Source organism: Hirschia sp., assembly GCF_058892565.1.
This window is the reverse complement of the sequence record NZ_JBZXVU010000014.1, coordinates 1-49053: the sequence shown is the minus strand read 5'-3', so window position 1 is coordinate 49053 and position 49053 is coordinate 1. Positions and strand designations below refer to the sequence as shown.

The following is a 49053-nucleotide window of genomic DNA, read 5'->3' as shown; positions in this document are numbered from 1 at the left end:
CATCAAACACATTGATTGGTTCATCTGTGTCTGGGTGTTTGCCAAGTTCTTTCAGTGCTTTTGCAGCACCGCCGCGTCCACCTTTTGCATTTTTTTCTGCAATTAGTGCAACGGCGCGGTTCAGGCCAACTTCGAAAACATCCATCGGGTCTGGCAAATTGGCATAGGTTTTTTGGTGCTGAACATAAGGCCCGTAGCGACCAAAATTCGCATACATCATTTCACCATCTTCTGGGTGAGGACCGATCTCGCGCGGCAGGTTAATCAGCTGGATAGCTTGAGCAAGTGTCAGTTCATCGGCTTTCCATCCTTTGGGGATAGAACCGCGTTTTGGCTTTTCTTTGCCGATGCCTTCGCCTAGCTGAACATATGGCCCAAACCGGCCTGTGCGTAGGCTGATGTCTTTGCCTGTTTCAGGGTCTTGGCCCAATAGCTTGCCATCTGGTGACACAGCGTCTTCAGCATCTGAACCATCTGTCGTGAATGGGCGTGTGTGCTTACATTCGGGATAGTTTGAACACCCGATAAAAGCGCCATTGCGGCCCAACTTCATTGAGAGCTGACCTTCTTTACATAATGGACACAAGCGTGGGTCTTCACCTGTTGGCTCGCCGGTTTTTTCATCCAGTTTAGGCGGGAAGATTTTAGGGCCAAGTACGTCATTTAGAAGATCGAGCACGTTTGTGACGCGCAATTCCATGACTTCTGCGATTTTAAGGCTGAACTGTTTCCAAAATTCTGCGAGAAAGACTTTCCATTCCAGTTTGCCATCTGAAACAAGGTCGAGTTTTTCTTCTAGCTCGGCCGTGAAATCATATTGAACATATTGGTTGAAATAGTTCTCAAGGAAGATGGTGACTAATCGACCTTTGTCCGCAGGGACAAAGCGGTTTTTGTCCATCTCAACATAATCGCGGTCACGCAAAGTGGCCAATGTTGATGCGTAGGTTGATGGGCGTCCAATGCCCAATTCTTCCATTTTCTTAACCAAAGAGGCCTCGGTGAAGCGCGGAGGCGGCTGTGTGAAGCTTTGGTTGGCGTCGGCTTTTTTGAGATCAATGACATCGCCAACGCTCATGGCTGGCAGGCGTTTGGCATCCTCATCACCATTGGCATCATCCTTACCTTCTTGATAGAGGGTGAGGAAACCGTCAAATTTCACAACTTGACCGGTTGCACGCAATATAGCTTGTCCGTCTTTAGATTTTAGATCGGCTGTTGTGCGCTCAAGCTGTGCTGTGGCCATTTGAGACGCGACTGCACGTTTCCAGACAAGATCGTAGAGGCGCTGAAGGTCTGCTTCTAAACGCACTTCTGACGGGTGTTTTAAGAAATCTGTCGGACGGACGGCTTCGTGTGCTTCCTGCGCGTTTTTGGCTTTGGATGTGTAAATGCGCGGACTGGAAGGCACGTAAGGTGCACCATAACGCTCTTTAATGGCATCGCGAGCCGCGTGAATGGCTTCTTGAGCCATCTCAACACCATCAGTACGCATATATGTGATGAGACCAGCTTCGTACAATTTTTGAGCTGCGCCCATTGTGCGCGACGCGTTGAAACCGAGTTTACGCGAGGCTTCTTGTTGAAGCGTTGATGTTGTAAATGGTGGCGGCGGGTTTGATTTGACAGGTTTGGCTTCGACAGATTGAACTGTGTAGCCACCAACGCGCACGACTTCGAGAGCTTTATCGGCTGCTTCTTTATTCGGGAATGAGAATTTTTGAGTTTTCTTGCCTTCAAGTTCGTATAAGCGTGCCTCAAATTCTGTTTTTGAAACAGAATCCATCAAGCCTTTAATGGTCCAGTATTCTTCTGGTTTAAAGGCTTCAATCTCGACTTCACGTTCACAAATCAGGCGCAAAGCAACCGATTGTACGCGGCCAGCAGAACGAGAACCTGGGAGTTTGCGCCAGAGAACTGGAGATAGGTTGAACCCAACAAGGTAATCCAAGGCACGACGGGCAAGGTATGCATCTACCAATTCCTGATCGAGGCTTCTTGGGTTCTGCATGGCTTCAAGGATAGACTTTTTGGTGATCGCATTAAAAACAACGCGCTCGATTTTTTTGTCTTTCATTAGGCCGCGTTTTTTGGAAAGGACGTCCAATACGTGCCAAGAAATAGCTTCACCCTCTCTATCAGGGTCGGTGGCGAGTATCAGGCCATCGGCTCCCTTTAAAGCGTCGGCGATATCCTTGATACGTTTGTTGGATTTGGAATCACCTTCCCATTTCATCGCAAAATCAGCGTCTGGATCAACTGAACCATCTTTGGAAGGAAGGTCTCGGATATGCCCGTATGAGGCGAGCACGATATAGTCTTTGCCGAGATAGTTGTTGATGGTTTTTGCTTTGGCGGGAGACTCTACGACGACGACTTGCATTATATATTCTCCCGGCGAATTCGCGATATTGGGGTTGATTAAGCCAATCCACCCCGAAGCATTGAGCGGCGGAAACTGGTGGAGCTGGACATAAAAGTCAATTAAGCATTTGGTGACAATTTGCAGCATTACCCAAAAAAAATCGCTTGAATGGCGAATTTTAGGCATGTTTTTAGATGAGAAATCAGTTTTTATTCAATAACAGTACTCACATATCCACCTGCATGAGATTGAGCAATACCATCGAGTTCCAGCTCGGTAAGAGCTGCGTTTACCTCCCTAAGTGGTGCTCCCACGACGCGCACTAATTCGTCTATATGGGTCGGCGTTGGAGAAAGCGCCATTGTTAAAGATTGGATTGTGGATAGAGAAACATCAATCATGCTGCGTGTTTCAAATGCTGGCGCTTCAGGCTCTGCCAGCATTGGGGGTGTTGAGTTTTCCAGTGCTGAAATCACGTCTTCTGCATTTTCGACCAGCCACGCTCCTTGTCTGAGAAGTCCGTTTGAGCCACGCGTGCGCTCATCCAAGGGGGATCCGGGAATAGCTAATACTTCACGGCCTTGTTCGAGGGCAACGCGCGCTGAAATTAAAGACCCAGACCGCAAGGCTGCTTCTGCAACCAATACAGCCATTGAAAGCCCTGTAATAATCCGGTTACGCTTGGGAAAGTCTTTAGCGGTCGCAATATAGCCTAATGGTGATTCGCTGACGATTGCGCCGCGTTCAAGAATAGCATCATAAAGTTTGGCATGTTCGGGCGGGTAGATTGCATCTACACCTCCGGCAAGGACTGCGATTGTATGACCTGTTTGTAGGGCGGCTGCGTGCGCTTCGCCGTCTATCCCACGTGCCAAGCCTGACACGATTGTGTAGCCGGATTTTGCTAATTCATGTGAAATATCACGTGTTAGTTTTCTGCCTGCTGCGGACGCATTTCTAGCTCCAACAATGGCGATGCCGGGTTTCAAAAAAGCTTCCATTTTACCACGCACACAAATCATTGGCGGGGGCGGGGTAAGTGCGTTTAAGGGAAGCGGGTAGTCAGCTTCATCATAGGCGATGAAGCGGGCACCTATTTTGTGTGCTTTGTCTATTTCCCTCTGAGCGACGGAGAGAGATGGGAGTTTGAAATCACGATGCTTGCCCGCGCGTGTTGTGAGGTTTGGAAGCGCATCTAAAACAGCATCAATATCGCCGGAAAAACGTGACATAAGCTGCGCATATGTCATCGGTCCCACATTCGGGGTGCGCAGCAATTGTAGACGTTTGGCGCGCTCGCCATCGGACAATGTTTTGTTATTTTGATGCATCAGTCCCCCAACTGAGTTTTGAATGAAAGATTATTCTTTGGCTTTTTTCTTTTGCCCAATCTTTTCTTCACTGCCGGCTATCAAGCGTTTGATGTTCTCACGGTGTCTATAGAAAAGCAAAATTGACAATGCTGCCGTCACACCAACAGCGAACCAATCACCAATAAGAAACCATGTTATAATAGGTAAAAGTGCTGCTGTTACCAAGGCTGCGAGTGAAGAGTATCTAAAGGCAACCGCAATTGAAAGCCAGCATACAGCAAAAGCCAAGGCGACCTGCCACATAATGCCGAACAACATGCCGATAAAGGTGGCTACGCCTTTACCGCCTTTGAAGTTTAACCAGACAGGGTAGCAATGGCCGATGAATGCTGCGGCACCAGCAAGCAAGCCGGCGTGAAAATCAAAAATGAAATTGAAAATTGCAGCAGCAATACCTGCTTTGCCAGCATCCAGAATTAAGGTAGCAAGCGCTAAATCTTTACGGCCAGTCCGCAATACATTGGTGGCACCAATATTACCTGAACCAATATCTCGGATATCGCCCAGCCCAGCCATTTTTGTGATGACGAGTCCAAATGGAATTGAACCAAATAAATAGCCACCGATAATGGATAGGACAAAAGCAAGAGCAATTGGGAATTCAAGCATTAGTGTTTCCAGTGGCTGACGCCAGAGTGAGCACTCTGGCTAGATCTTAAGCTCAGGCTTATCCAGTCGATTACTATCGTGCAAGAGGTGTGAGATAAGTTGGGAGAATGCATTATTTGGAATTTGTGTCTTTCAGCGCCTCTATGAGCATTTTGGTAAATGCATCAGGTTCGTCCCGATAAACGGTGTGATCGCCCGGAAAAGTGCGTATCGTCCAACCTCTATCTTGTGCACGTATCCAAGACGGATCTTCTGCACGCGTTTGTTGCGTCATGCCTTTTGGAATAAAAGCGACATAGGATACATTCAGCATTTTTGCTTTTGGGTTATCGTATGAAACGGGCTGAGTAAGTGTATTATATGGATGTGGCACATCCTTTGGGAAACCATCTTCTGGTTTGAGCCAAGAGAAATTTACCAGCCCGTCAATGATGGCATCTTCTGTTGGCCAATTTACCCAAGCATCTTTGGCTGTCATTCCATCATCAAGAACGAATGCATCAAGAAAGATAACGTGTTTAATGCGTTCTGGTATTTCATTTATCACGCCCGTAATGACGGCACCACCATAGCTGTGACCGGTCAGGACAACATCTTGAAGGTCTTCGAAAATGATAGTGTTTACAATGTCATCTATGTGAGTTTTTAAAGTAACACTTTCACTTGCGAGGTGCATTCTTTCCCCTAGGCCGGTGAGAGTTGGCCGATAAGCCTTGTATCCTTTGGCTTCTAGTTTTTGGGCAATTGTTTTCCAATCCCATCCGCCACCTGTAGACCCATGGACGAGTACAAAAGTCTCGCTTTTTGCGTCTATTTTGGGTGAGTTATTATCGGAGGAGCATGCACAAATCAGTATAGAAAAGAGTGATAAAATCAGTTGTCGCATTTGAAGCACTCACACAGCATTAATTTGATAGTCGATCTATCGCGCCCTGCAGAATATATGCGGCGGCCATTTTGTCTATCACTTCTGCTCGTTTTGTGCGGCTGGTGTCTGCTTCGAGTAAAGTGCGTTCAACGGCTGCTGTTGATAAGCGTTCATCCCAAAAGGCAATTGGCACGTCTCGTTTTTCAAGAATATTGCGAGCCAATGCGCGCACAGCTTGCACGCGTGGGCCATGACTTCCATCCATATTGACGGGTAGCCCGATAACAAGGCCGACACAGGCACGGTCATCATAAAGCTCAAACAGGCGGGTTAAAGCTGGAGCCAGCTTTTTTCCCTTTTTGATTGTTTCTACTGGGCTGGCAATCATGCGCAGGCCATCAGCAGCAGCGATGCCAATTGTTTTCGTGCCGGGATCAAGCCCTAGTAAAGGGCCACGCGGTGGGAGTTGATCAAGTTCTAATATTGCCATTGGAATGCTGTAGTCAGAATGCGTCCCAAAGGATAGAGGGAAGGCGCTTTAATTACCAATATCTGTTTCGGGTTCGGTAGCTTGAGAATCCAAATTCTTGATGGCATCTTTGTCATATTCATAAATGTTTGTTATGCGACATTTGATGGGGTGGCGCTCATTTTGGTTGGGACCAAATATACTTTCATAGGCAATAAGTGAATCACCACGTGATAAGCAATTGGAGAACTGGTCCATTGCAATAGATTGGGCATTTTTCAGGTTAAAGCACCCGCTAGCGACTTTTAAGATGTGCTGTTGGTTTACGGATGTGGATACAACAACAGTATTTCGAGTGGTTTCACCAAACCCATCAACACCTGTTCCACGGCAAACTCTTTTGACTTCTTTACCAATGCGAGGGTCGGCCGGATCAAATTCTGTGAACTGAGGTGTCGTTTTGTCAGTGCTTGTGCAAGCTGATAGCCCGAGTGTGCAAAGGATGACTGGAATCAAAGAATGGGTAATTTTCATGATAAAACTGCCTTTTTATTTGAATTTGTCCGAGTATGCGCCGCTTTTAGGGGCTAGGCCACATTATAAATACATCAAAATTTAAATCATTTCATTGTTGAGGAGCAAACACACTTGATCGAAGGCGCGACTGGTCGTACCCCTCGCTGGTGGATTTATAAATTGAAGAGGCAAGGTTGGCATGAGCGTCACCCCGGATGATGTGCGTAAAGCAGCACGTCTTTCTCGCATCAAGATCAAAGATGAGCGTGTTGAGCCAATGGCTCAGGAGTTAAACGGCATTCTAGGTTGGATCGAGCAATTAAACGAAGTTGATGTTGAAGGTATCGAGCCGATGACATCCGTTGTTGAAGTCAGCCTTCCAATGCGCGCTGATGAAGTGAATGATGGAAATAGGCAAGCTGAAGTTTTGGCAAATGCACCAAATTCAGCCGATGGTTTTTTTGTTGTGCCTAAGGTGGTGGAATAGACAATTGCTAGCGGACGGTTTTCAACTTGGTGAAGCAGATCCAACCACTGATATTGGTCGGGCGTTGATTGCCGAACTGGATGCCTATTTGCTTTCTATCTATCCTATTAGTGTATGCCATCGTACGACCCCAGAGGAAATTCTCAGCAATGGTGTGTTTTACATCGCTAAGTTGGACGAACAGGTCGTAGGCTGTGGAGCTCTGAAAGAAAACAAGCTTGGGCAATTGGAATTAAAACGTATGTTTGTACGTCCAATGGCCCGAGGAAAAGGTATTGCAAAAAAACTGCTGGCGGAATTGGAAACTCTCGCTCAGAGCAAAGGTTTTGATGCTATTTATTTAGAGACTGGACCACCGCAGAAAGAAGCTATCGCGTTGTATGAAAACGCCGGCTATTTTCGCAGAGGTCCTTTTGGAGGATATGATGATCATCCTCTGAGTATTTTTATGGAAAAACGGCTCGATAGCGTGCCGTCACAATCAAACGGGAGCGCTGCGTGAGCGATCTTACTAAACTGACACTGACTGATGCGGTAAAAGGGCTTAAAGCCAAGGATTTCTCTGCGCGAGAAATTACGCAAGCTCATTTGGATGTGATAGATAAAGCCAATTCTGCAATCAATGCATATACGTTGGTGACAACGGATAAAGCGTTGGAAATGGCAGATGCATCAGATGCAAAACTTGCTAAAGGCGAGGGCGGTATTCTCGAAGGTGCACCTATCGGTGTCAAAGAATTGTTCTGTACAAAGGGTGTTCGAACAACCGCGTGTTCAGACATATTGTCTAATTTCGTGCCGACATATGAATCTACAGTGACGCAAAACCTTTGGGATGAAGGTGCGGTTATGTTGGGTAAGCTCAACATGGACCAGTTTGCCATGGGATCTTCTAATGAAACGTCGTGTTTTGGGAATGTTGTGAACCCGTGGCGGCGCAATGGAGAAGAGACGCAATTAACGCCTGGAGGTTCATCGGGTGGTTCTGCTGCTGCGGTGGCGGCGGATATGTGTCTAGCTGCAACTGCATCTGATACGGGGGGATCTATTCGTCAACCAGCGGCCTTTACGGGGACAGTGGGCATTAAGCCGACTTATGGACGCGCCAGCCGCTATGGCATGGTGGCGTTTGCGAGTTCACTAGATCAAGCAGGACCAATTGCGAAAAATGTTGAAGATACAGCATTGATGCTCGAAGCTATGTGTTCGGCAGATGACAAGGATTCAACGTCTCTCCACATCGAAACGCCTAAATGGACTGATAGCCTTTCTAAAGGTGTGAAGGGCATGAAAATTGGTATTCCTAAAGAATATCGTGTTGAAGGTATGTCTGATGAGATTGAAGCGCTTTGGCAGCAAGGTATTGAGTGGTTAAAAGCGGCGGGTGCCGAGATTGTTGATGTATCTCTTCCGCATACAAAATATGCCTTACCGGCCTATTATATCGTTGCGCCAGCTGAAGCATCATCCAACCTTGCGCGCTATGACGGGATGCGTTTTGGTATTCGCAAAGAGGGTGAAAACCTTGATGATGTGTATTCAACCACGCGCGCTGAAGGATTTGGTGATGAGGTTCGCCGCCGTCTGATGATTGGTGCGTATGTGCTATCAGCTGGGTATTACGACGCGTATTATCTGAAAGCTCAAAAAGTGCGAAAACGTATTTTGATGGATTTTCAGCAAGCCTATAAAGAATGTGATGCGCTTTTAACACCGACATGTCCTTCGGCCGCATTCGGACTTGGTGAAAAATCAGCTGATCCGGTTGAGATGTATCTCAATGATATTTTCACGGTCACAGCAAATCTGGCAGGATTACCAGCCATGAGTTTGCCAGTTAGCTTGAACAGCCAAGGCTTGCCTTTGTCATTGCAAGTAATTGGTAAAGCGCTTGATGAGGAAAGCTGTTTCCGAGTGGCAAAAGTGATTGAAGATTCTGCAGAGTTTGATTCCAAAGCCAAGGCTTGGTGGAATTAATTATTATATCTGTGCCAATTCAAAAAAAACGACGTGTACTGCCAAATGCATGTCGTTTTTTTTTGCAGTTTGCCAGATGGTGAAATGCAAAGGCGAGGCGACTCTAGTTTCTCTTGAGAGGCCGTTGAGTATTTGTCTGCAAATGTCTGGGAACCAATTATCTCTGCTATCAAATAGTGATGGTTAACAGTGAGTTGGTTCTACTTTATTGTAAATTTTTTTGTTAAAAATTAGTAATTAAGTGTTGAGGTTTTTGATGGAACCTGCTCATCTGTTTTTGCGAAGATCTTTTGGGGGGTGATTTTCCAAACTGAAAGTGGACTGCATTTTAGTATGTCATTTTCTGTACTTAAGGTTAATCTGTGTATCTGCACGGATTTGTCTGTGGCGTAAGTAGTAGAGTTTGGGAGAATAAGGTGTTGTTAGCCTCTATATCAGCTTTGTCGCTCACTTTGGGCGTATTGGTCAATGACTTGGAAGAGGGTGGAAACCAGCGTACCAAAGCGTTGCAGCTGGTGAATTCTGAAGTTTCTGTGATGTTGGACCCTTCTCAGAGCAGTGCGCCTCCAGTCTGGTATGATTGTGTTGCTCAGGTGTTTGAGAGTGGCATTTTAGAGAGAAAACTAAAACGGCTCGCACGTGATGACGCATTAGTAGATATTGAAGTTGGTGGTATTGTTCGCCGAACCGTTAATGATCTGTGTGCGGATGAACTTTACGAAAATTGAAACGCAGTTTATTATATTTGTGTGGAACTAATTTGAGCTCCAAGCATTGATACACAGAGCCTATCAATAAAAATATATCTGTATATTCAAGGTATATACAGATATTGCTTTAGCTGAAAAAGTGTGTATACTGACCATATATTGCACTGGGTTAAGGGGTTCCATGTCCCTTAATAACAGGCTTTAAAAGGGCAATGTAAATCAACAACATTGGGATTGGTTCGCTGTAGTGAAGCATCAAAGCTTTATTGCAAGGAAGCAAAATCAAATTAAGGAGTGGATATAATGTCACTCACAACGACACATTTTGGAGTAGACTTACCTCGCATCGGTTTAGGAACACGTGGATTATCTGGGATTACCTGTAATTCAGAAGTTCGAGAGGCCTTGAAGTTAGGCTACCGTTATATTGAGACCGCACAGATTTATAATAATGAACGCCAGATTGGTGCGGCAATTAAAGATTCTGGTGTAAAACGTGACGAACTTTTCGTTTCGACAAAGGTCTGGATCAATGATTACAGACCATATGATTTATTGTGGTCTGTTCGGGAAAGCTTAGATCGCTTGCGTTTAGATCATGTGGACATGCTTATTTTGCACTGGCCAAACGAGAAATACTCACTTCACCGCACAATTGATGCGATGAATGAGGCAAAGGAGTTAGGGCTTACAAACCATCTTGGTGTAGCCAACTTCACAGCATCTCAGTTCCAAGCCGTGTCAGAATATTCTGAAAGTCCAATTTTGTGCAATGAGATCGAGTACCACCCTTTGATCAATCAAAGCCGGGTGATCGATGCGACACACAAAACTGGAGCAGCCGTTGTAGCTTATGGTCCAACAGCTGATGGCGAAGCTTTGAACCATTATGAGATTACGCGCATTGCGCTTGATCACGGTAAGTCTAAATCGCAGATCATTATGCGTTGGATGATGCAGCAGGAAGGTATTATCGCTTTACCGCGTGCGACCCGTCGCTCATCACTTGCTGAATGCATTGATGTCTTTGATTTTGAGTTGTCGGCAGAAGAAATGTCTATGATCGACAAGCTGCGCGCAAACAATCGCAGACTGTTTGATCCTACCTTTGCACCGCAATGGGATGATGTTGCATAGGTGAAAATGAAACTTTTCGTCAATCGATGTGTATCTTACTAAAGAAAACATCGGTTGACGGATTGAAAAAAAGTTCCGCATCGGGTCAAACAGGGTATTAGATGTTTTATACATCATCCTGATTCAAATCCTACTAAACTGGCGAAGCGTATGTCGGACCGTAAACCACTCATCATTTCTGGAATTACTGGCGATTGGGAGGTGGTCATGGGCCTTGAGGTTCATGCTCAAATCACTTCTAAATCAAAGCTGTTTTCTGGAGCGTCCACCCATTTTGGGGCTGATCCAAATTGCAATGTTGCACTTGTGGATACTGCGCTACCGGGCATGTTGCCCGTGATTAACGAGTTTTGTGTTGAGCAAGCTGTGAGAACAGGACTTGGGCTGAACGCTCAGATCAATTTGTTCTCTCGTTTTGATCGCAAAAACTATTTTTACCCAGACTTGCCTCAAGGCTATCAAATTTCTCAATTCCAATACCCTATCGTTGGTGAGGGGGAAATTGAAGTTGAACTGGAAGACGGATCTAGCATTACTGTTGGAATTGAACGTCTCCACATGGAGCAAGATGCTGGTAAATCCATCCACGATCTTGACCCTAACGCGACTTATGTTGACCTGAACCGGTCAGGCGTGGCGCTGATGGAGATCGTTTCCAAGCCAGATATCCGCTCGCCTAAAGAAGCATCTGCTTATGTCAAGAAACTGCGGTCTATCGTGGTTGCTTTGGGTACATGTAATGGTGTCATGGCTGAAGGTAATTTGCGTGCAGATGTAAACGTGTCTGTGTGTAAAGTGGGTGGTTATGACAAATTTCAAGAAACGGGTGATTTCTCTCATCTTGGAACACGTTGTGAGATTAAAAACGTCAATTCGTTCCGCTTTATTGAGCAGGCTGCTGAATATGAAGCGCGCCGTCAGGTGGAAATTATCGAAGATGGCGGCGTCATTGATCAGGAGACACGTCTATTTGATGCTGAAACAGGTGTAACGCGGTCTATGCGGTCGAAAGAAGATGCGCATGATTATCGTTATTTCCCTGACCCTGACTTATTGCCACTCGTTCTGACGCAAGAATATGTTGATAAGATCAAGGCAAACCTACCAGAGTTGCCAGACCAGAAAAAGCAGCGCTTTATAGATGAATATGGCCTAAAAGCTTATGATGCAGGTGTTTTATCAGCAGAGTCTGATAAGGCGGCTTTCTTTGAAGAGGTGGCTAAAGGGCGCGATGCTAAAATGGCTGCGAACTGGGTCACTCAGGAACTGTTTGGTTATCTGAACAAATTTGATCTTGAATTAGAAGACAGTCCTGTTTCCGCAAAGCAATTGGGCGGGTTGATTGATTTGATCGCGAACAAAACCATTTCAGGAAAAATCGCGAAAGACGTCTTTCAGAAACTGATTGAAGAAGATGATGCTGATCCTGCAGCAATTGTTGAACGTGATGGCTTGAAACAAGTCACAGACACGGGTGCAATTGAAAAAGTGGTTGACGAAATCATGGCTGCAAACCCAGACCAAGTTGAACAAGTTAAAGCGCAATTTGCTGAAGGTCATAAAAAGCCTAAAGCACTTGGTTGGTTTGTGGGGCAGGCGATGAAATTGTCTGGCGGTAAAGCAAATCCGCAAGCCGTGAATGAAATTCTAAAGAGCAAACTTGGTATTTAGTTTCCAATTGCTGAAACAGAAAAGGGCGTTGAGTTTTAAATTCAACGCCCTTTTTCGTTTGGGTTAGGTTGGGAGATTAGTAGCGCCGGTAATAACGATCATTGTGGTCGTCATGTTCAGAGGCGATGATACCGACCACCAGCCCTATGATTGCGCCTGTAGCTACGGAGGCTAAGATCGCGTCGCCATTGTCTCTGTCGCGAACCCAATGATGACCGCGCGGCGGTGCATGTAGGCCATAGCGACCATAATTGCTAATCACGATACTTGTATTTGCACGGTTATATCTTCCACCTATATGGTAGCGCGTTCCAGAGTGATTTGGACAATATAAATGGTCATATCCTGCATGATAATGACCATGCTGCCGTGTGCCGTAAAAGCGCCTGTCACGGAAGCTTCTTGGGTTGTAAAAACCGTTTATATGAGTTGCGCTACGATAAACGGGTGTTGTGCGGTGTTTTTGATAAACAGCCGGTGGACGCGTGTTTCTATTGTTTTTATAGCGATTGTCATGGCTGTTATGGTTGTTGTAGTTTTTGTCTGCATGTTGCCACTGACGATCATAATCTGAGTTCCGGTAAGCGCGATCATTGTTATTGCGGTTTGAGCGGTTGTCGCCACGATAATCATTACGATCTGCGCGGTTACCTGCGTTCCGGTGATCATTATGCTTTCGGTTTTGGGATACGCGTTGAGCTGAGCCTTTACGCTCTGCATGGTGGGCACCAGCAAGCTCTTGTTGACGGGATGATCTCTCGTAGTTTTGAGCAAATGCACTCGGGGAAATAGCAAGGCTTGTGGCGACGAGGCCAGCGATGCTAAACGCTGAATACATTGATTTTATTGAAGCCATGAACAGGTTCTCCTGTTATTTTTCAAATAGCGCTGATAAGTCTATAAGAATGTAAACGTACATTCATGCGCTAACTTAGCTAAATTCTGCGGCCCTTAGTATGAACTGAAGCTGAACACATCTGTTCATAAACATCACGTTTTCCTGAGTGAAATGCAGGATTTGTGCTAGTATTGAAGCAATATTATAGAGGCCCTGCACGGCTTAACACTATGACAAATATAACTTTTACAGACATTGAACCGTTTTTGGAGGAGAGCTTTATTCGCGCAGGTGGGCCTGGAGGTCAGAATGTGAACAAGGTCTCTACTGCTGTTCAGTTAAGGTTCGACTTTCTCAATTGTGATACTATTTTTGAATCCACTAAGCGCAGAATGAGAGCGAAGCTATCTTCTAAAATCACCAAAGATGGCGGGATTATTATCAAGGCGCAGCAACACAGAACCCAACAATTGAACCGAGAAGACGCCCGAGAGCGTCTGTTGAGCATGCTGAATGAAGCTGCGCATCGGCCAAAATTTAGGGTTGCCTCAAGACCTAGCCTGTCAGCTAAACGTAAACGCACTGACACGAAAACAAAACGTGGGCAGGTTAAAAAATTACGAGGACGCGTAAATCCAACTGAATGATTGGCTAAATGCTAAATTAGGCCGATTTCTTTTAATCTTTGCAGTAGGAAATCGTTCGCAGAGATTGATTGTTCATACCGATTAGGATTTTCGTCAGATATGCAGGTTTCTAGGGTTTTGATTTCAAAGTCTGGTCTGAAATGTGCGAAGAAGGGTGTTGAATATCTGGCAAATTTTGAGCGCTCTGGTTTTGGGTTCACAACACGATGAAGTGTTGATGGCAATATGTGATTTGTAAGACGCTCCAGCATATCACCTACATTGACAACGAGACATCCAGCTGGCGGTGTAATAGGGAGCCAACGACCGTCGCGGTCTTTGACCTCTAGCCCACCTTCCTCAGCACCCAAGAGAAGAGTGATGACGTTAATATCACCATGTTCTGCGGCACGCACAGACCCCTCTGGAGGTGGCGTCTCCTGAGCTGGATAATGGAGCATGCGAAGTATGGAGTTTCCATCCCGCATTGCATCATCAAACCAGTTTTCTTCAAGACCCAGATAAATTGCTATTGAAGACAACACTTTTAAACCAAGTTGGTCCAATGCTTCAAACATAGCGTATGTCTGCTGATGCCAATCAGGTATTTCATCTATGGAGATGTTGGGCGGCATGATGTCTGAATAGGGATGACCTTCGGGTAGATCCCGCGCAATGTGCCAGAATTCTTTTAGATCTACATGTTTTGCATCTTTTGCAATTTCTTGTCCGAATGGGAAATAACCGCGCTGACCTTCAGGTGTATGTTTATACTTAGCCTTTTCAACGTCTGACATTGCAAAAAATGTTTTTGTGCGTTCTAGAGCTGTATCAAGCACATTTTGGTCCAAACCGTGATCTGCAAGAACCGCAAATCCATAACGCTTAAAGCTTTCACCGAGTTCTTTTGCAAATGCTTCTGGTGCATTTTCACGCTGAGACATGGATACAGGGGCAATAGCGGACACAACAGCGTCAAGGGACATCAAACTTCTCCAGATTCAAGTAGGGGCCTTGTTTAGAGTGAATTAGGCCCTTTGAATACCATATCTTTTTACGGGTTATATTTTTCTTTTAAAGATCGCGTTATTGGTGTTTGGAATAATGGTTTGTTTTGGCAATTATAACAGTTTTGCCCAAAGAGGGCACCTTCAGCACGAAACATCAAGCTGCATGCGCTGTGTTTTGGAATTGAAAACATATGTGACGATATAATAGGGATGCAGACATATAAAGGCATTGGCTCTGAATATTCACAGTAGAGCCCGTCTGAAATTGGTTTTGATATATTAGGTAATAGAGCGATGAAAAAAATTTGGTGGGGATTGTTGGGGGCCGTTTTTTCCGTCTGCGCTATTGGCGGTGGATATGCCTATGTACATCAGAGTGAAGATTCACAATCTTCCTATTCCGCACACCAGCTGGTGCTTCCTGAAAGTCCGATTTCGCGCTGTATCAATATGGGGAACGCTCTTGATGCGCCCAATGAAGGCGATTGGACATACATTATTAAAGATGAGCATCTGCAAGAAATTGCGAAAGCAGGTTTTGAAACTGTTAGATTACCGATTAGGTGGTCAGCTCATACTCAAAAAGAAGCACCCTATATAATAGACCCAGCCTTTTTTGCGCGTGTAGAACATGTCGTCAATGTCGCGCTTCTAAACGGTCTGAAGGTTATTATTGATGTGCATCATTATGAAGAAATCATGCAGACGCCATCCGCACATGTTGACCGTTTGGATGCAATGTGGCGGCAAATATCCAGAAGATTTCGCGGACATGGCGAAAATATCATTTTTGAAGTGCTCAATGAGCCAATGGCTGAGCTAACGAGCAAAGAATTGATCCCATTGAATGCGCGAATGGTTGCAACCATCAGAAATAATGCTGGAAGCGATCCTTGGATTATGCTCGGCGGAGATCATTGGGGAAATTTCTCTGGCCTTGAAAAAATGCGCTTTCCTTATGATCCGCGTATAATCGTGACTTTTCATGATTACGGTCCGTTTGAATTTACGCATCAAGGTGCAAGCTTTACTGCGAAAGATTATCCAACAGGCAGAGTGTGGGGGACAGAGCAAGAGCGAAAAGATGTGATTTCCTTATTCAGTGAAGCTCGTCAGTTGGGGGCAGAGTTGAGAAAACCAATTTTCTTGGGAGAATTTGGCGTTTACAAACGGGTTCCTGAAAGCGAACGCGCTAAATGGATTAAGTATTACCGTCAATCTGCAGAGGATGCCGGCATTGGTTGGTGTTTGTGGGATTTTGGTGCTGCTTTTGCCATCTATGATGAAGAAACCAAATCTTGGTCTCCGCCTATTTTAGAAGCTCTTTTTCATTAACAGCAGAAGCATTCCTCTGGTTGATGCCCAATTTTATTAGCTGCGTTTCTTCGTAGTACGCGGTGGTAGCGCCCAATGCGGGGCGCTTAAGAGAGGTGTTTGTGAGTCTGTTGCGACTTTGCGAGCAATAAATGCGTAAGCAGTGAAGAAATAGAATAGGGATGATGCATGCGAATTTTGTTGCATCAATATGCTTTCTGACAAGGAAAATAGAATTATTTGAAAAAGCATGAGAAAGACAAATGGGCCATGTTTGCCTGTTGCCAGATATGCAGCTTTGCCTAAAGCAAATAGTGAGATGCAGATAATCAGGATTAATCCAGGATATCCGATGGCCAATCCCACTTCCAGCCATCCATTATGGGCTGTTGGCACGTTCCATTCCAGTGTGTTCACGATAAATGCAACTGGACCATCAGGCGTGACCCAGAATGCACCATATCCATAACCCGTCCATTTTTGCTGATTGATTAAATCAATCACGATAGCCCAAATGCCTGTCCGACCGGTAAACGTCAGGTCTTTCCCAATCAGCGCAACAACAGTTTCAGGCGAAATGGATATTATGGCGTAACCGATACCAGCTAAACTCAGGCCACCCCAAAACGCTAAAAGTCCTAATATCGGTGTGCGGATCGCGATGCTGTAGAATAAAAAACCTAAATATGGGATTAGCGTTGCAATGAGCGCCGTTTTAGATGTGGAACCTAAGATGAGTATCCACGTTAAAGCTAGACCTAACCACCATGCTTTTTTGTTCTGACCTGCTGGTGTTTTTCGATCGAAATATACAAGTGCAAGGAATATTAGGTTTGCGCGTGCCATTTCACCGCCAAGATGGTTTTTCTCGGTCATGAAACCGCGCCACGCTCCAACGTGTAATTCGGAGTGGACACCAAGGTGAGGGGCTCCAAAAATAAGAAGAAAATTGAGGAAACAAATCGTTAGCCATGCCCAACCAATGATCCTTAGTGTGTCGACTAGGGGGGCACGTATCGCAAGATAACAACCGAACATAAAGCTGAAGCTAAGTGCAATGGCACGTCGCTGTGTTAGGCTTGGATCTAAAGACCAGTTTGCCGAAGCGACTGCTAAACCTAATAATAAAATTATGGGCCAGAATTTTAAGCTCGCACTTCCTAGCTTTTTTATATTTAGCCCCAATAACCCAATCAATGCCAGATATGCAGGAAACCAAGAAGCCCGCGCTATTGGTCCTGGGTCAGGTGCTATCATGCTTTGTGTTTCTGCGGCTCTACCTAAGAGTATTGCAATCCATAGTCCTGAGTATGTTAAAACAATGAAGAAAACTAACGCACGTTCGATCCAATACAGAGGTCCATTTAATGAATGTGGGCTGTTGTGCCATTTTGAAAGGCACGTGTCGTTGTTGAACAACTTTTCTGCTCCGTTAATATGGAAAGATGCGTTGAGGTTAATACAGCATGATCATTCAATTGTTTTGCATCTTCTTACAAGGGTGCAATCTCAGCCCTTAATCCAAAATGAAAGTGATTGAGCGCAGATCTAACGTATCGGCATTGGTCTTAAACAAAACGAAAAATCACCATCCAATGGTGTTGGGCTCCAGTTTTTTTCAAATTCTTCAACGCGGTAAGGTGAATAGAAGCATCCGTGCGCATGGGCATAATCGGTTGTTTTTATGTTGGATGGTGTGATGCAATTCTCCAAAGCTTTTACAGTTTCTTGGGAGGCATACGGAAGATGCACTTTCATGAGTTTCATTTTAGACGCAATTTTCCGCGCAGCCGAAATAAGTTCGGGCAGAATTGTGTTTTGTGATTCTGGTAGTGCAATGAGATCTATAATGCTGAGTATTGGCGGTGCTATTTCAGACTCTTTAGATATAAGCCCTATCAGCCAGCCCTCGATACCGTCACCTCGATCATATGTAATAAAGATAGGAGGGGTTTGTGCGTCGGGGTTACTTAAAATCCAATCGAGGGTTGCTTTGTCTCTATAAGTGAAAATGCCCTCATTGCTGCTTAAACGTGACCAGAACAAGCTAAGCGCGGTTTCATGCTGGTGATGGTCAGCTATCAAAGATGTATATTTCGGCAACTTGATTTTATCAGTTGGAGGTGCCGTGTAAGTTGAAAACCGTTCAACACCATTCCGGGCTGTTTTGAAATTTGTTTGGATGTGATAGCGGCGTTTCAGGCCAGCTTGAATTTGCAGCGCTGGGTTCGTGATCCATTGTAGGCTCATTCGAGCTGCCTGCCCAAAAATTGGTACGTTATTGTATCCCGCTTTTTGAGAAATGCGAGGGTATATGCGAGCTGCTATCTCATTATTGTTGAGTGTGTAAGTCCCAAAGCCGACTTTCTGATGGAGCAAATTCACCATTAAACGAAAGCCGGCGCTTAGATGATTAGGGTGTGCCACCAATGAGTGACCAGTCATTGCCGTGAGTGTTTCCCCATTTTGAGAAAAGCGCTTTATACAGCAGCCAACAAAACCATTGAGGGCACCATCTTTGCCAATACTAACTATTCCTGGTGGAATTTCACCCTGAGCGGGATTGTCTTCAAATAGCCATTTCCATCCAGCTTCAGAATGCTGTGTGAACCAAGCCAGTCCAAGTAAATGGTTGATCTCGCCAGTGTCCTTTAATGTGGCAAATCTGATATTGGGTTTGGGGTGCATATGGGTTCTGTGCAGAGCTTGGATGGCTGGGAACGCCGTGAGGGGCGTCGGTGGGCTTGTCGTTTGTTTGTTTATCTTAGTCCATTGATCCTGCAAGACTTAAGCCATAGATATCGTTCTCTCGAAGATATCCTATGTTTGGTAAACTATATTTTAATTTTGCCTAACATGGTAAATATAATGTCTTTGAATTTTTGGATTTGAAGTAATGATTTGATAATTACTATTTCTATTTAAATAACAGTAAAAGAAAATTCATGTACAACTAGCCGTTTTGAAGTATTTACTGATGTAATTAACTATAGATCAACAGTAATTTAGTTCACTGCATACATCGCCGGAGAAGGTGATGGTTTATGGTGGATAGGCTCTTTGATCATGGGGAATAACCCGACACAGAGCCTCATTGTCGAAGGAATGACAAAAAATGGCTTATGCTGATGCATTGATCGAAGCTCCTGAAGCGAGCTTAACAAACAAATCTGCTGGTGAAGAAATTTACCGTGTGGGACTTATGTATTCTACAGGACTAGGAGTTGCCGTTGATTACGTTGCAGCACACAAATGGTTTAACCTTGCCGCTCTTAAAGGTGTTCGTGAAGCACGTGAGCAACGTCGCGAAATGGTTGACTACATGTCATCTTTAGAGCTTCGTCAGGCACAACGTGCTGCCCGCGAATGGATGCAAAAAGCACATTAATTTCGGTTGTGATGCCTAGTGTTTAGTTCAGCAATCTGAGTTAGAAGGCGTTGTCTTTTAGGTTGTAGAAGAATGAAAAATCAATTGGCAATGCTGATAGTACGTATTGCTGTATAAATTTGTTTTCATTTGCTATGCGGCTGCGGGATACAAACACGACGTCAAACCGTTTTAATGGTCCAATGTCTAGATTGCTTGGGTCACGAAGAGCATTTTTTACGTCAACAACGCGGGTCATGATTTGACCATTTCGATCGCGACGTAAAATAATGACTTGTTCAGGTTTGGAATTATCGTTCCAGCCACCAGCTAAGACAATGGCTTGCAGCGGATCAATTTGGCCCGGCAATGGAAATACGCCCGGATTATTGACTTCACCACCGACAAATATTTGTTGGGACGCAAATTCAACTGGCGTAACTGTGAGAGAGGGATCCACCAATTCTCTAGCATAGATGCGCTCTAGAATTTTTTGTAGTTCGAAAGCAGAAAGATCCGCGACAACGACAGGGTCCATGAGTGGAAGGCTTATCCGTCCATCTGGAGCAATAACAACTTCTCGGTCCAATTCAGGTGCTTGTCTGAAAGTTATGTTTAACTTATCGCCTGGGTAGAACCTGTAGGCTGCATCATTTTGCGACCATTTTGAGAAAGTCGTTGATTGAAAAGTCGGCGCGCTTGGTCCCGGTTGAGGGCTAGAGCATGCCGATATTGACAGAACAGCGAGTGCGAGGATGGATGCGTTGTTTTTCATCATGGTGCTTTCTTAATGCATCCGTTTTGGATAATGAAATATTAAGGCAAATCAAGCGACAAACGAACAAGTTGTTTAGATAAAGCAGAATCAGAATATGATGCAAGACAATCAAGCCACCCAAATGCCTGACCGGCGCGAACAACGCGGTGTGAATTTACGCGTTCGTCCACGTTTTGGCGTGGGCGATATATTCTTGCAATTGTGGCGATCACTTTGGATTATGATATTGGTGTTTCTGCCTATCGTAATACTGGGTGTTCTGTTTGCTATGACCATGCCCAAAACATATACGGCATTCGGCACAATGCAGGTCACGTTGGATAAGCAATATATTTATGACCCGCTTGTCGGAGATGCTGGACGTGGTGTTTCTATTGAAACTGAAGCGATTGTTAGTGCGGAAGCTGAGAAAGCCAATTCCCCTATATTAGCGCGTCGCGTTATGGATCAGATGGGGATTGGACACATCTATCCTAAAATTGCCCAAGAGATAGCAGAAACGAATGACCCTGAAAAAATTCGAAAATTGGAAGCCTCTGCATATGATGCTTTGAACCAAAATTTTGGTGCATCTCACGGGGTGAAATCACCCTTGCTTACTTTTGTCTTTAAGCATGAAGATCCAATTGTTGCCGCCGATGTTGTCAATAAATTTCTGGAACAATTTGTCGACTATAGAGAAATTCAAAGTGATCAAGATGATATTGCGGCTGTGGCTGGTCAAAGATATCTTGTGGGTGAGGCCTTAAGTGAAGCTGAATCATTGCTACGCGACTTCCTTGTTGAAAATGAGATTGGTGAATTTGATACAGATCGATTGTCTGTTGGCACGACATTGGTGAATTTACGCAATGAACTTTTGACCGTTGAGGCATTGGTGAAAGAAGGTGAAGGTCGTTTGAGTGGTTTGCGTGCAATGCTGCCAACTACGCCAGAAACGATTGCGCTAGAAGTTGAGACAAATGCATCACAACGTGTGCTGGACCTCCAGTTAGAACGTGAGCAATTATTGCTAAGATATTTGCCTGATAGCCGCGCTGTTTTAGAAATAGATGCGCGTATAGCGAGTATGAAATCACTGTTGGAGAGTGATGATGGCGGTGTTCGTCGAACTGGTCCAAACCCAGCGTATCAAGAATTAATCTCTACTATCACGAATGTTCAATCTGATTTGAATGCGGCAACGTCTCGCGCGGCGGAGTTAAAACGTCAGGTCAATGAAGTGTCTCAGCGACAGAAAGAACTCGTTTTGTTGCAACCAGAATATAAGAAACTTCGCCGAGAGCGTGACGTGTTAGAAAGAGCGATGGTTGAATTGGCAACGCGAGAGCAATCGAAAAAAGCAGAAGTTCAGATTTCGGAAGGTTCAAGCGGGAGTGTTGTAATCGTCGATAGGGCATTACCACCATCTAAAGGTTCGAGTATGAAGATACCGATTGTTTTGGCATCAGGGATGTTTGCTGGATTTACTGCATTAATCGCGGGCTTACTTGTTGCATTTAGTCGTAAAAGTCTCTCAACGCGGCGTTCAACTGAAAAGACAATAGGGTTGCCTGTCATTGGTGTGACATCGAAACAATAAAGCTAAGTGTTTGTTGTTTAAATGAAAAATATACTTTTCAAAAAGTTAACTTAGTTTTTCTATGTTGAAACCAATTATAGCGGCAAAATAAGATGTAGTGAATTTGAGTGATGAAAGACTTACGAAAAGATTTAACTGAAACTTGGCGTGTTGCAACACGAGCACCAGTGGATAATGGTGGTCGTACGATTATGTTCATGTCTGCTATGGCAGGCGAAGGCACATCGAGTGTGGCTGCTTCTTTTGCTATGTTAGCGGCTCAACGTGCGCGCAAGGGTGTATGGCTGATTGATCTAAATCTTATGGATGGTCGGTTATTTAATGCTTTTGATCGCGGCGGCGATTTTGTTGATTCATTTGGTCAGGTTGGTCCAGCTCATAACGCTGAAATGTCTGGCGCTTCTTTTTTTTCTATCTCACCGCCGCCACCCCCACCACCGCCTGGTAAGAAGAACGATGCGGGACTATTTGTTATGCATCGTGTGGCGGATACTAAATTACTTGTGTCTAGGTTTCGAAAAGAACGTTTAGAATCAAGCGCTCGCGTGCGGGTTAAGACAGGAGCGGACTACTGGAAAGCCGTTAGAGAGATAGCTGACTGGGTCATTATCGATGCACCTGCGTTAGAAACATCTTCAGCGGGTTTGGCTATCTGTTCGCAAATGGATGCAACTGCTTTAGTTGTGCGAGCTGATAAAACACCTGCGACTCAGGTGTCCAAGCTTGGACAAGAAATTGAAGGCCATGGTGGCACATGTATGGGAATTGTTCTCAATGCAACCAAAGCAGATGCCCGATTAGCGGATGAAATTTCAGGCTAATTTAGGTTGAGCGTAGCTTAACTTATTCTCAGTTTGTGAGTTTGGTTAAGTTGCGCTTTTGATAACTTTTTTGCGCTTTTTCTTATCGGGAATATCCCCATAAAATTGTAGAATAAATGGCGGAAACCATAGTGGTTTTCCTAATCCTCTTACAGCTTTATCCAGCATATATGCGCGTTTGGGATGCTTGATTGCAAACATCGCTAAGGCAGCAATTCCATAGATAATAAACTGACCTGTCCCTATGACCATCCACATCAATAAGCGAGGAATATCAATGCCGTCATTATTGCGCCAGCAATTGGTGGAGGGGCCCTGTCCATAGGCGAATGCACGCCTCAGTGTATAACCTAAATGTGCACGTTTTTCGGGGACGTGTTCATCGACAATTGCATTATGTGCCCAGCCAAATGTTTCGCCATGCTGTTTCACACGAGCAAAAAGATAGTCATCTTCGCCGCCAGTTTCATTGGCTACCTTATTGAAAAAAGGTTCATTTTCAGGAAGGCAAGGTTGAATGCGATCCAAATCAAGGAAAGCATTTCCACAGCCAAAAGCTTCATCAATTAATTTGGTTTCGCTTGGGCCTTTGCGAGAGAAAAAATCTTCCAGATATTGCTTATGCGCGGGAGGTGTGCCGGCTGGAAGCACAGTTTCGACAGGTCCAAAAATGACAGCGGCACCGAGCGTTTGATGAGCTGCGACTAAATTATCTAGCCATCCATTTTGGGCAGTTTCATCATCATCAATGAAGGCAATTAGACGAGAATTTGCTACAGCTAGACCAGCATTTCGTGCATTTGATACGCCCGGAGTGGGTTCACCGACATAGTTTATTGGTAGGCTAGTGTTGAGTTTGAGTTGTTCTACTGTGGATTTGGCGCCGGCTTCGGGTGAATTGTCTGCGACGACGATTTCAGCCGTTTCCAAAGCAGCATCCGTCATATTCAGAATGCTGGTAATGGCATTTTCCAAACCGTCATTGCGGCGAAATGTTGGAATAACAATACTGACTTTTACGGATTGGTTCATGAGATTAGGCCGTAGCTTCTTGCTGCCTCAGTTGGCGTTGAAAGCGTTGCGCCTGCTGCTTTTGACAGTTGGCACAATTCTTCGACGATCCCAGTAGTGGTTCCATACGCAGTTGGCTGAGGTGATACATCATGTGTAAATATAATCACCCAGCCGCCAGTTTTGCCTGCTTCTTCGATAGCATTTATTGCTCGAATGCGTGTGGCTGGATTTTCGTTTAGTTCAAAACACCGCAATTGAGCGAGATCAACTTTTCCAACATTAATTCCGGGAAGAATACCGCGACACAGATCAAACTTTTTGAATACTTCTTTTTTGGTATCAAAAAGGGTTTCTCCATATGGGTATGCAAAACTTGTGGGCTGCTTTTTTAAACCGGCTTCCATGAGGGCAGAAATATTTGCGTCAATATCATTTAAGACGGTTTCACGTTTGCTTTGAGCGCAATCAAGGTGACTGTGGGTATGCGCGCCAATTTCATGTCCACGGTTTTCAAGGTCTAACATGGTTTTGATATCGTACATGTCCCCATATGCGCCGTGTGTGCCTATCATTTTTGTGCAGGCATAAAATGCTGCGTGCCCATCATGAGATTCGAGGATATTGGCACCATTGACCGCCGACATTGGAAAATCATCAAAGGTGAATGATACATGAAATTGTGTGTTGCTCACATCAACTGGAGCTGCATGTCTCCACTGTGTCATGCGGCGTTTTAATTTGGCGGGAAGGGTACGAGAGGGTGTGTAATGCCAATCAATCATGAAGAGCCTCCGCATATATGGTTGCACGCCATAATTTTAGGGCGAGACCTCTAACCTTTATTGGAAAAAAGTGCGTTTTTGCAATGCTACCAGTTATGGATTTGATCACGGGCTTGAATGGTATCGGCGCTAGCTTGTTAGCAACTTTATATAGACTTGTTGATTTCAAAGCGTCGGGATGTTTCGCAATCGCTTTTTTAAAATTAGCACCCGATTTGCCATATTTTTTCATGAGATCTTGATCTGTATCAAGGCCTAAATGAGTGGCTGTATTATCTATGTGTAGAACTAGATAAGTCTTGGCTATACGCAATCCCCAATCGACATCTTCCCAGCCCCATCCACTGAATGTTTCGTCAAAAGGGACTTCTTCAAATAGGTCTGCATGGGCAAGAACATTACTTGTGAAAACATAACGCCCAGGTTCTGTGTTGCGCAGCTTAGAAGACATGCATTCTGATTTTTCAGCTTGCCACCGATGCAAAGCATATTCTGGGGCCGTTGAGGCTTGCTTAAGTGAAAATCCGCCGACGATAAGTTTAGGGTCGGGATGAACTGATATTTCTTGGATGTAATTGGTCAGGAAATCTTCGTTATCGGGAAGCATGTCGGCATCAAGGAGTAATACCCATTTGCAGCGTGCATAGTCTAATAAACGATTTCGCGCGCCTGAACGTCCAATATTGTGTTGTGCAGAGATGATCCGAACTGGAAAGCTGGCCTCAGCTGCGTGCGCCGAAATTTTCTCAATAAGTGTGCGGTCTCCGCCGCCATCATCATAAAGAATAAATTCGATGTCTTCGACATTTTTGCATTTGGATAGTGAGGCCAATAAAGCTTCTGGATCGTCTTTATAGCTAGGTACAAGAATAGACAGCTTTTGGTTTGCCTTGTCTTTCCAGTGCGGGTTATCAACCACGATTTCGCGTGGGGTTGTCGTGTCGCGAACGGGTGGGTTGGCGCTAAGTTGGGGCGTTGTGTTCATATTGGATGCCTAGCGCTGTGTTTTTGAGTCGCCCAAAAGGCAGGGAGCAGTCATCAGGATGACGTATAAATCAAACCAGAAAGATGCTTTTTCCATATATTCCATATCTAAACGCACGCGATCTTTAACAAGCTCTGCTGTATGGACTGGGCCGCGAGATCCATTGATTTGTGCCCAACCGGTCAAGCCTGGTTTCATTCTGTGACGGTGTGCATATTCAGCGACGATATTGTGGACTTCAACTTCCTCGGTTGTCATGCCAACGGCATGGGGGCGAGGGCCGACAAGTGACATGTCTCCAACTAGAATATTTATGAGTTGGGGAAGTTCATCCAAACTTGTGCGACGTAAGAAAGCACCAATACGTGTGACACGTTTATCATTGCTCACGGTTTGGATGACTTTTGTGCCATCTTCAGCCGCTTTATCGGGGTGCATAGTCCGAAATTTCCAGACACGAATAATCTGATTGTTAAAACCATGACGTCGCTGTCTAAAGAAAATTGAGCCTTGGCTATCTAGTTTGATCAAAGTTGCAATGATCATCATAAATGGCAAGAAATGTATGAGCATGGCGCTTGCAACCACGATATCTAAACCGCGTTTGATCGCGGCACGTCTGACATCTTTGGGCGCACCTGAAACATAAGCTGCGGGTGTGTCGACCATATTGGCAATTGAGGTTTTCTCTGGACTAAACCCATCTAGGTCCAGCATGAGAATCACTTCTTGAGGCAAAAGGCGCAGGCGATCTATTAGGGTACGAACACGTTCTTGTGCGGTTGATGTCACTGTGAGGATAATTCTGTCGACATCAGGAAGTTTATCCCATTCGAGTAGATCATCGACTTTCCCAAGGACCGGAACATCCGCGATTGCTGCGGGTGCGCGATCTAGCCTGTCTTCAAAGACACCTAGAATATTCATCTCACGTTTTTTGCGATTTTTTTCGATTAAATCAAAAGCAGCAGGGGTCGCACCGACGATAACGACATTATCTGCAAGCGCGCCAGAACGCGTGAGAGAACGAAGAAGAGCGGCGTAATGCGCGTGCAATCCCAAAAAGCCACACAAAACAATTGCAGAAATTTGGTAAAGCTGATCATCACCAAGATTGAAAACCAAACTAATGATGTGAACAAGTGCCACCCCAAGGCTTGAGCCAAGCAAAACACGTCCAATGTGTGTAAGTGGATGTTCATCAAATGCAAAACGATAGGCACCCGTTATACGCATGCCCAAGAAGGCAAATAATGGCGCTGCTATGTAGGGCAGAGAAGTTCTAAGGTTTTCGCTTAGCAGATCAATTTTTAGAAGATGACAAGCAATAAGAATAATTGCAAAGCCGGCGGTAAAATCAAATATGCGCAGTATAAAACGTAGACCAGAGCGATCTATTGGAAAACGTTTGGCGGGTTGATCAGGTTGTGTATTGTGTAATTTGTGTTTTTCGCTTTTGTGCTGGCGCAATTTTGCAATACGATATGTATCGTTACTTGCATTATTGTCCGGATCCATAGCGTCGAGGCTCATGCCAGCGATTTCCATTACAAATTTAAACATTCACGAAGAACACAGAGTGTCTCCATTTAGCGTGTGCAATACAACCTAGCATGAACACTTCAAAAGAAGGCTAGTATCAGTAATGCTTCATTGCTTATAGGGTAACTTGCTTAATTTTCATTTGTTTAAATGTACAATAATCGTAGTAATGGTAATGGTGTCTTTTAAAGGTTTGTTTAGAAACCACCACCGGTTTTAAATCCACCACCCTTGCCGCCGAAGCCTCCAGAAGATGGGAATTTGATTCCTGAAGAAGAACGTTTTGATGGAAAGCGACGTGTTGTAGGTCGGCCACCAAAAGGAGAGTTTCTACCACTGCCTCCCATTGTGCTCTGGCGCGCGGCTTCCTTGGCGATTTCTATGGCGATATCTCCAAATATTGATGGCAAGCCTAACGTTGATGAGCGGCTTTTTCCGCCAAATTCAGGGTCTACGCGCGGTGTGCGTCTAACTATTGCTTTGTTAAGCAGTCGGCGAGCACCGCTTATATTTGTGTGGCCTCTGAGAAGGGCTGTAATTACAGTTTCGATACTAGAGGTTTTGAAAGTCGCATACGGGCTGTCGAATTTTGCGGCTTTAAATTCGCGTCTTAAGCGCTCGAGTAATGAAAGATCTTTTCGGCGCTCTTTAGGGCCATTTTCCAGATCTTCAGAAATTACTTCAAATTCTAATTCTTCAGTTCTGAGTTTGACCAATCTGTCAACGAGACGATCATCTTCAGGAGTGATCGTTTCAGCGACCAGTATGCGAAGGTCGGGAAAGCTTGCGCGTTTTAGTGCGTTTTCCAACACGCGGCGGGCTTCCATTGCTGGGCCAGATTCTGCATTGATAGCTGAGTCATGGGATTGAGCTAAGGCTTGATGTCTCGCTTCTGCCGCATCCATTTGGGCATCTAATGCCTCAATAGCAGAGCGTAATTCATCGACATTCTTTTTGAGAGTATCAGCGCCGCCATCTGTTAAAGCCTGTGTTTCAGCTGCTTCAAGCGCCTGACTTGCTTGTTTTAAACTTTGTTGCGTTTTTTGAGCATGCTCACTTAGTCGCACAGGGAGTTCGGTTAAGCGCCCATAATTGAGATATGATTGATCATACTTACATAATTTAGCGACCCAATTATCTAAAAAACGAATGAATGCCGGCGCTTTGTAATCGGGTGTTCTGAATTTGCGGCTCCACAAATAGGAAAACAGTGGGTCGTTTTCATATGGTTGCCCTTTTTGTTCACGGTCTTCCTGAGCGAGTGCAAGTTTGGAGTGTGCGCGTTCTGTAATGGCTGCTGCATCTTCCATTGCTTCTGCAAGCAATTGATAATCTTCATCTTCAACAAGGCTTGCTTGTATTTTTGAGACGCGTTTTTCATAAAGTTCTACGGCAGCATCGAGGCGCGAAGATATTTCTTCGCGATCATTTTCCAGCCGAGAAATTTCTTGAGAGGCTGCTTTTAATTTTTCCTGCTCGTCAGCAATGAAAGCTTCGTGTGATTGCAAGAGAATTTGAGCGCGTTTCTCTGAGTTTAGCAGGGTGACTTCGTGTGCATCTGTGTCGTCAGTGAGTGTTTCCAAACGCATTTCAGCGAGGGATTGATAGGTGCTGACTTGTTCTTTGCGGATTTGGGCAATGCGTGCGCGTGCGTCATCGGATGCTTCTAAGGCATGCGCAAGCTGCTTGCGTGCACGGAGAATGCTCTCATCAAGTTGTTCGAGCGCTTCGCGTCCATTAATTGACCTAGGCATTATTCATCACCAGTTAAATATCGTTCCATCGAGCGTGTCGATGGAGTATTGTGGGGTTAGGTCTCCCTTGGTTTTCGCGCCAATTTCAGAAAATTGTAGAATGGCGTCGTCTTTTTTATCTGCTGCGACTTTATCGAAAATGTCTTTAGGCACGCGCACACCCCAGATGGACACGCGCTTTGCCGCTTGTGTTTCTACGCTGGAAATGGGCACTTCGATGACGCGACCAGCACCATCAATTGCTTCAACTATGAGATAATAATTGGGGCGCTGCGGGGCGTCATCCGGTATTCTGAACAGGCCGGAATATTCTCCGGGGCGTGAAACAATTCGCACGGTGTATTCAGCTTCTAGATCATCTTTTAGCAATTCTAGAGAAGCGACCGCAGCAAGCGCTTGCGCGTGTTCACCATCTGTAGATGCTGTGACGCCGTCTTGATAATAAGTTTCGGCGCGGACTTTGATTTTGTCATCTGTTGCCATTGCTTGAATATCATCACGCAAAGCTGTCAGATCAGCAGGAATGGTTTCGTTTAATTGCGTTTGAACTAGCTCTGATTTGGCTTGTTGCGGCATGGATACGCCAAAATGCCAAAGCCCGGATGCTATGATGAGGGCAGCAAAACCAGCAGCTACGGGCTTTAACCATTTATCACGCTGGATGTATATTTTGGCGAGTTTGGTTTTCCAGCTATCTTTGGGCGGCGTGTAGACAAAACGATTTTCTTCAAGTGCCTTAACACCATCGCGTAATTTATCGTCTGAAACGTCTATGCCTTGAGCTGCATAGATTTCTTTTAGGCGTTCAATCAGCTCTTGTTCACGCGCATCAGCATCTAGTTCACGTAAAACCAATTGTTCGCGATGGCGCAACGTGTCGACGATGTCCATCGCAATGAGGACATCGTCTAGCGTTTGTTTACTAGCAGGAGCATCGGAAACAGGATTTGATTGTTCTATGTCTGTTTCTGGCTCTGTTTGAGGATCGTCTTGTGTCATCTATGTCTTTGGTAAAAGCGCGTTCGATGCACCGTCTTGGACGAGACGCGTTAGGCGGCGTTTGCCATCTTCTACGCTTTCACGGATTTCTTCGGAATTTTCAGTTGCAAGCACACGCATTTCTTTGATGATTTCTTGGCTACGAATTTGATAATTCACGACTGAATCAACAAGCATTTTGACAGATGCGGCTGATACAGTTGGGCCATATCCTGCTTTAAGGGCAGCTTCTTGAACTTTGCCACCAATATCAGCCAGTGTTTCAAGCGATTCGTTGACACCTTTTTTCATGGCCTCAAGTGTTTGTGTGCTTTCATGCAGACCGTGCAGACCTGTGAAAGATGCTGTCAGGGCTGTCAGCACAACTTCATTGGTAGAGAAGAAGGATACTGATTGCGCATAGATGCGCTCTTTTGCTGATGTGGTTTGCACGAGACGCGCCATGATGACTTCAGATGTGTTGTATCCAATTGTAATGTTATCGGAGAGGTCTTTAGCGATCTGATAGCGTTTCTCTTCTGATTGAAGTTTGCGCAGTTTTTCATCGCGGACCAATTCGAGATTAGCGCGGCGCGCTGCATCATGACCAACATAATCAGTGACATCTTTGAGAGCTTCAGCAACAACGTCTTTTGCCGCTTCTAATTTTGCTTCCGCATTTTGAAGAACTTCTAGCGCGAGCACTTCTGATTGTTTCAAAGCACCACGGAAATCTAAATAAGCTTCTAGGATTTGCTTTTCTTTGTCGATTTGGTTTGCGGATTCAGCTTGCACTTCAAGATAAAGGTCTTTGATTTTACCAAATCGGGATGCAACATCTCCGCGTGTCATTTTCATCCAAACATTGGAAACGCGTTCCATTGTTGAGATTTTCCCATCTGAATACTGATCAACAAGTGATTTTGAATCATCACGGATAGAGTTAAAGGCTGTTGTGATGCCTTCATAACGTTCACCAACTGTGACGCCAGAGATGTGCTCGCGGACAATGTCATTAAATGTGGACATTTGGTCGAGCGTACGGGCGATTGCGGCGGTTTTATCGGGCGCAAGATCTGCAATTTGTTCAAGAAGGGCGACAATCGGAGCTGTCTCGTTTTTACCTTCAGGCATAATACCAAGATTGCGTAATCCACCGACAGCTTTGTCTAGATATTGAAGAGCGGTTGGGCTTTGAGTGCTCAAAGAAGTTGGCGTGTTCATGGTAATGTCCCTTTTGATTGTCACGGCGTTAACCGTTAAAACCCCACTGAAACGATAAAATAGTCATTGATAAGGTTTTTCTTACAACAAGTTATAGCATGCAAATAGTCTATTCACCTGACGCGCGACATTCTTTTTTGCATGTATCTTTGTTACAGTTTTTTAAGGATAAACGAGAGACCTTGAAAGCGTATTTCTATCTTTCTTCAATCAGTTGTGGCCCATTATTTCTTACATTTCCCACAGCCGCATTAACGGGCCAAGCATGCATATCAAATGCTGGAAATGGCCTCATAAGATCATAAACATCATTATAATGAGCCGTCATCCAACGAACATAATCTTCAGGATGGATAATGACCGGCATTCGCGTGTGTAGGCCTGCCATAACATCATTGGGAGTGGTGGTTAAAATCGTGAATGTATCTATTTCTGAGCCATCAATCATTGCGCGGTTCCACAACCCAGCGCAGCAAAACCATCTTCTGTTTCTAAGGGATATCGCAAAGGGTGTTTTTGCCCCCTTACTGCCGGTCCATTCATAAAAACCGCTCATGGGTATGAGGCATCGATGATGCCGGAAAGAGCCTTGGAATGTTTTACTTTCGTTGACGCTTTCACTACGGGCATTGAATGTTGAGAATTTTTTCTCCGAGAGAGGTTTTTTCCACCAAGACGGCACGAGAGACCATTGTGCAGGGGCTAATTCATAGCCGGGCATGTGGTGTTCTAATGGCCGAATAATCGGCGCAATCGACATGGGAGCTATATTGTAGTTTGCCTCCGGCGGATCAACACCTTCTGGTGTGATCATGTTGAGGGCTGCGTGGTAGTCTGCCCACGATACGCCATGTCTGAAGAATCTACCGCACATATGATTCTTTTAGGCTTTTTTGAATGTCTATGCCAGTGCAAAGAAGCGGTCAAAATTAAATGAAAAAATCAATAGTTGATAAATTCAACTAATAAAGTTATGGTCAGGGCTTGCTTTGGAGAAAACGGGTATGGATGCAAAATTTGACCAGAATGTTCTGCCGTGGATAGGGCGAATTGAAAGGCAATTTTCAATTTTGATGAAGGAGGCTTTGGCGCCATTAGACCTTACTTATCCAGAATTTAGAATGGTGGGTATTTTATGGGGAGAAGAAGAAGGGCATTCACAAAAATATCTCGCAGCACGATTGGGTCTGGATGCATCAGCTGTGTCGGTCACGTTAAAATCACTGGAGAAAAACAAAATCGTAGAGCGGGTGAGAGATCAAAATGACGCGAGAATTGTGCGCGTAAAATGCGCGCCTAAGGCATATGAGATGACACAAGTATTGTCTGCTTACAGTGAGCAGGAAATGTCTGCGACATCAGGCTTTAGTGACACAGAAAAGCAGCAATTATTACAATTGCTCGCACGTGTGTCGCAAAACTTAAGTCAGAAAACTGGACTGCTTTAATAGGCTTAATCATAAAATCAGATGGATATGGGTTATGTATGTTTTACTTGCAGGATTAGCGTTGTTTATTGGTGCGCATATTTTTGCATCCGTTCGTTCCAGAAAACCGGGCAATATTTCTCAAAAATATGGCATAAAATATAAAGCAGTGTTCTCGCTTGTTTCGGCCATTGGGCTTGGTTTGTTGATCTATGGATATGGCTTGGCGCGTGTTGATCCGATGTGGAACCAACCGGTGTGGATTGCACCGGAATGGACCCGTCATATTATTATTGCAGTGATGCCTTTTTCTTTTATTCTGCTTGTCGCGGCTGACGCCCCCGCAGGATATATCAAAAAATACACCAAACACCCTATGATTAATGGTGTTAAATTATGGGCGGCAGTTCATATGATTTACAATGGCGACTGGCCCTCAATCGCACTATTTGGTGGTTTTTTGTTTTGGGGAAGTTTGTCGCGGACAATGGCTAAGATCCGCAAAGATGAAGGACTTCGTCGCGCCGAAGTGTCAATTAAAGGCGATATCATAAGTGTTGTTGTTGGTGTGGCTCTGTATTTAGCAACAGTATTTATACTGCATGACATGTTGATCGGTAGGCCGGTATTGCTTTAAGCCAGAATTAGAAACGCAATAAAGTTCGAAAAGAGCTGTGCAAAATGATGAGTGTCCTGTTATCAGTACGCTCATATTTGTGATGGAGTGCAAAAAATGTCGGCTCAGAACCAGATACGTCGTAAAACCGTTCGTGATATTGCCAAAGCAAAAGGTGAGACACCAATTGTTTGTTTAACGGCGTATGACGCACCCATGGCGAAAATGATGGATCCATTTTGTGATCTCATTTTGGTTGGCGATAGCGTCGGCATGGTTGTGCATGGTCTAGATTCGACTGTCGGCGTGTCGCTGGAAATGATGATCATGCATGGGCAAGCCGTCATGCGAGGTGCTTCTCAGGCAATGGTCGTCGTGGACATGCCTTTTGGTTCCTATGAAACAAATCCTGATGTGGCTTTTTTAAATGCAGCGCGCATTATGAAGGAAACTGGATGTCAGGCTATCAAGATTGAAAGCGGTGAATATGCTGCTGATGCTGTCTCGCATATGGTAGAGCGCGGCATTCCTGTGATGGCGCATGTCGGTTTGCGGCCCCAAGCCGTGAATGTGGATGGTGGGTTTCGTGCAAAGGGACGCTCTAACGCTGAACGCAAACGCGTGATGGCTGAAGCGAAAGCTGCTGATGAGGCAGGCTGTTTTGCCATGGTCGTTGAAGGTGTTGCTGAAGACTTGGCAGATGAGATTACAAAAACAGTATCTTGCCCCACAATTGGTATTGGCGCATCGGCAAATTGTGATGGTCAGGTATTGGTGACACATGACATGATTGGCATGTTTGACTGGGTGCCAAAATTCGTTCGTCGCTATGGAGATGTTCGCGGAGAGATAGGGCGCGCTGTTGAAGCCTATGCTGCAGATGTACGCGCGCGGCGCTTTCCGAGCAAAGAAGAGACATATTCTTTGTCTACTAATGGAAAAACCAAGTAAACATTTATTGCGGTGATATTGTGGTAGGGCTAGTGTCCGCCTCGAAATTATGATTTGCCAGTCTATCTGGTATGTGGATTGAATTTAGGAAGGTCGACTCGTGAGCGACATTTTTGACGAAGTAGAAGAGAACGTAAAAGCTGATAAACTGAACAGGTTTTGGAATAAAGCTTGGCCTTTTGCTTTGGGTGGTTCAATCGCGATTGTTGCAATGGTGGCTGCAAATTCTTATTTTGATGAACAAGCAACCAAAGAAATTGAAGCCAATGGCCGCACTTTTGAGTTAGGGCTTAAATCACTCGAAATTCAAGACGTTGAAAATACACGTAGCCGTTTCGGGGCATTATTGGATAAAGATAGTGGATTTGCTGATCTAGCCGCACAATATTTAGCGCAAGCTGAGCTAGAAATGGCGGGTGATACGCTCGCTGCTGCAAAAGCATTGGAAATATCTGCGCAAGGTGAAGGCCCTTTGGCGGATCTGGCAAAATTGAAAGCTGCGTATTTGCTGGCAGACACGCAGTCATTGGCTGAAGTTGAAGCAGCTTTGGGTGATCTTGTTGGTAATGAAGATAGTTTTGGAGCGCTTGCACACGAATTAATCGGTGCAAAAGCGTTTGAAGAAGGCGATATGGAGCGTGCGCGCTCTGAATATCAAGCTCTGACTTTAAGACTGAATGCGCCTGAAGGCGTTCTTAATCGTGCAAATGATGCGCTTGCCGTAATTCCAGCACTTACTGAAACTAATACGGTGGAAGAAGCCGCGCCGGTAGAAGCAACACCAGTAGAAGACGCGTCTAGTAATTCAGAGGACCCTGCATGAGACACTTTAAAAAGATAGCTTTGGGCGTTGTCCTTTGTGTAGCTCTTGCTGGTTGTCAGTCTGCTAAAAAAAGAGAAGCAGATGCTGCAGAGCGTGCACAACGTGTGCCTTTGATTGCGGCTGATGCTGATCTGTCACCTGATGTTGCTTATGCGACAATGTCAGTTTATCTGCCAGCTGCTGCTCAAGGCTTGCCATGGACCCAGTCGGGCGGAAATGCACAGAAAAATCCAGGAAACCGTGTCGGCGGCGATGAGTTTAAAATCGCATGGAAGAAAAAAGTCGGAAGCGGCTCTTCTCGTACGCGAAGACTCATTGCACCTCCTGTTGCTAACCAAGATGGTCTTTTCATTATTGATAGTGAGCAAACTGTTCGTGCAGTCAGTAAATCAGGATCAGCTGTATGGAGCGTTAAGCTGGAGCCACCACGCAAACGAGACAAGCTGGCTGTAGGTGGTGGATTAGCTGTTGCTGGTGACAGAATTATCGTAACATCTGGTTATGGATATGTTGTCGCGCTCGATATAAATTCCGGTGCGGAGCTTTGGAAACGTGAGACACAAGCACCAATCACTGGATCTCCAACGATAGAAGGCGATTACGCCTATATCACATCCTCAAACAATGAGATTTACGTTCTTAGTTTGAGTGACGGTAGTATTGAATGGTCGGATCAAGCGATTGCAGAAAGCGCACGCGTTCTGTCTTCTCCAAGTCCTGCTATATCGGGTGATCTTTTGGCTGCGCCATTCTCTTCAGGAGAAGTTATCGCGTATGTTCCAAGCAATGGGCGTCGTCTTTGGTCTGATAGTTTGACGCGCGGTGGGCGATTTACCCCGATTTCAGCGATCAATGATATTGCTGGAAACCCTGTTATTGATTCAGGTGCAGTCTTTGCTGCAAGCCAGTCTGGTGTTCTTGTTTCAATTGATGCCGTGAGCGGAACACGACTATGGGAAAAGCCTTTTGGTTCCATACACTCACCAGCCCTTTCAGGGCAGTTTGTGTTTGCAATCAGTGTTGATGGGCAATTAGCGTGTTTTGATAAAAACACAGGCGGTGTCGTATGGGTAAAGCAATTACAGCAGTTCAAAAAAGAGAAAAAGCGTAAGAATCGTATTGTTTGGGCTGGCCCAGTCATTGCTTCAGACCGTATCATTGTCGCATCATCTCAAGGGAAAGTTTTAGCAATTGATCCGCAAACGGGTGAAGTTGTAAACGAACTGAAAGTTGGAGATGCTGTTTACATTGAACCAATTGTGGCTCATGAGCATGTCTACCTTCTCTCGGATAAGGGCGATTTGATCGCTATTCGTTAAATTGAAGGTCTACATCTTTTAATTACGAAGGACTGAACCATGGCGTTGAAGGTGGCCATCGTCGGACGCCCTAACGTTGGGAAATCGACTTTATTCAACCGACTTGTCGGAAAGAAAATTGCGCTGGTGGATGACCAACCTGGTGTAACACGCGATCGAAAAGAGGCGCGTGGCCGTTTGGGTGACCTTGAGTTGGATCTTATTGATACGGCTGGTTTTGATGATGTGAATGATGCATCTCTTGAAGCGCGCATGCGTCGCCAGACTGAAATGGCGATAGCGGAAGCAGATGTTTCTTTGTATGTCATAGATGCGCGCGTAGGTGTTACGCCGATTGACCGTGTGTTTTCTAAATTACTAAGACAAGCTGATAAACCAACGATACTCGTCGCGAACAAATGTGAAGGACGACAGGGCGATGTCGGCCTGACGGAAGCCTTTAGCCTTGGTTTCAATGAGCCTGTCGCGCTATCTGCTGAACATGGCGAAGGTATGAGTGATCTCTACCAAGCTTTACTTGAAGCTGCTCCAGAATTGACGAGTCCAGAAGCTGAGCAAGAAGAAGAGCGTGCTTGGGATGATGATTTTGTAGAATTTGATCCAGAAGCAGAAGAAATTGAAGCGCCACCAGAACGCCCGATGAAATTTACTGTGGTTGGGCGTCCCAATGCTGGTAAATCAACATTGCTCAATTCATTGCTTCAATCTGATCGTCTTCTAACGGGCCCAGAGGCAGGTATCACACGTGATAGTGTGACAGTTGCTTGGGAATATGAAGGTCGTGAGATGCGTCTCGTGGACACGGCTGGTCTTCGCAAAAAGGCAAAAGTTCAAGAACGTTTGGAAAAAATGTCGACGGGTGAAACCATTCACTCGATCAAATATGCCGATGTTGTCGCGATTGTTATGGATTCGCGCGATGCATTCGAAAAGCAAGATTTGCAGATAGCTGACCTTGTTTTGCGCGAAGGTCGCGGTGTTGTTTTCGTCTGTACGAAATGGGATCTTGTTGAAAACGGCGGTGAGCTTCGTAAAGAATTAGAAGACAAGGCTCGCCGTTTATTGCCTCAAGCCAAAGGTGCTCCTCTATTGACGGTTTCTGGTGAAACTGGCCGAAACCTTGATAAGATGATGGTTGCCGCCGCGAAAGTGTTTGAAGATTGGTCAGCACGTATCAAAACACGTGATTTGAATAATTGGATGCAACACACAATTCAGAAACATCCGCCACCTGCACCGGGTGGTCAGCGCATTAAGCCGCGTTACATGGCTCAGATGAAAACGCGTCCGCCAACTTTCATTATGATGGCATCACGTGGTGATCAAATGCCAGAAAGCTATAAACGTTATCTTGTGAATGGGTTGCGTGAAGCGTTTGATTTACCGGGTGTTCCTATCAGGTTGATCATTCGCCAAGGTGCAAATCCATATGCTGATAAAGCGGATGGCCGACGCAAAACCAAAGCAGAACGCACGTCGTACAAGAAATAAAAAAAGGCCAGCAGAAATGCTGGCCTTTTCTTTAGACGATACCATTTGGATCCGCTTTTTATCCATATGCTGAATATAAACTACACACAGCAACTGTTGCTTCTTTCATCGCACGGTCAATTTCTTCCAGAGGTTCTAATAGACCTGTGTGAATTTCTGAATACCCTTGATCGTCAGTGGCTTCGATATCTGATGTTTCCAAAAGCTCATCAAATTTTGGATTGCGTCTGTCTTCAGCAGGGAAGACGCCGCGAACCATTGCGACTGTATCAGGTATTTGCAACTGCGTGATTTGTTTGAGTAATCCTTCGGCGCTAATGGATGAACCATGGCGGCGTGAAAACTCTGGAAGGCGTGCAGAAAGTGAAAATGCGCGCATCATCAATGCTTGGCGTAAAGCGTGGAGAACGTGCATATCCAAGCGTGATTTATAGCGGTCCGCTGTGACGCTTTCACCTTCTACTTCTTCTAAGATACGGTCAAAACGTGCAAGATCTACAGTGATAGAGTTTGCTAGTTTTGTGATTGAGGAATGGGTTTCAAGGTCAGAGAACAGGTAACCCAAACGGCGGTAAACTTGTGCATTGGCACGGTCGCTGCGCTTAGCAATCGCAAACCATAGGCTCGGGTCGTATAGGCATCCATAAGAGCGGAAAGCAGGTAAACTTGTCAGATTACGTGCCTCAATCGCCATGTGGATCAAGCCTTTCATGCGTTTTGAGTTGCGCATTAATTCAGCAAGCCGGTCTGGTTCATTGCCTGCTGCTGATCCAAATCCACAAGCAACATTTAGTGGGATTGCCAATTGCTGTAAGATAGCGTTTTGCGGAATAGCCCGTAGAGAGCGAAGCCCTAATTCACCCGCAGATGCCCCTGTTTGACGGCGTGATTTACGTGATCCACTTTTAAACAAGAGACCGGGACCAAATTCTAGCAAAGCAGCAGGGTAGTCTTTGTTTTCAAACAAAGTTTCATGCCATTCCCGAAGTGATCTATAAAAATCCCAGCTGATGTCACGGCGTTTGTAGAATGGATCTTCAAGGTCTACATCAGGTTCTGATAGTGTGTGGATTGCCACTTCTAACAATGTTGATTTAGCTGTTTCCAATGCATCAAAGTGCATGAAACCATCGCCGCCTTGGAATGAGAATTCATGGATGAATGGTAGATTTTTCTGCGCGAACTGCGCACGCGTCCATGGTGTAAGAAGGTGATCAAAGCGATCTTTAAACTGACCAGGGAATGCACCACGACCCATTGATTCACCGTGTGTGTTGAACACAAGTAATTCAACATTTTCAAGATCATCATGTTTAGACATGGCTGCACCCACTAGGTTGTGAATACGCTCAATTGCCATATCTGCTGCTGGTTGAGATGAGAAACGTCCTGAGTCTGAGAAACCAAATTGAAGACAAAGCCGTCCACGTTCTTGAACATAAGAGATAAATGACGGGTCTTCGATCAAACGTTCAACGAAACGGTCGCCGCGCTCTAGTGCATCTGGTGTTTCAAATAGAGGAGAAAGATCAACACGATCTGCGACGCCAAATTGGCGCGCAATAAACAAGGCACCCATGATGGTCGCTGGGTTTTCACTTTCAGCGATCAAGAAACGGATTGGTGTGTCTGCATCTATGTGTTTCAGGATTTGAGCACACAACATGATTTGACGACGTGCTGTCATTTGCTCTTGGAAAAGGTCAGCAAAATTAACATGTTGCACAGGTACATTGTGCGCGCGTTTAGCCAGCTCCGCAAGAACTGCACGGCCATATTCTACATCATCTGTTGCAATGCGTAGTTCATTTTGAAGCACTGAATGGATCTGGGCGGAGTTGATGCGCAGGTGAATGCGGGCAGTTCCCAATCCTAGCGTTTCCATTTGCGAGCTTGCGATCAGGAGTGCTTTTGCTGTGTTGTCATCGCTTTCTAACGCTAATTCTCTTAGGCGAGCAATGATGGGCTTTAGCGAGACAATCTTAGCTTCTGCATCTGGTGTTAGAGTGTTTGCAGCGTTCACGAGCACTTCAGGATCATCTAGATCACCACCAAATGCGATAGCAGCATTTCTTGCGTGTTCTGATGCTGCATCTAGCTTTTGAGCTATTTCTTTGAGCTCATTGGTTGGAGATTCAATAGCGTTCAAGCTGGCAGCAAATCGTTCTAATTGAACGGCTTTTTCAGATAAACGCAAATGGAGTGTTGCGCCCCAGTGAATGTCTGTGCGTCCATCAAGGTCATACCCAACCCAAGAAGCTAGATTGATCAATGATGGGTGAATGCTCTTCCATGTATCGGCGAAATTTTCTTTCGCGACATCTAGGATAAGGCTCCAAATTTCATTCAGTGCTGTTTGGCCATTGCGTAGCGCTAATTGGACGTCTTCATGTTCCATCATTAGCGAAATATTGTCGTCCATGTAGAGACCTTCTGCTGCAATATTGCTTAATTCGTCTCGACATGATGTGCCGTCTTTTGAAATCGCAGCTTCGACGAATGCCCGACGTAAATTCCGGTTGAGTGCAAAAGTTGGGTGAGCTGTGAACACGACGCCAGATGCGACGCGTTCCATTGCTGCACGGTAAGCAGGCTCACCTTTTTGGGCGATGCCTTCCAAAAGCACTCTAAGTTCGGATTCTGGATTTTCTTGGGATAAAAGTCTGTGACGCTGACGGAAAGTATCACATCTGTCTTGGAGGACTTTACCGCCCAGTGAATTGATCACTTTGTGAATGTCAGAAACTTGCAGATCGCCGTTTTCAATTTCACGAAACAAATCAATTGCTAGACGACGAACTGAGTTTGTTTGAGGATCTTTGGCAACTTCAGCCGAATATTGCGATAAAATTTCACGCGCGGATTCAATGTATTTAGCGGGAGATTGTCCTGAAGTAAGTTGAACGGTCATGTGGGCGTCTCCTTGAAATTTGTTCACGAGGCAAATACTGGCTGAGGCTTTCGTCTCTTATCCTTACGGTAGGCTTTTAACCCAGTCATAGGAAATTCCAAACGAAACTATGAGTTTAGAATTCATATTCCGTATGAAATGACTTGATAAAGTGCCAATTAGGCCGTGGGTACACTAAATAGTGCAATGATTCGAAAAATTGACTGCGTTGTCAGAAAAAAAGCTGACCTACAATCTATAAATCTCGATAGGAAATTCTCTGATTGTGAAGGTCACACTCTTTAGAGACGTAGTAAGCTAATTTAGAAGCTACATCCTCGGGTGTTGGTAGAAGGGATTGATCTTCACCGGGAACAGCAGAAAAACGCATATCAGTTTTTGTTGCGCCAGGATTAAACAGGTTTACGTTCAAGCTAGATTGTTCTGTTTCAAAAGCCCAAGCTTTTATAAGCGCTTCTAATCCTGCTTTTGAAGCTTGGTATGGCCCCCAAAACGCGCGCGGATTTTCTGCAACGCCTGATGTAAGGAATACTGCGCGACCTGCATCACTTTTCCTTAGAAGAGGATCAAGCGCGCGAATGAGGCGCCAATTGGCCGTCAGATTGATGTTGATTGTATCTTCAAAGCTACGTGGACTTACTGTTTCCAGTGGGCCAAGCGTACCTAAAATACCAGCATTGGCGACAAGACCATCAATACGGCCAAAACGCTCCATAAGGGGAGCGGCAATTCGGTCGATTGAAGAGCCGTCTTTTAGGTCTAGCGTGATTAAAGTGGCGTTTTCACCCGTTTCAGCACGGATTTCGTCATCAAGCTTTTCTAAAGCTTCTGTAGAGCGGGCCAAAGCGATAATATGCGCACCTTCAGCGGCGAGTACTTTAGCTGTTGCTCTACCAATGCCTTTTGAAGCTCCGGTGACGAGAATAATGCGTTTATCGGTCATAAATTGGTGTACTCTGAATTTTAGTTGTCACGGTTTCGACTGAAGATGCTTTGCTGGTCTACCTTATTGGCTGCATTGCGCTTATCGGTCAAAACAGTTGGATAGTTATTTGTAAAACAATGATCCGCAAATTTTGGATTTTCAGGATCGTAATGTTCTTCACCAAGAGCGCGGTAGAAGCCCTCAATGGATAAAAAGCCTAGAGAATCTACACCCAGCCATTGGGTCATTTCTTCTATACTCATATTTGCTGCCAGCAATTCTGCTTCTGTCGGCATATCTACGCCGTAAAAGTCAGGGTGTTTGATTGGCGGCGAAGCGACACGGAAGTGAACTTCTTTTGCGCCAGCATTGCGCATCATAGCCACAATGGCTTTTGACGTTGTACCGCGTACAATGGAATCATCTACCAATATGACACGTTTGCCTTTGACTAAATGTAAGTTTGCGGCGTGTTTTCGCGTAACACTTCCTGCACGTGCATCTTGTGTGGGTTGGATGAAAGTACGGCCAATATAATGGTTACGGATGATCCCGAATTTGAAAGGGATACCGCTTGCTTCCGCATAACCAAGTCCTGCTGGATTTCCGCCATCAGGCACTGGAGCAACAAGGTCGGCTTCGATAGGGTGTTCTTTCGCCAATTGGCGGCCCAATTCCTCGCGCACTTCATATATGCTTTTGCCATGCATGATGCTGTCTGGGCGAGCAAAATATAAATATTCAAACGCACACGGGCGCGGTTCTTTTTTAGGGAATGGAAAGTGGCTTTTGGGACCATTTTTGGTGATGACGACAACTTCACCATTTTCGATTTCTCTAACCGTCTCTGCACCAACGGCTTCAAGGGCGCAGCTTTCAGAAGCTAAAACCCATGCAGGTTGAATATCAGGATTGGAGTTTGGAATTTTACCTAAAATCAGTGGGCGTATGCCCCACGGGTCACGCGCACCAATAAGTTTTTTGTTGGTCAGGCAGACCAACGCATAACCACCTTCAATCTGTTTAACGGCATCCAGAAAACGATCTATTGTATTGCTTTCCTTAGAATGTGCTGCCAGCTGCAGAATGACCTCTGTATCCATCTTTGATTGAAAGATCGCACCTTTCTGCATCAATGAGTCCCAAAGCGTTTCAGCATTTGTGAGATTACCATTGTGGGCGACGGCAAAACCACCAAGTTTAAGGTCTGCAAAGATGGGTTGGATATTACGTTGTGCGACGCCGCCTGATGTTGAATAGCGATTGTGTCCGATCGCGGCGGAGCCTTTTAGGCCTTTGATGGCATCGCCATCCTTACCGAAATTATCACCCACCAAACCTAAACGGCGTTCTATGTGGAATGTTTCGATAGGTTTTTCTTCGCTGGGTCGGTCTGTCGCGTCGTATTCGACTTCTAAGCGGCCTTTTTCGGCGGTGGTTGTTTGGCGAATTTGTTTATAGGCTTTATCGCGCGATTTTTCGTTTTGCGTGTCCGTTGGATATGTGCGTTCAAAACTGACGATACCTGCAGCTTCTTGCCCGCGATGTTGTAATGCGTGAAGACCAAGGGCGGTAAGGATGGATGCATCCTTGTGCCCAAATACACCGAAGACACCACATTTATGTCGAAGGCTAGCTGTCTCTAAGCCTGAATTGGTTTCGACGTCTGTTTCTGCAATAGGTGTATCAGTTGCAGTCATCGTTTCGTTGCGCACAAGCATTCCTTTACATAGGTCAGCATTAACGAAAATCGGCCCAGATGTCTGAGCCGATATAATCTAAAAGTCTTCTGCGGCATCCTTGGCTTGTTGGACGAAGCCGGGGAAGTTTTCGCTAAACCAAGTCGCTGCATTATCCGCGTAAGGATAAAGTTTGGAATTGGCAATGAGGGCAGGCGTATTATCTTTGGGAATCATCATGTGCATGAGCAAAACAAAGAGAACTATTGCAAGCATGCCACGCGCGGCCCCAAATATTGCGCCCGCAATCCTGTCAAGCGAGCCAATTTGTGGCGAGGTATGAATAAGTTTGGCCAGTTGAGATCCAAACCATCCAGCGGCGATGTAAACACCGACAAAACCGATTACTCCCAGAATGATATCTGCTGTAACTTTTGGCCAATCACCGGGAACGAGGGCTCTTGCTGGTTCTCCAAAAAATTTGACCAGAAATAGGGCAGCAATTCCACCTGCTATAAATGACAATATAGACGATGCTTCGCGAACTAATCCTCGGCTAAGAGACATAATTGCGGAAACAACGATGATAGCGACGACGATAACGTCAAACGCTGTAATCTGGGACCCTGCAAATTCTTCCATATGCTATTCAGCCTCATTTTGGAGTGCTTTTAGTAAGTCTTCTAGCTTTGATACCTCATGGATGACCATTCCGTCGATATTGGAAGGTGAGCCGGGAGGCACAAATGCACGTTCAAATCCTAATCTTGCCGCTTCTTTTAGCCTAGAATCCATTCTGCCTACAGACCTAATCGCACCTGAAAGTGAAACTTCTCCAAAAAATACAGAGGCTTCAGGCACTGGCTTGTCAAAAGCAGATGATGCAAGGGCTGCTGCGGCGGCAAGGTCGCCCGCAGGTTCTGAGATTCGATATCCGCCTGCAACGCTTAGATAAACATCTCTCGCACCAAAGGCGAGGCCGCATTGTGTTTCAAACACAGCTAACAGCATGGCAAGGCGCGGCGAATCCCATCCTACCACAGAGCGGCGAGGAGATCCGAGCGCTTGTGGACCAGCAAGCCCTTGAACTTCAGCAAGCACAGGGCGAGACCCTTCCATCGCAGCAAAGACTGCCCGGCCCGGAACAGATTCATCTTCGCCGCCTAAAAATAGCTGAGAAGGGTCTAATGCACCGTGTAATCCATTTTCAGACATCTCGAAGACGCCGATTTCATCTGTTGGTCCAAAGCGGTTTTTAACAGCACGTAAGATACGATATTGGTGGCCGCGTTCGCCCTCAAAATAGAAAACGGCATCGACCATGTGTTCCATCACGCGGGGCCCTGCGATTTGACCATCTTTGGTGACGTGTCCGACAAGAATCATGACGCAGTCATTTTTCTTGGCATAGCGAGTAAGCTCTTGGGCACAGGCGCGAACCTGACCGACAGAGCCGGGGGCAGCATCAAGGCTATCTGACCACATGGTTTGTACAGAATCGATGACCGCCACTTTGGGGCGCTCGGTTTTTAAAGCTTCTAAAATTGTGCGAAGATCTGTTTCTGATGCAAGTTTGACCGGTGAATTACCTACGCCAAGTCTTTGGGCGCGGCCTTGCACTTGCGCCACCGCTTCTTCACCAGAGACGTAGACAACATCAATGCCTTGATCCGCCAAAGAGGCTGCGGCTTGAAGGAGGAGTGTTGATTTTCCAATACCCGGATCACCCCCAATCAATACAGCTGAAGACGGTGCAGGGCCGCCACCAAAAACACGGTCTAGTTCAGGAATGTTGGTTGATAGACGCGGTTGTTGAGGAATGTCTGCGCCAAGATGATCAAATGTCATCGCGCCAGCTTTTCGTTTCTTTCCAGCAGGCGGCATGGCTAAACCGCCCGGTGCACCCTGCGTTTCCTCGACGAGTGTATTCCATTCATTACATGCTTCGCATTTCCCATTCCATTTAGGATAGGACGCGCCGCATGACTGACAGACAAAAACAGTTGTTACTTTGGCCATAATCTACCTAACCATATCTCGCCTGAATATCAGATGAAACGAATTACATTGAAGGCTGTATCGGGCCTTGTGCGCGACCATGTACAAACTGATCGATGTATTCGTTTCCTGAATCGTCGAGTTGATCAACAGGGCCAGACCAGATGATTTGTCCTTCATAGATCATGGCGACGGTATCTGCGATTTTTCTCACCGATGCCATATCATGTGTGATGGTGACAGCAGCAGCACCGAGCGCTTTTACTTGCTCAACGATGAGATCATTCACGGCGTCAGCGGTGATAGGGTCTAGGCCCGTTGTTGGTTCGTCGAAGAAGATGACATCGGGTTTGTCGATAATGGCCCTAGCAAGGGCAACACGCTTTTGCATTCCGCCTGAAAGTTCTGAAGGAAATTGATCAGCAACGGATGCACCAAGGCGTACTTTGGCAAGTGTATCTATCGCAGCTTGTTTTGCTTTTTTACGGCTCATGCTTCCGCGATTTAACAAGGTGAATGAGATGTTTTCCCATATTTTCAAGCTATCAAACAGAGCACCGCCCTGAAATAACATGCCTGTGCGTTCGCGAACCATCTCGATCGATTTTTGTGACTTTACATCTTTGCCATCAAAAATGATCTTGCCAGCGTCTTGTTTTAGCAGACCAAGCGCGCATTTCAGTGTCACAGATTTACCCGTTCCTGAACCGCCAATTATAACCAAGGATTCGCCCGGTCTTACAGAAAGATCTATGCCGCGCAGGATGTGTTTAGACCCAAAGGATTTTGTGACACCTTGGAGTTCAAGAATAGGGCTTTGGGAAGTTGTCATATTATAACCCCACCTGCACAAATATTGATGTCAGAATATAATTTGATGCGAGAATCAAAACCGCACCAGATACAACAGCAAGTGTTGCAGCACGGCCCACGCCGCCAGCTCCGCCTTTAGAGTTTGTACCCTGGTAGCAGCCCATTATTGCAATGATGGCACCAAAAACGCCGGCTTTTATGAGGCCGCTTAAAACATCATTTATTGTCATAAAATCAAGCGTGTTTCGAAGATAGATTGTGCTGTTGAAGTCAAGTGCACCGACACTTACAAGCCAGCCACCCATAACGCCTATAATATCTGCAATCAGCACGAGTGCGGGAAGCGTGATTGTGGCAGCGATAACGCGTGGCGCAAATAAATAGCGTTCTGGCTTAGCGGAAAGCGTGTGGAGGGCGTCTATTTGCTCAGTCACCCGCATTGCCCCGATTTCAGCAGCGATTCCAGCACCAACGCGCCCTGCTAGCATAAGTCCAGCAAATGCAGGCCCTAATTCTCGTGTGATACCAAGAACAACGATATTGGGCACGAATTGTTCAGCGTTGAAACGTGATCCACCCATATAGATGTTTAATGCGAGCGCAGCCCCGATAAAAACAGCTGTCAGCCCGACAACAGGCAAAGAGAAAAAACCAATCTGTATACATTGGCGAACGACTTCGCGCAGATAGATGGTTGGCGTAATACAAGCCCAGACTGTGCGTGCTGTAAAAATAGCCAAACGCCCAATCTCTGCTGCTGTTCCAAGAACAGCTCTGCCTATTGCGGCGAATGGATTAAATAATGCGAAGCTCATAGCAGCTTACCTTTGTTATTCCTACGCTGTCTGTATCGGGTGTTCGTATACACGAGGTATTCGCTCGCCCATAGAGGTTAAAAGCTCATAACTGGCCGTACTGGCTGCTCGCGCTTGTATCTCTACACTGGCGTGTTGCCCCAGAAACTCTACTCTGTCTAGAACAGTCGTTCTAGTTGGTGCATTTGTGATGTCGATTGTGATCAAATCCATTGATACTCTGCCAACAATTGAGCAAGGCACTCCGTTTACAAAGACAAATCCGCTGTTTGACAAAGATCGCAAAGCACCGTCTGCATATCCAAGTGCGATTGTGGCAAGGCGTTGGCCATTGATGACTTTTGAAGTCGCGCCATAGCCAATCGTGTTCTCATTGGATGCGTCTGGTTCAATAATGCTCAAAATAGGAGCTGATAGGGTTACGCAATGGGATGGTGTAAAAACACCTTTGCGAGAATAACCACCATAAAGGCCGATGCCAGGCCGTGTGAGATCGAATGTGTATTTGGAGCCAAGACAAATACCAGCCGTATTTGAAAGCGATTTCTCGGCATGAGGCCAGATAGCGGCGACTTTCTCAAACAATGCAAGTTGACGTGCATTCATGGGATGTTCTGGAATATCGGCACAAGCAAGGTGACTCATCACCCAACCAATGCGGTTTGCTGGCAGGCGCTTTTTGACGTTAGCAAGCTCTTTGAGTTGAAGACCCAAGCGGTTCATTCCGGTATCCACATGCAGCGCCGCAGGAAATGGGGCACCGGATCTGATCCATAATTCAACTTGATCTGTTGAATTTAGGACCGGCACAATGTCATGCGCGATGACATCGTCGACATTGTCTGGTTGGATTCCATGAAAAATAAAAACCAGCGCTAGATTGCCGAGTGTTTTGCGAATCTGAATCGCTTCATCGATGTGCGCCACAAAAAAAGTGCGACAGCCAGCTTCATAGAGCGTTGATGCCACTTGCTCAGCGCCAAGCCCATATGCATTGGCTTTAACGACGGCACCTGTATCAGCTGTGCCGCTCAGGCGTGCCAGCTCTTTCCAATTGTTCACAACATTTTGTAAGTGAACAATAGCAGCAGGGCTGGAAGAAGGAATATTCGCGCTTGTCATCGTTAAAGTCATGACTGTCCAATTAGTCTGATTTTATGGCAAGCGCGAGAATTATATTGATTTTATGATGAATTTATTCGTCGTCATAATTATCATTGGATCTGAAAGCGGGGGCCAGATTACCAAAGCGCACACGATTTGAATCAAAGGCAAGTTCAACTTTCCCAATCGGACCGTGACGTTGTTTGGCAACAATGACTTCCGCTTTACCAGCTTTGCTCTCCATGCGCTCTTTCCATGCGAGGAAGTTTTCATTGTTTTCGTCTGGTTCCTGACGTTCCAGATAATAGCTTTCACGATACACGAACATCACCATATCCGCATCTTGCTCAATCGAACCTGATTCACGCAGGTCAGAAAGTTGAGGGCGCTTATCATCACGCTCTTCCACCTTACGAGAAAGCTGAGAGAGGGCGATAACAGGAATAGCAAGCTCTTTAGCCAGTGATTTCATCGCCATTGTTATCTGAGATACTTCTTGCACACGGCTATCGGATTTTGATCCGGCGGCGGCGGTGACAAGCTGAAGATAGTCGATAACCAATAGATCTAGCCCCGAGCTACGTTGCAAACGTCGTGCACGTGCCGCAAGCTGAGAGATGGATATACCACCCGTATCATCAATATGCAGAGGGATACGTTCAATCTCTTTGGCGGCTTCACGTAATTTGGCGTAGTCGTTCTCGTCCATGTCACCACGGCGGATTTTATCTGAGGGTACACAAGATACGTCGGCGAGAATACGGCCCGCCAACTGATCTGCTGACATCTCTAGGGAGTAGAAACCTACAACCCCGCCTTCTACGCTTTTATAGCTGTCATCTGGTTGTTTTTCCCGCACACATGCTTTGGCGACGTTAAATGCGATATTGGTTGCGAGCGCTGTCTTACCCATGGAAGGACGACCGGCGAGAATCAACAAGTCAGAAGAGTGTAATCCACCAATTTTCTGGTCCAGATCATCAAGACCTGTCGATATACCAGACAAGCCACCATCTGATTGATAGGCAATGGTTGCATCTTCGATAGATTTGGCGACAGCATCGTGGAAGGTGACGAAACCACCTTGGGCGGTGCCGCGCTCAGCAAGTGCGAAGAGCTGTTTTTCTGCTGCTTCAATCTGGCCGGCTCCATCCATGTCGCCTTCGCTTTTGGCAGCGTATTGGACAATGGAGGAACCAATTTGCATGAGTTCGCGGCGAATCGCCAAATCTCGAATCAGGCGGGCATAGTCGACAATCTCAGGTCCAAAAGCACTCGAATCGAGAAGGGTCGTAAGATATTGCGCACCGCCAATGTCGGAGAATATGCCGTCATTCTCAAATTGTTCCATCAAGGTCACACCGTCTGCGACGCGACCTTTCAT

Annotated in this window: 45 protein-coding genes; 17 read left to right on the top strand and 28 right to left on the bottom strand. The window is 45.6% G+C overall.

What is annotated here, in order from left to right:
* The 6 genes from topA to AC5EF3_RS06010 all read right to left on the bottom strand — a co-directional run.
* Positions 1-2383: type I DNA topoisomerase (gene topA / locus AC5EF3_RS06035; RefSeq protein WP_493547406.1), on the bottom strand; the 2383-nt coding region annotated here is incomplete at its 3' end.
* Positions 2384-2574: 191 nt separating this feature from the next.
* Positions 2575-3696 carry a DNA-processing protein DprA gene (gene dprA, locus AC5EF3_RS06030; RefSeq protein WP_493547405.1) on the bottom strand — a complete coding sequence of 374 codons (1122 nt, stop codon included), beginning with the start codon at positions 3694-3696 and terminating at the stop codon, positions 2575-2577.
* Between the two features lie 30 nt (positions 3697-3726).
* On the bottom strand, positions 3727-4347 hold the full coding sequence (gene plsY / locus AC5EF3_RS06025; RefSeq protein ID WP_493547404.1) for a glycerol-3-phosphate 1-O-acyltransferase PlsY: 621 nt from the start codon (positions 4345-4347) through the stop codon (positions 3727-3729).
* Positions 4348-4459: 112 nt separating this feature from the next.
* Positions 4460-5233, bottom strand: a complete 774-nt coding sequence (locus AC5EF3_RS06020; protein ID WP_493547403.1) for an alpha/beta fold hydrolase — start codon at positions 5231-5233, stop codon at positions 4460-4462.
* 19 nt (positions 5234-5252) lie between these two features.
* A complete protein-coding gene (ruvX, locus tag AC5EF3_RS06015) occupies positions 5253-5705 on the bottom strand; it encodes a Holliday junction resolvase RuvX (protein WP_493547402.1) in 453 nt (150 codons plus the stop codon).
* Between the two features lie 48 nt (positions 5706-5753).
* Positions 5754-6218 carry a DUF6491 family protein gene (locus AC5EF3_RS06010; RefSeq protein WP_493547401.1) on the bottom strand — a complete coding sequence of 155 codons (465 nt, stop codon included), beginning with the start codon at positions 6216-6218 and terminating at the stop codon, positions 5754-5756.
* 181 nt (positions 6219-6399) lie between these two features.
* Here AC5EF3_RS06010 and gatC point away from each other — a divergent pair, with 181 nt between their 5' ends.
* From gatC to gatB, 6 genes are all read left to right on the top strand, one after another.
* Positions 6400-6687: an Asp-tRNA(Asn)/Glu-tRNA(Gln) amidotransferase subunit GatC gene (gene gatC / locus AC5EF3_RS06005; RefSeq protein ID WP_015827816.1), complete on the top strand. Its 288-nt coding sequence runs from the start codon at positions 6400-6402 to the stop codon at positions 6685-6687.
* Positions 6688-6691: 4 nt separating this feature from the next.
* Positions 6692-7189: a GNAT family N-acetyltransferase gene (locus AC5EF3_RS06000; RefSeq protein WP_015827815.1), complete on the top strand. Its 498-nt coding sequence runs from the start codon at positions 6692-6694 to the stop codon at positions 7187-7189.
* Positions 7186-8664: an Asp-tRNA(Asn)/Glu-tRNA(Gln) amidotransferase subunit GatA gene (gene gatA / locus AC5EF3_RS05995; protein WP_493547400.1), complete on the top strand. Its 1479-nt coding sequence runs from the start codon at positions 7186-7188 to the stop codon at positions 8662-8664. The genes AC5EF3_RS06000 and gatA overlap by 4 nt, the downstream gene beginning before the upstream one ends.
* 416 nt (positions 8665-9080) lie before the next feature.
* A complete protein-coding gene (locus AC5EF3_RS05990; protein ID WP_493547399.1) occupies positions 9081-9392 on the top strand; it encodes a hypothetical protein in 312 nt (103 codons plus the stop codon).
* A gap of 285 nt (positions 9393-9677) precedes the next feature.
* Positions 9678-10511 carry an aldo/keto reductase gene (locus tag AC5EF3_RS05985; protein WP_015827812.1) on the top strand — a complete coding sequence of 278 codons (834 nt, stop codon included), beginning with the start codon at positions 9678-9680 and terminating at the stop codon, positions 10509-10511.
* A gap of 150 nt (positions 10512-10661) precedes the next feature.
* Positions 10662-12182 carry an Asp-tRNA(Asn)/Glu-tRNA(Gln) amidotransferase subunit GatB gene (gatB, locus tag AC5EF3_RS05980; protein ID WP_493547398.1) on the top strand — a complete coding sequence of 507 codons (1521 nt, stop codon included), beginning with the start codon at positions 10662-10664 and terminating at the stop codon, positions 12180-12182.
* 76 nt (positions 12183-12258) lie between these two features.
* Here gatB and AC5EF3_RS05975 read toward each other — a convergent pair whose 3' ends face one another.
* On the bottom strand, positions 12259-13038 hold the full coding sequence (locus AC5EF3_RS05975) for an RcnB family protein (RefSeq protein ID WP_493547397.1): 780 nt from the start codon (positions 13036-13038) through the stop codon (positions 12259-12261).
* A 212-nt stretch (positions 13039-13250) separates the two neighbouring features.
* Here AC5EF3_RS05975 and arfB point away from each other — a divergent pair, with 212 nt between their 5' ends.
* Positions 13251-13667 carry an alternative ribosome rescue aminoacyl-tRNA hydrolase ArfB gene (gene arfB, locus AC5EF3_RS05970; protein WP_493547396.1) on the top strand — a complete coding sequence of 139 codons (417 nt, stop codon included), beginning with the start codon at positions 13251-13253 and terminating at the stop codon, positions 13665-13667.
* Between the two features lie 11 nt (positions 13668-13678).
* On the opposite strand, the gene AC5EF3_RS05965 is transcribed toward arfB, so the two are convergent.
* Positions 13679-14632, bottom strand: a complete 954-nt coding sequence (locus AC5EF3_RS05965; RefSeq protein WP_493547395.1) for an isopenicillin N synthase family dioxygenase — start codon at positions 14630-14632, stop codon at positions 13679-13681.
* Between the two features lie 318 nt (positions 14633-14950).
* On the opposite strand from AC5EF3_RS05965, the gene AC5EF3_RS05960 reads away from it, so the two are divergent.
* Complete coding sequence (locus AC5EF3_RS05960; protein WP_493547394.1) at positions 14951-15991, top strand: glycoside hydrolase family 5 protein; 1041 nt, start codon at positions 14951-14953, stop codon at positions 15989-15991.
* 36 nt (positions 15992-16027) lie between these two features.
* Here AC5EF3_RS05960 and AC5EF3_RS05955 read toward each other — a convergent pair whose 3' ends face one another.
* Positions 16028-17227 (bottom strand): O-antigen ligase family protein, encoded by a 1200-nt coding sequence (locus AC5EF3_RS05955; protein WP_493547393.1) that lies wholly within the window; start codon positions 17225-17227, stop codon positions 16028-16030.
* A gap of 291 nt (positions 17228-17518) precedes the next feature.
* The gene (locus tag AC5EF3_RS05950; protein ID WP_493547392.1) at positions 17519-18658 is read right to left on the bottom strand and encodes a hypothetical protein; all 1140 of its coding nucleotides are present in this window, start codon (positions 18656-18658) and stop codon (positions 17519-17521) included.
* A 427-nt stretch (positions 18659-19085) separates the two neighbouring features.
* On the opposite strand from AC5EF3_RS05950, the gene AC5EF3_RS05945 reads away from it, so the two are divergent.
* Positions 19086-19358: a hypothetical protein gene (locus tag AC5EF3_RS05945; protein WP_493547391.1), complete on the top strand. Its 273-nt coding sequence runs from the start codon at positions 19086-19088 to the stop codon at positions 19356-19358.
* Positions 19359-19398: 40 nt separating this feature from the next.
* Here the strand turns inward: AC5EF3_RS05945 and AC5EF3_RS05940 are convergent, their stop codons facing one another.
* Complete coding sequence (locus tag AC5EF3_RS05940; RefSeq protein ID WP_015827803.1) at positions 19399-20115, bottom strand: polysaccharide biosynthesis/export family protein; 717 nt, start codon at positions 20113-20115, stop codon at positions 19399-19401.
* Positions 20116-20209: 94 nt separating this feature from the next.
* On the opposite strand from AC5EF3_RS05940, the gene AC5EF3_RS05935 reads away from it, so the two are divergent.
* Both AC5EF3_RS05935 and AC5EF3_RS05930 read left to right on the top strand, forming a co-directional pair.
* Positions 20210-21697 carry a GumC family protein gene (locus AC5EF3_RS05935; protein WP_493547390.1) on the top strand — a complete coding sequence of 496 codons (1488 nt, stop codon included), beginning with the start codon at positions 20210-20212 and terminating at the stop codon, positions 21695-21697.
* Between the two features lie 110 nt (positions 21698-21807).
* Positions 21808-22518 (top strand): P-loop NTPase family protein, encoded by a 711-nt coding sequence (locus AC5EF3_RS05930; protein WP_015827801.1) that lies wholly within the window; start codon positions 21808-21810, stop codon positions 22516-22518.
* A 45-nt stretch (positions 22519-22563) separates the two neighbouring features.
* Here the strand turns inward: AC5EF3_RS05930 and AC5EF3_RS05925 are convergent, their stop codons facing one another.
* The 8 genes from AC5EF3_RS05925 to AC5EF3_RS05890 form a co-directional block, all read right to left on the bottom strand.
* A complete protein-coding gene (locus AC5EF3_RS05925) occupies positions 22564-23550 on the bottom strand; it encodes a glycosyltransferase family 2 protein (protein ID WP_493547389.1) in 987 nt (328 codons plus the stop codon).
* On the bottom strand, positions 23547-24314 hold the full coding sequence (locus AC5EF3_RS05920) for a polysaccharide deacetylase family protein (protein ID WP_493547388.1): 768 nt from the start codon (positions 24312-24314) through the stop codon (positions 23547-23549). Before AC5EF3_RS05920 ends, AC5EF3_RS05925 begins: the two co-directional genes overlap by 4 nt.
* Positions 24307-25299 (bottom strand): glycosyltransferase family 2 protein, encoded by a 993-nt coding sequence (locus AC5EF3_RS05915; protein ID WP_493547387.1) that lies wholly within the window; start codon positions 25297-25299, stop codon positions 24307-24309. Before AC5EF3_RS05915 ends, AC5EF3_RS05920 begins: the two co-directional genes overlap by 8 nt.
* 9 nt (positions 25300-25308) lie before the next feature.
* Positions 25309-26832 carry an exopolysaccharide biosynthesis polyprenyl glycosylphosphotransferase gene (locus AC5EF3_RS05910; protein ID WP_493547386.1) on the bottom strand — a complete coding sequence of 508 codons (1524 nt, stop codon included), beginning with the start codon at positions 26830-26832 and terminating at the stop codon, positions 25309-25311.
* Between the two features lie 206 nt (positions 26833-27038).
* A complete protein-coding gene (locus AC5EF3_RS05905; protein WP_493547385.1) occupies positions 27039-28595 on the bottom strand; it encodes a hypothetical protein in 1557 nt (518 codons plus the stop codon).
* 6 nt (positions 28596-28601) lie between these two features.
* Positions 28602-29594 (bottom strand): DUF6384 family protein, encoded by a 993-nt coding sequence (locus tag AC5EF3_RS05900; RefSeq protein ID WP_493547384.1) that lies wholly within the window; start codon positions 29592-29594, stop codon positions 28602-28604.
* Positions 29595-30797 (bottom strand): hypothetical protein, encoded by a 1203-nt coding sequence (locus AC5EF3_RS05895; RefSeq protein ID WP_015827794.1) that lies wholly within the window; start codon positions 30795-30797, stop codon positions 29595-29597.
* Positions 30798-30993: 196 nt separating this feature from the next.
* Positions 30994-31671 (bottom strand): SOS response-associated peptidase, encoded by a 678-nt coding sequence (locus tag AC5EF3_RS05890; RefSeq protein ID WP_015827793.1) that lies wholly within the window; start codon positions 31669-31671, stop codon positions 30994-30996.
* Between the two features lie 130 nt (positions 31672-31801).
* Here AC5EF3_RS05890 and AC5EF3_RS05885 point away from each other — a divergent pair, with 130 nt between their 5' ends.
* From AC5EF3_RS05885 to der, 6 genes are all read left to right on the top strand, one after another.
* Positions 31802-32245, top strand: a complete 444-nt coding sequence (locus tag AC5EF3_RS05885) for a MarR family winged helix-turn-helix transcriptional regulator (RefSeq protein WP_493547383.1) — start codon at positions 31802-31804, stop codon at positions 32243-32245.
* Between the two features lie 34 nt (positions 32246-32279).
* Complete coding sequence (locus tag AC5EF3_RS05880) at positions 32280-32861, top strand: NnrU family protein (RefSeq protein WP_493547382.1); 582 nt, start codon at positions 32280-32282, stop codon at positions 32859-32861.
* A 96-nt stretch (positions 32862-32957) separates the two neighbouring features.
* On the top strand, positions 32958-33791 hold the full coding sequence (gene panB / locus AC5EF3_RS05875; RefSeq protein ID WP_015827790.1) for a 3-methyl-2-oxobutanoate hydroxymethyltransferase: 834 nt from the start codon (positions 32958-32960) through the stop codon (positions 33789-33791).
* A gap of 100 nt (positions 33792-33891) precedes the next feature.
* On the top strand, positions 33892-34614 hold the full coding sequence (locus AC5EF3_RS05870; RefSeq protein WP_015827789.1) for a tetratricopeptide repeat protein: 723 nt from the start codon (positions 33892-33894) through the stop codon (positions 34612-34614).
* A complete protein-coding gene (locus AC5EF3_RS05865) occupies positions 34611-35933 on the top strand; it encodes a PQQ-like beta-propeller repeat protein (RefSeq protein ID WP_493547381.1) in 1323 nt (440 codons plus the stop codon). The genes AC5EF3_RS05870 and AC5EF3_RS05865 overlap by 4 nt, the downstream gene beginning before the upstream one ends.
* A 39-nt stretch (positions 35934-35972) precedes the next feature.
* Complete coding sequence (gene der / locus AC5EF3_RS05860; protein ID WP_015827787.1) at positions 35973-37424, top strand: ribosome biogenesis GTPase Der; 1452 nt, start codon at positions 35973-35975, stop codon at positions 37422-37424.
* 58 nt (positions 37425-37482) lie between these two features.
* Here the strand turns inward: der and AC5EF3_RS05855 are convergent, their stop codons facing one another.
* The 9 genes from AC5EF3_RS05855 to AC5EF3_RS05815 all read right to left on the bottom strand — a co-directional run.
* Positions 37483-40335 carry a phosphoenolpyruvate carboxylase gene (locus AC5EF3_RS05855; protein ID WP_493547380.1) on the bottom strand — a complete coding sequence of 951 codons (2853 nt, stop codon included), beginning with the start codon at positions 40333-40335 and terminating at the stop codon, positions 37483-37485.
* Between the two features lie 235 nt (positions 40336-40570).
* On the bottom strand, positions 40571-41278 hold the full coding sequence (locus tag AC5EF3_RS05850) for an SDR family NAD(P)-dependent oxidoreductase (RefSeq protein WP_493547379.1): 708 nt from the start codon (positions 41276-41278) through the stop codon (positions 40571-40573).
* Between the two features lie 20 nt (positions 41279-41298).
* Positions 41299-42981 carry an amidophosphoribosyltransferase gene (purF, locus tag AC5EF3_RS05845; protein WP_083773121.1) on the bottom strand — a complete coding sequence of 561 codons (1683 nt, stop codon included), beginning with the start codon at positions 42979-42981 and terminating at the stop codon, positions 41299-41301.
* A gap of 57 nt (positions 42982-43038) precedes the next feature.
* Complete coding sequence (locus tag AC5EF3_RS05840) at positions 43039-43581, bottom strand: CvpA family protein (protein ID WP_015827783.1); 543 nt, start codon at positions 43579-43581, stop codon at positions 43039-43041.
* A gap of 3 nt (positions 43582-43584) precedes the next feature.
* Positions 43585-44958, bottom strand: a complete 1374-nt coding sequence (gene radA, locus AC5EF3_RS05835; protein ID WP_015827782.1) for a DNA repair protein RadA — start codon at positions 44956-44958, stop codon at positions 43585-43587.
* 43 nt (positions 44959-45001) lie between these two features.
* Positions 45002-45769, bottom strand: coding sequence for an ABC transporter ATP-binding protein (locus tag AC5EF3_RS05830; protein WP_493547378.1), 768 nt, complete (start codon positions 45767-45769; stop codon positions 45002-45004).
* A gap of 1 nt (position 45770) precedes the next feature.
* Positions 45771-46565: an MlaE family ABC transporter permease gene (locus AC5EF3_RS05825; RefSeq protein WP_015827780.1), complete on the bottom strand. Its 795-nt coding sequence runs from the start codon at positions 46563-46565 to the stop codon at positions 45771-45773.
* Between the two features lie 21 nt (positions 46566-46586).
* Positions 46587-47699, bottom strand: a complete 1113-nt coding sequence (gene alr / locus AC5EF3_RS05820) for an alanine racemase (RefSeq protein WP_493547377.1) — start codon at positions 47697-47699, stop codon at positions 46587-46589.
* A gap of 61 nt (positions 47700-47760) precedes the next feature.
* Positions 47761-49053 (bottom strand): replicative DNA helicase (locus tag AC5EF3_RS05815; RefSeq protein ID WP_493547376.1); only part of this gene is annotated, 1293 nt, incomplete at its 5' end.

Coding starts and splice junctions, on each gene's coding strand:
- dprA (WP_493547405.1), bottom strand. CDS start 3,696: ATGCATCAAAATAACAAAACATTGTCCGATGGCGAGCGCGCCAAACGT.
- plsY (WP_493547404.1), bottom strand. CDS start 4,347: ATGCTTGAATTCCCAATTGCTCTTGCTTTTGTCCTATCCATTATCGGT.
- AC5EF3_RS06020 (WP_493547403.1), bottom strand. CDS start 5,233: ATGCGACAACTGATTTTATCACTCTTTTCTATACTGATTTGTGCATGC.
- ruvX (WP_493547402.1), bottom strand. CDS start 5,705: ATGGCAATATTAGAACTTGATCAACTCCCACCGCGTGGCCCTTTACTA.
- AC5EF3_RS06010 (WP_493547401.1), bottom strand. CDS start 6,218: ATGAAAATTACCCATTCTTTGATTCCAGTCATCCTTTGCACACTCGGG.
- gatC (WP_015827816.1), top strand. CDS start 6,400: ATGAGCGTCACCCCGGATGATGTGCGTAAAGCAGCACGTCTTTCTCGC.
- AC5EF3_RS05985 (WP_015827812.1), top strand. CDS start 9,678: ATGTCACTCACAACGACACATTTTGGAGTAGACTTACCTCGCATCGGT.
- gatB (WP_493547398.1), top strand. CDS start 10,662: ATGTCGGACCGTAAACCACTCATCATTTCTGGAATTACTGGCGATTGG.
- AC5EF3_RS05975 (WP_493547397.1), bottom strand. CDS start 13,038: ATGGCTTCAATAAAATCAATGTATTCAGCGTTTAGCATCGCTGGCCTC.
- arfB (WP_493547396.1), top strand. CDS start 13,251: ATGACAAATATAACTTTTACAGACATTGAACCGTTTTTGGAGGAGAGC.
- AC5EF3_RS05965 (WP_493547395.1), bottom strand. CDS start 14,632: ATGTCCCTTGACGCTGTTGTGTCCGCTATTGCCCCTGTATCCATGTCT.
- AC5EF3_RS05960 (WP_493547394.1), top strand. CDS start 14,951: ATGAAAAAAATTTGGTGGGGATTGTTGGGGGCCGTTTTTTCCGTCTGC.
- AC5EF3_RS05955 (WP_493547393.1), bottom strand. CDS start 17,227: ATGATAGCACCTGACCCAGGACCAATAGCGCGGGCTTCTTGGTTTCCT.
- AC5EF3_RS05950 (WP_493547392.1), bottom strand. CDS start 18,658: ATGCACCCCAAACCCAATATCAGATTTGCCACATTAAAGGACACTGGC.
- AC5EF3_RS05945 (WP_493547391.1), top strand. CDS start 19,086: ATGGCTTATGCTGATGCATTGATCGAAGCTCCTGAAGCGAGCTTAACA.
- AC5EF3_RS05940 (WP_015827803.1), bottom strand. CDS start 20,115: ATGATGAAAAACAACGCATCCATCCTCGCACTCGCTGTTCTGTCAATA.
- AC5EF3_RS05935 (WP_493547390.1), top strand. CDS start 20,210: ATGATGCAAGACAATCAAGCCACCCAAATGCCTGACCGGCGCGAACAA.
- AC5EF3_RS05930 (WP_015827801.1), top strand. CDS start 21,808: ATGAAAGACTTACGAAAAGATTTAACTGAAACTTGGCGTGTTGCAACA.
- AC5EF3_RS05925 (WP_493547389.1), bottom strand. CDS start 23,550: ATGAACCAATCCGTAAAAGTCAGTATTGTTATTCCAACATTTCGCCGC.
- AC5EF3_RS05920 (WP_493547388.1), bottom strand. CDS start 24,314: ATGATTGATTGGCATTACACACCCTCTCGTACCCTTCCCGCCAAATTA.
- AC5EF3_RS05915 (WP_493547387.1), bottom strand. CDS start 25,299: ATGAACACAACGCCCCAACTTAGCGCCAACCCACCCGTTCGCGACACG.
- AC5EF3_RS05910 (WP_493547386.1), bottom strand. CDS start 26,832: ATGAGCCTCGACGCTATGGATCCGGACAATAATGCAAGTAACGATACA.
- AC5EF3_RS05905 (WP_493547385.1), bottom strand. CDS start 28,595: ATGCCTAGGTCAATTAATGGACGCGAAGCGCTCGAACAACTTGATGAG.
- AC5EF3_RS05900 (WP_493547384.1), bottom strand. CDS start 29,594: ATGACACAAGACGATCCTCAAACAGAGCCAGAAACAGACATAGAACAA.
- AC5EF3_RS05895 (WP_015827794.1), bottom strand. CDS start 30,797: ATGAACACGCCAACTTCTTTGAGCACTCAAAGCCCAACCGCTCTTCAA.
- AC5EF3_RS05890 (WP_015827793.1), bottom strand. CDS start 31,671: ATGTGCGGTAGATTCTTCAGACATGGCGTATCGTGGGCAGACTACCAC.
- AC5EF3_RS05885 (WP_493547383.1), top strand. CDS start 31,802: ATGGATGCAAAATTTGACCAGAATGTTCTGCCGTGGATAGGGCGAATT.
- AC5EF3_RS05880 (WP_493547382.1), top strand. CDS start 32,280: ATGTATGTTTTACTTGCAGGATTAGCGTTGTTTATTGGTGCGCATATT.
- panB (WP_015827790.1), top strand. CDS start 32,958: ATGTCGGCTCAGAACCAGATACGTCGTAAAACCGTTCGTGATATTGCC.
- AC5EF3_RS05865 (WP_493547381.1), top strand. CDS start 34,611: ATGAGACACTTTAAAAAGATAGCTTTGGGCGTTGTCCTTTGTGTAGCT.
- der (WP_015827787.1), top strand. CDS start 35,973: ATGGCGTTGAAGGTGGCCATCGTCGGACGCCCTAACGTTGGGAAATCG.
- AC5EF3_RS05855 (WP_493547380.1), bottom strand. CDS start 40,335: ATGACCGTTCAACTTACTTCAGGACAATCTCCCGCTAAATACATTGAA.
- AC5EF3_RS05850 (WP_493547379.1), bottom strand. CDS start 41,278: ATGACCGATAAACGCATTATTCTCGTCACCGGAGCTTCAAAAGGCATT.
- purF (WP_083773121.1), bottom strand. CDS start 42,981: ATGCTTGTGCGCAACGAAACGATGACTGCAACTGATACACCTATTGCA.
- AC5EF3_RS05840 (WP_015827783.1), bottom strand. CDS start 43,581: ATGGAAGAATTTGCAGGGTCCCAGATTACAGCGTTTGACGTTATCGTC.
- radA (WP_015827782.1), bottom strand. CDS start 44,958: ATGGCCAAAGTAACAACTGTTTTTGTCTGTCAGTCATGCGGCGCGTCC.
- AC5EF3_RS05830 (WP_493547378.1), bottom strand. CDS start 45,769: ATGACAACTTCCCAAAGCCCTATTCTTGAACTCCAAGGTGTCACAAAA.
- AC5EF3_RS05825 (WP_015827780.1), bottom strand. CDS start 46,565: ATGAGCTTCGCATTATTTAATCCATTCGCCGCAATAGGCAGAGCTGTT.
- alr (WP_493547377.1), bottom strand. CDS start 47,699: ATGACTTTAACGATGACAAGCGCGAATATTCCTTCTTCCAGCCCTGCT.